We start from the raw sequence: 57,671 nt of genomic DNA on the forward strand, positions 1-57,671 counted from the left end.
CTTCAGCTTTAGTTTCTTTTAAATGCCAAAACTTTTTAAAATGGTTACGCAGTGCTGTGTCGCAAACGTAAATGAACGTTCCATTAATTCCCCTTAATAAAATGGTTTTATAAATATTAACGATATAACTTTTTAATACCTCGGGATCTTTAATAGAGTTCTTACCATTTTTATCCTGATAAAGTTGATCATGAATAATGAGTTTATCTGATATAGGATCGTAGCCAATCTCAGGCCCAATAATTACGCCAGTATAATTTAAATCGTAGCCTTGAATAGTATGGATACAACCAACTTCATTGCTTGCATTTGGTGTATTTACCCAATCAACAGTTACGGCATTCCATTGCAACTTTGTATCTTCGATAACAATATCAAATTTGCTTTTATCTTTATTTGAGATCCATTTCCAGGCAAAGCCTGCAATTAATCTGGATAAGCCGAATTGCTGATCTTTTAATTTGATATCATTCACCATATCATCTAAAGATTCATAGAGATATGACTCATAGTTTAAGCCAGGGGCATAAGGTTTTAACGCCTTATTCTGCTCAGTAAACAAACCTTGAATAAATTTTACGTAATCAGCCCCGCCCTTTACCCTAAATTGAGTTTTCAATATTTCGTAGCGGGTATCTGCTTTTTGTTTTAAATTCTTAAATGCACCGGCCGAAACATCAGAAGGTTTTATGCTTTGCTGTTCATCATAAAATAAGATGCTTTTGTTGGCTTGTTTTAGAACCCAGTCCAACTCAGAGCTCGTCATCTTGTCGACACCCAGAGCCTTACAATTCTGGTCAAAGGCACCAAAATATGCGCCCAGATTTACCCTTTGCCTTAAACGATGTGATTCATCAATAATTAATAAATCGTATTTCTTTTTAACCACATCGGCAGGCCCGATAACCATATTCGATTTTAACCCTTTAATCCCTTTAAAAACTTTTTCTATTGTTTTTCTAAACGACGACATAGGCACCACCAAAGCCATTTCTAAATGACCGTATTGTTGCTTAACTTTTTTAAATAATTCAAAAAGTTCCAGATCGTTCTCGTCGAAATCAGTTAGATTAAAATCTTCTGTATCGGTTTTTAAGAGCTTAAATAAAAATATAGCTAAAATGCTCTTACCTGTTCCTGCACCACCTTCAATTAAACTTACTTTTGCACCATCATCCAGCAAGCATTTAAGTATCGTTTTAAGGCCAGTAACCTGTTCATCCGACAAACTTTTATAAGGCGAATATTTAAAAAGGTCGCTGTTGTCTATATACTCTAAAGAATGCCTGGTAATACCCAGCGTTCGGAGTTCAGACCAAATATCTTTAAATATATCCCAGTATAGTTCCTTTTTTTGGTAAAAATGATGGTTAGCAATTCCCAAGTTACCATTTTGTAACTGATAGCGTCCATCTGCAGCTATGTATTTTATTAAATTAGATTCAATATCAAGCGTCGCAGATTTGTTAAAAAGATCGCTTGAAATTAGATGTGCTGATTGAAGATTTTTTTTGTGATCACTTTTTAAATGAGCTTTCATCCGACTAACAAGGTCGGTAGTCTCCCCTACGTAAGCTTCAAACTTATTGTTTTCACTTAAAAAGTAAACTAATGGCCAGGATAAAAAATTCTGATGTTTTAAACTTAGATCAGTTAAACTTTGTTCGGAAAATTCAGAGGTGCTAATTAGGTAACGCTTACTCATTTATAATTCATTATACTTTTTAGCCGTCCCTTTAGCTTTATCCACAGGATATTTCGCATCATTAAGTTTTATCTTGTTAAGAATAATCTGATTTACATCAAGATTGTACTTTTCAGCTAGCAGTAGAGCATAAGAAAAAACATCAGCTAATTCTTCCTTTATCTTTTCTACATCTGCTTCTTCGGCATTTTTCCACAAAAATAACTCCAGCAACTCTGCCGCTTCAATGTTTAATGCAAGTGCTAAATCCTTAGGATTGTGAAACTGGGCCCAGTCTCGGTCATCTCTAAATTTTATCAATGCTGCTGTGATCTCTTTTGTCATAAGGATAATTGATGCTAATTTAGGGATATGTTCTCAAAATACTTGGTTTGATTGAAAAGATTTACGACTGATGGATATGTTTTTAATAACAATTGATTGTCTCACGGGAGCACTAACAAAGTATCTTTTAAAGTTCAATTTCTTTTGTCATCTCTATCAACATCTCAATTTTCTCAATAAAAATCTTGCGCATACGTCCATCTGAAATTGCTTCGTAAGCTTCTGCTTTACTCCAATCCCCATAAGACCCATCCATGAAATTATACCAAGGCCACCAGCCGTTATTTCGTTTTTCATTATTAGGCAAGCTTATTAATTTTTCTTTTAATTCATCTGTAATCTCGATTGGCCGGCTCCAATTGTCTCTCCCATTCACGGTAAGTCCAAAAATCATATTATGATTTCTTGCCCAAAACTGAAAGCCAATACGAATATATTTCCATTCTTCTTTTCCTAAATAGATACCAGTATAATTTTTCCCAAAGTCAATATTATAATCGCACACTATTCCCTTTTCTTTCAAAACGGCAATCATCTCTTCCCCGAAATCACTTACCATCTCTTTGATAGCGTGGTTTAAATTGCCAGCTATGGCAAAAGCCGCCTTAAAATTAGTTTTTGTTAGTGCAGTTAATTCCTGTTCCATAGTGTGGTTGGTTGTTTGATTGGTTAAGTATTTAATAAGGTTGATGTAATGACTAATTGCTTCACGAACTACTGGAATAATAGCCACTTCTTTTCTACAAGCTTCTAGCCAACTTATTATGTTTTCTCTGTAAGAAATGCATTTAAAATCCTCATCTTCCTTAAGGCCCTTTCGGCTTTTCTCAGAAGGCATTCCACCATCTAAGGTTAGATAAAATAAGTCTGAATGCGCTGCATGCTTATGATAGCGGGCTAACTGCCCATCTTGGTCACCAGCATAAATTTTATTTTCTATAGTGAGGTAGTTATTGTATTTATCTTTGATGTAAATATCAATCCTTCCTCCGCCGGGGTCCTCATAATTAACCGTACCGATATATTTCTCTACAAAAACCTCGGCACTTTGCGTGTCTATTTGCCTACCTTTATAGCAAAACATTTCTATAAATAGCCTCAGGAAGGCGTCTTTTTGTCCATGACTACCTTTAGGATTTAGTAATTCTGCTAAAAATGCAGAGTGCATTCTCACTTCAGATGATTCAAGTTTAAGGATTCTAAAAACGTTAAAATTATCACCGGTTAATTCATTTATCTTTTCGTAACGGGCAAAAAGATTATTCACTTGGCTAAGCAAGTGTCGAATGGGAGCGTTGTTCATAAATGGAAAGCATTATTTAAATTAGGAGCGAATTTAAAAATAAAGAGGTATTCTTCATGGGCATTTGATGTTATCAAATGGCGTCTACTCATATGCCAATATATACAGGCAGCAAAAAAACGTATCTATAAAATATACTTCAACTTAAATTTGGTATAGATAATCAAATCGCAGTTGCAAAAATTTCAAATATTAGTAGAATGGATTAACAAAAATAGATTTCATAAGCCTAATAATAAAGACTGATGAATTAACCTAAACGCACATTTAGTATTTTTTCCATTCAAAACTTTTAAATCCGCTTTCAATCGCCCATTTTTCCCACACCGCTTCCAGAATTTCATTGTCTCTTTGCCCTTTCGGGTATTTGTAATTTTGTAATTTCTCATTTTTATCTCGCTCGTGTGTTTCGTACACATGGAGATTGATCAGTTTATTTTTTGCACTTTTGTTAAGCGGCAGGCATATAGATTGGTTAGCTTTCAAAACTTTTTGTATATCTAAATGAGTAACAATACAAGCCTGTCTTACCTTATCAATTTCTGGCGAGCCAAAGAAAAACTGACTATTGGTTTGTTTATCCAAATACTCTAAATAGCCATCTGTGAAGATGTAGATATCATTTTCGTAACTTATAAAGGTGGTATCTGGTCCAATAGTTAATTGGTTATTTTGTTTAATTGCTAAATCATTGTCAATCTTATCTATCAAAATGCTTATCAAATCTAAACCCTGATTTCTTGTATTTGCATAAAAAGACTTGGTCATATTTTCAAACAATGTAATTTGTTTGTCTAGGCCATCATCTTTATATGCTCCGGTAGAGTTAACAAATTGTTGCTTCGCACCGGTAGTTTTGATTTTGTCGAGATCAATAGAAGCAACTAATTCACCGGAGAATCCTGAAAAGGAAATTGAAGATCGATCTCCAATTTTTTCGCCAGGTTTAACGCATTCGTTCTTAAAAAATTGAACTATTTTATGAATTTCGTCGATATCTTTTGACGGCTTATTATCAAGCCGGCTTGACATATCGGACAGTATAACAATATTTTGATATTTTAAATATTTATTTTGAGATTCTGGTTCTATTCGACAAGATGTCAAACACAGCATTAGGCAAGAAATTATGAAGGTATTTTTCATTTCCGACGCTTAATTAGTTTTGATTATTTGTTCTATTTCCCTAACTCTTCGAGCGACTTCACCAGTGGCATAAAATTTTGGTAAATGCTCGACGAATCCAGAATTATAGGCCATTATAACGCTTTCTAAGATGACATCAGTAAATATCTTACCACTTATAATTTTATTATTGAAATCATCATATATTGACTTTACCTGTTTCTGTAACTCATCATAAGTGTTTTCAATCTGATTTTGGATGGTGTTGATCTGAATTTCCAGATTAAGAATAATGTTAGCGTTGCTTCCTATCAAATCGTCTATTGCCTTAATCCTGCTAATTAAGACCTCTTTCTCCGAATTAAAGTCGAGCATTTCTTCATCCAACATTTGTACCCTTTTGCTTTTTTCAGCATCAACAAGTTCTCTTTTCGATAACTTATATGCGGTAGTAATATTTTCAATAAGGTAATGTGTGATAATCAAGGGAACCATACCAAACATAAAAATCATCCAAAATTCACCATGTTTCACAACTTCCCAAATTTGCATCTGAGGTTCTTTACCAATTAATAATGAATGTATTTTATCAGTATTGATTGCAATCATGCCTGCCACGGTAATATCAAATACTGCTAATCCGATCCAAAACAAAACACTATTAACTAACCTATTTTTACTTCCAAGTAATTTTATATTCGACAAGAGAATCGGAAAAAGGAAGAAAATAGTAGCAATAAATCCAAACAAAACGCCTTGCTGCCTGAATATCTTCACAATAGCATTTGCATCAACAAGCTTAGGCAAACCAAGATCTATGCCTGCTTGCAGTGCATTACTATATTCGTTGCTTTCAAATAACATTTTATAAAAAGCCGATGCAAAGAAAAATGATAAATAGAAGCTAAAAATGGCTAATAATATGGATATACATATCGTCCCTACAGACCAAAACTCTTTTACCACAAAAGATTGTTCAATTGCCTTCCTTTCCAGTTTATTTTTTTCTATTTCTTTATTTATTTGCAATAAACCTTTCTCACCCGTATTTATATTTCCCGTCTCCAGGATTGATTTATCTTGTTTTAATTCAGCTATTTTAGCTTTAAGTTGCCTGTCCTCTAGATCATTATCTCTTTTTGCTTCGATAATCCTCCCTTGTTTTTCAACATCCAAATCAGTTTTTATGCCAGTAAATGCGTTTGAAATATTGCTGGACAATATATTTTTTTTGCTACTCAAGCTATCATCAGTGGCAAATGCTCTGATTTCTTCTTTTATATTCCCGTATTCTACCTTAAAAATTTCGATACTTCCCTCGCTATTTTTAGAAGTTTCATACCCGTCATTTCTATATTCTTCAGTATTAATTTGAGCTGAGGAATACACAAGATCATGTAGTTGTTGTGAAAACGCATCAATTACATTCATCGGTTTTACCTCTTGCGTATTGTTAGGTACTTGCATTGTTGTATTTACATCTATATTATGGTCGATATTAAATCTTATCCGTTCAAATTCAGAAAAAAATTGCCTATATGTAGTTGGATCATCAGAAACCTGAATATTTTCTACGTTATTATTACTGGCGTTATAAGAATAGTTGTATGAACCGTTTATAGAAATTCGGTGATCTATCAAACAGAACTTATGATGCATCATCCCTCTGTCGTCACCTGTTTCGAAAGCATGTACACTTATGTTTGCTCCTTTAAGCATAAGCTTTACGGTCTCATTCGAAGAATTTGAGGAGAGCACAATATCTACAGTAACCCCTTTGTTTTTAGCTTCAATAATGGCCGTTGCGATATCTCTATCGGTGAACCAGGCCATCGCCAGGTATATGCTTTGTTTGGAAGTATTGATTTCGGCAAGTATTCTTTGTTTAATCTCTATGCCGTTTGTTAGGATTTCATTCATTTTCTTTGATACTAGCCATTAACGTAGATCGAGATATTTGGATACCAAACTCTTGAGTGCGCATGTGTTTTCTTCATTAATAGTTAGCCACTGTCTGATGTAACTTTTCTCTAAACCCATAAATCTCATCCAGGCTATTCAAATGTATCTTCTCTCCAGCATCCTTGCCGTTATGAAAAATCTCTAAATATTTGTTGATTGTATTGAAATGAAACCTGCATATAGGTTTTCGGTTATTGTCATCCAATAAAACCCCAAAATAAGATTGTGTATCTCTCGCCGCAATTCGTTCTTTGGAAATTTTTTCCCTTAGAATAGCCTTAACAATGTGATAAGCATCTAATTCTTCCTCAGTAGTGATCACCTTATCTTCGGCCATGATAGGTTCTGTAGTGGTCTTGATCTCCTTTTCATTGCTATTAGCCTCTTCAGTACCCAAAGCGGTTTTCAACCGATCTGTAATCGCATCATTTAGTACCTGGTTTGATGAGCGTTGCACCAGTTCAGAAAATTGCTTTAAGATTTTTTCCGTTAGCTTCCCTGGATAGACCTGGCTGGCAAAATGCTTCACAAAAATTAGAGACGGATCCCTTAGCTCAGATGTGATGAGTGATTTAAGCTCATTTGTATATTTTAAATCTGATGCCGTATTAGAAATGTTCTCTATATCGAAATAAGACTTATGGAACTTCTTTAGCTCTTCAATTTGTGCATCCTTAATTTCAGCAATATTGAATTCAAAAAATGGTTTGTCATCCATTTTGTTGACGTCATTTAAATCGGTGTAAAATCTGTATACCAAACCGTTGGTTAGCAAGCCGAATTTCGCTTTGCAGACATGGAAATAACGAAACAACTGTGAATTATGCGGATCTAATTTTTCAAGGTGATGTTTACATTCGATAATGATAATGGGCTCACCATCTTTCATGATAGCATAATCTACTTTCTCTCCTTTCTTTATGCCGATGTCTGCAATAAATTCTGGATTGACCTCAAATGGATCAAACACATCAAAGCCCAGGAGCTTAATAAATGGCATGATTAAGGCATTTTTGGTGGCCTCTTCGGTTTGTATTTGTGGTATCATTTTGGTGGTTCTGATACCAAGCTGTTTTACTTCGTCCTTGAAATCCATTTCGCTATAGAGAATATTAACTGAGATGATTTCAAAAGTAACGCTCTAAAAAATCTAAATATTACGGGAAACCGTAAAGCAGAAATTTTAATAAGCATAAATGTTTTTTTACCAGTAGTTCGGAAATTCCGAACTACTGGTAAAAAAACCAGCATTAAACCCCAAACCATATTATTCTACTCATCCCCCAACGCCCAGCTCAAACCCTGTTCCTCTTCTTCTGATGACTCCACGCTTTCTTTTACTGGCTCAACAAACGCCACTTCCACTCCATCCTGAAGATGAAAACAATGGCTGATCTGGCAACCATAATAACGGCGGTCATCTTTTTTGACTTGCCCATGCAGGTAATGAAGGCCAATGGCCACCAGCAGGATCCGCTTGCCTTCCGGCTCAAAAGGTATTAGCAGTTTAGCCCCAGGGAACTCGCTCTGCTCAAGCGAAAAACGAAGATCATTAACTTTAATCAGCTCATATTTTTCAGTGTTCACTTCAAAGCTAAAAATGCTCAGTTGTAACACAAAGTCATCGGATTTAGGAACGAACTTAACCAGATTTTTGGTTTCGATTTTAGGGATAAGCAGTTGGATCGAACCATTATCGGTAAGTATAACCGCTGGTTTTCGAATTAAAAGCTGTTCAAGTTTTGTGGCTGCATTAAATTCAAATCCCTGGAGCAGTTTGAGATTACCGTCTTCCAGTTTCTTTTGCCCCTTCTCTGCTGGAGGAACGGTTTTAAAAATCTCAATCAGTTTTTTGTTGAGTCGGTTATGCAAGTCGCCATAACCATAATCTTTAACCATTGCTGCGAAGGCTTTTCGGATGTAGGCAGAGTTTCTGCTGGCATTGCCAAAGTCGGTAGCGCTTTTTCGGCTGTTTTCCGAGAGCTGATGAACGGTGGGGGCATGCCGCACCACATCTTTTTTTCCTCTTCTATAAAAAACAAGATCTCCAAGTTGCCCCGAAAATCGAACAATCCCATTTAATGTGGCCATAATTATTTATATTAGCGTAATCAAGGGATTGATCAATCCAAGATAGCAAATTTCTGCTTTTTAATCATTTAAATCTCGTTTCAAGTCCACCTTTGGCCCGCCATTAGTCCACCTCATATCCACGTTTTGCCCATACCTACTTGCACCTTGCTCCCAGCATGCTTCAGGTCTGCTTCGGAAATGCTATAGTTCAGGCGGAAGAATTCGCATCCTAGTACGGTGCTCGCATGTTGCTGGAGTGGTGCTATTAGGTGAGGATAAGGGCTATAATGGGTATGAATTTCCTGAACAGGAGGCGAACGCGGTGGATTTCGTTCCCGAAGGGAAGATGATGCTATTGTGGCGGTGGCTAGAGGAGCAGCGGTACAAGAGCCAGGAGATAACATATTTAACCACCCCCCACCCCCTCCTTGAAAATAAGGAGGGGAGTTTCCCTCAAAGTTTATTAAAAAATTTTCAAAGATCTTTCCACTACGGTCGAGATGACGATGCCTTAAAATAAGGCGCTCGCTATAGCCTCCCTGCTATCCGGCATAGCCAATTTTGAAGGTGAAAAAACCTCTATCGGCCTATCGACACCTTTCTCCTTAAAGAGAACGGCTCGTAAAAGAATGTTGCTACATCGCTATAGCCACCCTGGTATCCGGCATCGGAAATGATGGAAGGGGAAAACGTTAAAGCTTTAGCAGCAACGTTCAAAAACCACAAACCAAGGCAACGCGTATTCTGCGATTCTTCATCGCAGCTTGTGATGCCGCAATAAAAGCTTTGACGAATTTACCCGACATCAGATCCAGGCCTTGATCTTTTGTTTCTTTTGTATCAAGACAAAAGAAAAAGGCCGCCGCCGATGAGGCGAAAGAGATCCTTCGACTACGCTCAGGATGACATACAGACGAAAATAAAATCTAGTTTCAAAGATCTCTCCACTACGGTCGAGATGACGATGCCCTAAAATAGGCGCTCGCTATATAGCCACCCTGCTATCTGGCATAGCCAATTTTGGAAGCAGAAAGCAGTGGAAAATGAGCACAAACGTTCAAAAACCAGTAGTCAAGGAAATTTGCAGCCGAAGAGGAAAGCGCCCGGCCTGGCCTCAAATTACCGCTAATAGTTTTCCGCTAGCTTTATGCAAACAAAAGAGGCAAGCCTTGGGCTTTTGGTCCCTTTTGGGCCAAGCCAAAAGGACTAGGCAGCCGCCGATGAAGCGAAAGAGATCCTTCGCCTACGCTCAGGATGACATACAGACTAAGATAAAACCTATTTTAAAGATCTCTCCACTACGGTCGAGATGACGATGCCCTAAAATAGGCGCTCGCTATATAGCCACCCTGCTATCCGGCATAGCCGATTTTGGAAGCAGAAAGCAGTGAAAAACAAGCACAAACATCCAAAAACCAGTAGTCAAGGAAATTTGCAGCCGAAGAGGAAAGCGCCTGGGCTGGCCTCAAATTACCGCTAATAGTTTTCCGCTAGCTTTATGCTAACAAAAGGGGCAAGCCTTGGGCTTTTGGTCGCTTTTGGGCCAAGCCAAAAGAAAAGGCCGCCGCCGATGAGGCGAAAGAGATCCTTCGACTACGCTCAGGATGACATACAGATTAAGATAAAACCTATTTTCGAAGATCTCTCCACTACGGTCGAGATGACGATGCCTTAAAATAGACGCTCGCTATATAGCCACCCTGCTATCCGGCATAGCCAATTTGGAAGCAGAAAGCAGTGGAAAACGAGCACAAACGTTCAAAAACCAGTAGTCAAGGAAATTTGCAGCCGAAGAGGAAAGCGCCAGGGCTGGCCTCAAATTACCGCTAATAGTTTTCCGCTAGCTTTATGCAAACAAAAGGGGCAAGCCTTGACTTTTGGTTACCTTTTTGTCAAGAAAAAGGTAAGAGGCCGCCGCCGATGAGGCGAAAGAGATCCTTCGACTACGCTCAGGATGACATACTGACGAAAATAAAACCTATTTCCAAAGATCTCTCCACTACGGTCGAGATGACGATGCCTTAAAATAGGCGCTCGCTATATAGCCACCCTGCTATCCGGCATAGTCAATTTTGGAAGCAGAAAGCAGTGGAAAACGAGCACAAACGTTCAAAAACCAGTAGTCAAGGAAATTTGCAGCCGAAGAGGAAAGCGCCAGGGCTGGCCTCAAATTACCGCTAATAGTTTTCCGCTAGCTTTATGCAAACAAAAGCGGCAAGCCTTGACTTTTGGTTACCTTTTTGTCAAGAAAAAGGTAAGAGGCCGCCGCCGATGAGGCGAAAGAGATCCTTCGACTACGCTCAGGATGACATACAGATTAAGATAAAACCTATTTTCGAAGATCTCTCCACTACGGTCGAGATGACGATGCCTTAAAATAGGAGCTCGCTATAGCCACCCTGCTATCCGGCATAGCCAATTTTGGAAGCAGAAAGCAGTGGAAAACGAGCACAAATGTTCAATTACCAGTAACAAGGCAACGCGTATTGTGCGATTCTTCATCGCAGCTTGTGATGCCGCAATAAAAGCTTTGACGACTTTACCCGACATCAGATCCACGTGTCCCGATTCATCGGGAAGCCTTGGGCTTTTGGTCCCTTTTGGGCCAAGACAAAAGAAAAAGGCCACCGCCGATGAGGCGAAAGAAAAAACCACAAACAAAGCCCTCACAGCCCGTTAAGATCCCCCGCCTACGCGAGGATGACGGATGGGGTGGAAAGGATTTGTGGGGTAAACAATTAGATTACCACAGTCTAAAATAAGATAATCCATTTTTACATCCTTAGCATACCAAAAAAATCATCATGTTTTACTACCTTTGCGGCTCAAAATTTACAGTAGAATGAGTCAGCCCATTAAAATCAAAAACGCTTTAATTTCAGTATATTATAAAGATGGTTTGGAGCCATTAGTAAAATTGCTAGCCGCTCAGGGTGTGCAGTTATTTTCTACCGGCGGAACCGAACAATTTATCAAAGACTTAAACTTACCGGTTACAGCGGTTGAAGATTTGACTGGCTATCCATCTATTTTAGGCGGTCGCGTAAAAACTTTGCACCCTAAAGTATTCGGTGGCATTTTAAATCGCAGAGCATTAGCAGGCGATCAGGAACAAATTGCCGAATACGAGATTCCGGAAATTGATTTGGTTATTGTTGATTTATATCCGTTTGAAGAAACTGTAAAAGCTGGCGGAACACCCGAAGAAATTATCGAGAAAATCGATATCGGTGGAATTTCATTAATCCGTGCCGCAGCTAAAAACTTTAATGATGTCGTGATCATCGCTTCGAAAAACGACTACCCTACTTTACAAGCTCAATTAGAAGAACAAAATGGTGAAACCAATTTAGCACAACGTAAAGCATATGCTAAAAAGGCTTTCCATACTTCTTCTCACTATGATACGACAATCTTCAATTATTTTAATGAGGAAGAACCACTTGATGTTTTTAAACAAAGTGTAGCTGATGCTAAAACCTTGCGTTATGGTGAAAATCCACATCAAGGGGCAGTATTTTATGGCGATTTAGATGCCATGTTTACGAAATTAAACGGCAAAGAACTTTCTTACAATAACCTGGTAGATGTGGATGCTGCCGTGGCTTTAATAGACGAATTTGAAGATCCGACTTTTGCAATCTTAAAACATACAAACGCTTGCGGAATTGCTTCCCGCCCTACTGTCAAACAAGCCTGGATGGATGCTTTAGCGTGCGACCCGGTTTCTGCTTTCGGTGGCGTTTTAATTACCAATGTTGAAGTTGATTTAGCAACAGCTGAAGAGATTAACAACTTGTTTTTCGAAGTGCTAATTGCACCTTCTTATCAACCGGAAGCGGTGGAATTATTCAGCAAAAAGAAAAACCGCGTGATATTACAGCGCAACAATGTGGAGTTGAGCAAAAAACAATTTAAAACTTTATTAAACGGCGTAATTGAGCAAGATAAAGATTTAATTATCGAAGGTCCGGAGCAAATGACAACCGTAACCGATAAGGCACCAACTGCTCAAGAATTAAAAGATTTGCATTTTGCAAATAAGATTGTAAAACACACAAAATCCAACACCATTGTTTTGGTTAAAGATGATGTGTTAATCGCAAGCGGTGTGGGTCAAACTTCCCGGGTTGATGCGTTAAGACAAGCCATTGAAAAAGCTGCTTCTTTTGGTTTTAGCATAAAAGGAAGCGCAATGGCATCTGATGCTTTCTTCCCTTTCCCTGATTGTGTAGAAATTGCTGCTGATGCAGGTATTACTGCAGTTTTACAACCTGGTGGATCAATTAAAGATGCAGATTCGGTTGCGAAAGCAAATGAAAAAGGTATTGCTATGGTAACAACCGGCGTAAGACACTTTAAACACTAGGTAAAGTAAAAGGTTGAAGGCCTAGAGGTTGAAGGTGATGCAATATGCCATCATTGACAGGCATGAAGCCTGCCTCCTCCCACAGGCTGACAATCTTAAAGCGTTATAAAGCCTTAGTAGTAAGATTGCCTGCCTGCGGTAGGCAGGCTTCGTGCCTCGCAATGACGATCGTTTTAGAGAGAGAGAAGCTGAAGGATTACAAGTTTTGATTTTCAACATAATTTAATTGCCTTAAAAACAATTTAATGAACGAAGAAAATAAAACTTAAAACAATAAAAAACCTATTTTTACATTAGGAATAGTATAGATTTAACAAATTAAAGAAAATATAACTCATACATGGGATTATTCAATTGGTTTACGCAGGAAGTGGCCATCGATTTAGGCACTGCGAATACCCTAATTATACATAACGACAAAGTAGTGGTAGACGAACCGTCTATTGTTGCCTTTGATCGTACTACAAACAAAGTTATCGCTATAGGTCGTCAGGCGATGCAAATGGAAGGTAAAACCCATGATAATATTAAAACCGTTCGTCCTTTAAAAGATGGTGTAATTGCCGATTTCAATGCCGCTGAGGCAATGATCAAGGGAATGATCCGCATGCTAAATGGCGGTAAAGGTTGGATGTTTCCATCTTTACGAATGGTAATCTGTATTCCATCAGGCATTACTGAGGTAGAAAAACGTGCTGTACGTGACTCTGCTGAAATTGCCGGAGCTAAAGAAGTTTACTTAATTCACGAACCAATGGCTGCTGCTGTAGGTATCGGAATTGACGTGGAAGAACCAATGGGTAATATGATTATCGATATAGGTGGTGGTACTACAGAAATTGCAGTTATCGCCTTATCTGGTATCGTATGCGATCAATCTATCCGCGTTGCGGGAGATAATTTCGACTCTGATATCGTGAACTATATCCGTCGCCAGCACAACATAATGATTGGCGACCGTACTGCGGAAAAAATTAAAATTGAAGTGGGTGCAGCTTTACCAGAGTTACAGGATGCTCCTGCTGATTTTGCTGTTCAAGGTCGTGATTTAATGACGGGTGTTCCAAAGCAGATCACCGTTTCTTATACTGAAATTGCACATTGTTTAGATAAATCAATCTCTAAAATTGAGGAAGCGATTTTAAAAGCATTAGAGATTACCCCTCCAGAACTTTCTGCCGATATTTATCAAACTGGTATTTATTTAACTGGTGGCGGTGCACTGTTAAGAGGTTTAGATAAACGTGTTGCTGCCAAAACGAAGCTACCTGTTCATGTGGCAGAAGATCCACTTCGTGCAGTAGTTCGCGGAACTGGTATCGCCCTTAAAAACATTGGCGGTTATAAATTTTTAATGCAATAGACTCATTTACGAATGTAGATTTTAGATTGACGATTGATGAATAGCGAAACGCTTAAAATAAGAACAAAAGCCTATGCTATATCAATTGGAAAATTAATAATTTCGTTGCCGTACAATATTTTAAGTAAGAATTATTCAAATCAATTGGTTTGTTGTTCAAGTTCTGTTGGTGCAAACTACAGAGCCGCTTGCAGAGCAAAATCTACAGCTGATTTTTTGAACAAATTAAAAATTGTCGAAGAAGAACTTGAAGAATCGATGTTTTTTCTTGAATTATTAAAAGAGTTTAATGCTGATTTAGCTGTTGAAATAGATAGAAATTGGAAGGCAGGAAATGAATTGCTTTCAATTATTGTTTCTTCAATCTTAACAATTAGAAAAAACGAACAGGCTCGTAAAACACCATAAATCTTGAATGAAACTATGCCGGCAATCGTAAATCGTCAATCTAAAACCGTAAATCAGCATGCGTAACCTTTGGATTTTCATCAGCAGATACAACGCATTTTTCCTGTTTATCATCTTTTTCATCATCGGCATTTATCTTACGGTAAAAAACAATGCCTATCAGCGCAGCGTAACCTTAAATTCATCTAACGAAATTGTGGGTACTGCATACGAAAGGCTTAATGTTTTTAAAAGATACATGAATCTGGGGATGGTAAACGATAGTTTAGCGGCCGAAAATGCTAAACTGAAAACACATTTATTAAACCTGACTACAGTTGATACTACTAAAGATGTAAAAGTAATTGATACCCTTACCGATCAGCAATACACGTATTTAGCCGCAAAGGTGATTAAAAATTCCATTACGCTTCGCAATAACGTCATGACGATTAATAAGGGCAGTTTAGATGGAATAAAAAGTGGCATGGCTGTAATTGCTCCACAGCGTGGGGTAGTAGGCTTAGTTCGTGATGTTTCTGAACACCTGGCAACCATTCAATCGTTATTGCACAAAGATACCCGAATTAGCGTAATGCTTAAAAAGAATACGGCTTTGGGTTCGTTGGTTTGGGGAGATTCGAATTTCGATATCAAAAAAGCATTGATCAAGGAAGTTCCTAATCACATCAAAATGCTGGTGGGCGATTCTGTGGTAACCTCTGGCTTTGGTTCTTTTCCAAAGGGGATTTTAGTGGGGAGGATTATTAAACCAAATGTAGCAACCAATGATAATTTTTTATCGGGTGAGTTAAATTTATTTACCGATTTTAGTACGTTACAATACGTTTACGTGGTAAAAGACAAAAGAGCTGAAGAGCAGAAAGCTTTGGAGAGCTTAATTAAGCCAAATGAATAGTAGAATAGTCATTGTAAATATAATCAGGTGGATTTTGCTCCTTTTTGTTCAGATATTTCTGCTCAAAAACATGGGCTTTTACGATCTTTCTACACCCTTTGTTTACGTTTTGTTTTTACTCTTATTGCCATTTGGCATCCCTAACATTTTACTTTACGTTTTGGCTTTTGTAACGGGCTTAACCCTCGATGCATTTTACGATACAATGGGCGTTCATGCTACGGCCTGTATCGTTTTGGCCTTTGTTAGAATATCTTTTATTTCAATTAGTTTAAACCGCGATGCAATTGACGACCCAGAACCTTCGTTAAGTTATATGGGCTTCCAATGGTTTTCGCTATATGCTTTTCTTTGTGTAATTGCGCACCACCTGGTGCTGTTCTTTTTAGAAACATTTAGGTTAACCGAAATTGGCTATACCTTAATGAGATGCGGCTTAAGTTGTATCTTTACACTGCTTATTATTTTATTGGTAGAGTTTATATTCTATAGAAGAACGTCCCGCTAATGGATCAATTATTTAACCGAAAATATATCGTTCAAGGATTATTTATTGTAATCGCCCTGATTTTATTGGGGAAATTATTTTATATCCAGATTGTTAGTGATAAATACTTTCTTTCTGCTGAAAGTAATGTGCTACGCAAAATTTATAAGTACCCTGCCCGTGGCGCCATTTTAGATCGCAACGGAAAAGTTATCGTTCAAAACGAGCCTGTTTACGATTTAATGGTTACGCCAAACGAGGTTAAAGAATTCGATACGCTGGCACTTGCCCAGGCTTTAGAAATTTCAATTGATGATGTGCGTAAAAACTTACGCAAGGCCAGAGGAAAATCTACCTATCAATCGACCCCTTTTCTCAAGCAAATATCTGTTCAAAGTTATGCCCGTTTGCAAGAAATTCTATACCGTTTTCCAGGATTCAGAACACAAGACAGAACGGTAAGGCACTATCCTGACAGCGTGGGCGGCCAGCTTTTTGGCTACGTAAAAGAAGTTGATAGCGCTGATATTGCCAATTCGGAAGGATTCTACAGACCAGGCGATTACAAAGGAAAAAGCGGTTTGGAAAAATCATACGAAGAGATTTTAAGGGGGGAAAAAGGAGTAGTTAATACGGTATATGATGCTCATAATACGCCACAAGGAAGTTACGCAGATGGCAAATATGATATCAATGCCGTTTCAGGTGAACGCCTGATATCTGGTATTGATATGCGCATTCAGAAACTTGGCGAAGAGTTGATGAAAGACAAAGTGGGTGCAATTGTAGCCATTGAGCCTGCTACCGGCGAAATACTATCTTTGATTAGTAGCCCCGGTTACGATCCTAATTTACTGGTGGGCCGGGATCAGGGCAATAATTATATGAAGTTCATTGTCGGTAACCCTTATCGCCCATCATTGGTGAGGCCCATCATGGGGTATTATCCTCCAGGCTCATCTTTTAAGCCTGTTGATGCCTTAATTGGCCTGCAAGAAGGGGTAATCGATCCAAATACAACTTTCTTCTGTCCGCATTATTATCAAGCTGGAAACAGAAAAATTAAATGCGAACACTTTGATGGTTCTATTTCTTTGCGAAGAGGCATAGCCCGATCTTGCAATACCTATTTTTGTTACGTCTTTCAAAAGTTGATCACCAAAAATGGGATGAAGAACCAAAGAAAAACTTATCAAGAATGGCGGGATAAGATTGCGAAATTTGGTTTCGGAGAGAAGTTGGACATTGATATGCCTTATGAAAGAAAAGGATATTTTTATGAAGCAGATCATTATGATAAAGTTTATGGCAAACGTTGGGGCTACACCAATGTAATTTCGCAGGCTATCGGACAGGGTGAAATCACAGCGACGCCGCTGCAGATGGCCAATGCAATGGCCATCATTGCCAACCGTGGCTACTATATCAAACCCCATATTATTAGGGCGATGGGCGATAAGATTAAAAAGGAATACGTAGATAAAAAATATGTTGGCGTTGATGCCAAGCACTTCGAACCCGTGATTGATGGCATGCAAGATGCTGTTAATACCAGTTGGGGAACCGCAATATTATCGAGAATACCTGATGTGGTGCTTTGTGGTAAAACGGGTACAGTGCAAAATCCGCATGGTAAAAACCACTCTGTTTTTATCGGCTTTGCCCCACGCGATAATCCGAAAATTGCAATTGCGGTTATTGTAGAAAATGCAGGTTTTGGAAGTACCTATGCTGCTCCCATCGCCAGTTACATGATTGAAAAGTATTTAAAAGGCAAAGTTACAGGCTCAAGAGCCGCACAAGTGGAATGGATGAAAAGCCAGAATCTTTTACCGGTTTTAAAAGATAAGACGAAGCCCGTTAAGATCGTGACTAAAGCTGATAGCCTTTTAATTAAAAAAGCGGATTCAACCAAAAAAGTAAAGGATAGCTTGAGCATAAGGGCGGCAACGATTAAACAAAGTGTGGCTACCAAGCCAAAAGGAAGCAAAACCGTTCCATTAGAAAACCCTGTAACCCAAAAGTAAAATGCAGCAACAACAGGGAAACCGTTTCTTTTTCAATGTAGATTGGATTACTGTTTTGATTTATATTGCCTTATGCGCTATTGGGTTTGTCAACATTTACGCTTCTGTTCCTCCGGAGAAAACGATTGCCTTTGGTTTTAGCGAACTTTACGGCAAACAGCTTATTTATGTGATTTCCGGATTAATTTTAGGCTTAGCCATTTTGTTATTCGATGGCAGGCTTTTTAACGTCTTCTCCCCTTTTATTTACGGGGGTACGTTGTTATTGCTGCTGGCGGTGTTAGTTATCGGAAATAAAGTGGCAGGTAATCAGGCCTGGATCGCCATTGGCTCCTTTAAACTGCAGCCTGCCGAATTCGCCAAATTTGGAACTGCTCTACTTCTGGCCCGATACGTGGGTAGTTTTAATCCTAAATTCCGCGATTTTAAATCAATCGCCATTGCAGCCTTAATTGTTGGCGCACCCTTGCTATTAATTATGCTTCAGCCCGATACAGGCTCTGCTTTGGTCTTCCTGGCCTTTATGTTCCCGCTTTATCGCGAAGGTTTGTCTGGTTATTTCCTTTTGATATTTCTGGGAATGATCGTCTTGTTTGTAGCCGATTTCCTTGTTCCTACCTGGATTTTGATTACCATTATCACCGTAATTGCAGGTTTATTTATTTACAATAACCGCAGGAAACAGAAAATTATTTTTTCTACAGTTTTGGTTACCGTTTTTGCTATTGGTTATCTTTTTTTAATCAAAGTTGCTTACGAAAAGGTTTTGGCACCACACCAAAGAAGTCGTATTGAACTGATGCTTGGCCTAAAAACAGATAACAGAGGTGCGGGTTATAACGTAATTCAATCTCAAATTGCCATCGGCTCCGGACAGGTTACCGGTAGAGGATTTTTAGAAGGAACCCAAACTAAATATGGCTATGTGCCAGAACAAAGTACCGATTTTATCTTCTCAACCATTGGTGAAGAATGGGGATTTTTGGGCTGTTTGGTAGTGATTGGTTTATATAGTTTTTTACTCTTGAGGCTGATTAACTTAGCCGAACGACAGCGATCTACGTTTTCCAGAGTTTACGGTTACAGTGTGGCCTGTATTCTCTTCTTCCACGTCTTCATCAACATAGGGATGACCATTGGAATTATTCCGGTAATTGGAATACCCCTGCCGCTAATTAGTTATGGGGGTTCTTCGTTATGGAGCTTCACCATTTTGCTATTTATTTTTCTGAAGCTGGATTCGAATAGAATGGGATTTTTTTAGGAGTAAGGATTAACGAGTAAAGATCAAGGAGCAAAGAGTGAGGAGGAAAGAGCAAAGATATAGTCGTATAGTCAGCGGGGTAGTCGCTGCTAGTCGAGATTTGCAATCTCGACTCCAAATAATTATTGCAAATCCTGAATAAACAAGAGTGGGATTGCCACAGCTAATGAAGGATTAGCTTCGCAATGACGATTGTTGGCAAGGGATTTGTCGTTAGTCGAGATTTCCAATCTCGAATCCAAATAGGTTATTGCCAATCCGACGAAAATACGAATGAGATTGCCACAGCTAATGAAGGATTAGCTTCGCAATGACGATCGTTGGCAAGGGATTTGTCGTTAGTAGAGATTTGCAATCTCGACTCCAAATAATTATTGCAAATCCTGACTAAACAAGAGTGAGATTGCCGCAACTAATGAAAAATTAGCTGCCCAATGACGGTCGTTGGAACGGGATTGCAAATCGTCGTTAGTCGAGATTTGCAATCTCGACTCAAAATAGGTTATTGCAAATCCTGACTAAGATACGAATGAGATTGCCTCAGCTAATGAAGGATTAGCTTCGAAATGACGACCGTTGACAAGGAATTGCAAATCGTCGTTAATCGAGATTTGCAATCTTGACTCAAAATAGGTTATTGCAAATGGTGACGAAAATACGAATGAGATTGCCACAGCTAATGAAGGATTAGCTTCGCAATGACGATCATTGGACCGGGATTACAAATCACAACTAACACGAATGAGATGTCCGCAGCTAATGAAGGATTAGCTTCGCAATGACGATCATAGGAACGGAATGCGCTTAATTTTATGATCCCAGACTTATAGCCTACAACCTATAACTCAACAGCCCAGACACGTAACCCGCAACCCGTAACAGGCAACTCATTTAAATCTTCTATTCAACAATTCGTAAAATTGGTCGACGGTTGCCTGTTTGCTGGCCCAGTCATTTTTAGCAGCATAATTTGTCTGTAAAAAGCTATCTGCTGCTTCAAAGCTATTCATCTTATTTACGATGTCAATCGCTTCTGAATAGGCCAAATTGTATCCTTTAAATAAATCTTTAACAAACAGTAATTTTTCATTTAAACTGATGCCTTGTTTTAAATCAGCTATCGGCGCTTTAATTGGCTCTTCGTTATTTGCATGTGTTCTGGCCAACAAATCATTTAAACTCGGTGCTGGCGTTGATGAAATGGGTTGAACTGGAGGCCTAACTGGAATGGCTTCCGGAATAAACATGGGTTTTTCTTCAACCACTGGTGGCGAAATAATAGGATCGTCCATCTCTATATCTCTTAATGCTTCGATAGGTTTAAAATTATCAATCTGAGCCACAACCTCTTCCTCAACCTCAACCTCTTTCTCAACCTCTTCGTCAACCGCAACCTCTCTAACCTCTGGTTCATCATCATGAGGAATTAAAAATGGCTCCGGACCAATTTCATCTTCTTCAGTTGTCAAGGTTTCCTCAACAAAATCAGGCTGCTCCTCTTTTTCATGGATCATTTTCTTTTGAGCAAGTACCTGCTCTTCATCTTTACTCAGCGGGCGATCGAAAATCTCTTCAACCGACTTTTCCTCATAATCGAATTTATCATCAGTACTGTGATTGCCTAAAACAAACTCAAAAGAATGATCATCCTGATCGGGTTTAAAGAAATCCTTTTGTAAAACTTCGTCTGCAACATCTTCATGAATTTTTTCATCATCCAAAACTTCTTGCTCCTGCTTTACGTCCACTCTTTCTTCCTCCTCCTCTGCAGTGGCAATTTCCTTCAGCTCAGTGGTGTCGAAATTTTCCTCTTCCTCTAAATAACTTTTATCCGCCCAAATTTCATCTTCTAAAGTTTCTGGTTGAGCCACAAATGGTACCTCCTGAGTAGTTATATTTCGCTGTTGCGAAGTGCTGTTTAACTTTTGTACAATGCGAACATGATCAGCTAAAAAATCGGCATTCGCTAAAAACAGCTCCACTTCTAAATCGTTTAATTGTTCAGGATTTTGAGCCAAGAACTGGTATTGCTCATTTAATTCCGTTAAAATATTGCCTACTTTTTTAAAGATATCTTGTTGGTTCATCATGAAGTGATAACGGTTTTTTAGTCGATTTATGTTGGTAACTATGTATTCAAAAATAACACATAATTATGATATTTGTTCGGTTTAAAATTAAAGAGAATCCACCGGGTTATAAAAAATAGGGCATGTTATTTAGCGAACAGAATTTTAGAAGAAGGGGAGAATTTTCAGGAAGTATTGAAGTGGTATGTGGCTCTATGTTTTCAGGAAAAACTGAAGAGCTAATCCGCCGACTAAAAAGAGCCCAGATTGCTAAGCTGAATGTCGAGATTTTCAAACCTCGTACAGATACCCGTTACCATGAAAGTGCTGTGGTTTCTCATGATTTAAATTCCATAAACTCCACTCCTGTTGATAGCGCTTCGGCCATTTTACTATTGGGGACCAATACACAGGTTGTGGGCATTGATGAGGCCCAGTTTTTCGACAATGAACTTCCGGATGTTTGCAATAAGTTAGCGCTCAAAGGCATCAGAGTTATTGTCGCCGGGCTCGACATGGATTTTACGGGCAAACCTTTTGGACCGATGCCCGCCTTGATGGCCATTGCCGAGCATGTTACAAAAGTAAATGCCGTTTGTGTTTGCTGTGGCAACCCAGCCCTTTACAGTTACCGTACAGTGGCTGATGAAGCTACCGTTTTACTCGGCGAAAAGGAAAGCTATGAGCCACGATGCAGGGCTTGCTACAATTTGGGCAAAGGATAACCGATTTCAAAACTGTTTACTTATCCGATTGTTAGTCAATACTAAATACTAAAATTCAATTGAAAACGATTTCCATTTTAGGTTGCGGCTGGTTCGGTTTTGCTTTTGCAAAGAAATTAGTTGAGCTTGGTTACGAAGTGAAAGGATCTACTACTTCGCCCGAAAAACTTGATTTACTTGCAGAAGAGAAAATTAATCCGTTCCTAATCAATTTCACAGCTGAGCAAATTATTGCCGACAACGAATTCTTTGATGCGGATGCGCTTTTTATCTGCATTCCTCCAAAAAGAAACTCTACTGAACTTCTTGATTACCCTCAAAAGATAAAATCAATTTTGGCAGCCGCGAAAGATAAATCGAAACAGGTTGTATTAATCAGTTCGACAAGTGTGTATGCTGATGAAAATAAAACAGTAAACGAAAACAGCGAGACACATCCTGATACCGATTCGGGAAAGGTGGTATTGTCTGCAGAAAATATTTTAAAGTCTTCTTTACCAGATCATTTTACCATTATCCGCTTTGCGGGATTAATTGGGCCGGATAGAAACCCCGGCAGGTTTTTCGCTGGCAAAACTGACGTTCCAAATGGTTTAGCACCTGTTAATCTCATCCATCAAACTGATGCGGTTGGTATTGCTGCTGCAATTTTAGACAAACAGGCTTACGGACGGATTTATAACGCTTGCTCTCCTCACCATCCCACAAAAAAGGAGTTTTACACTGAAGCAGCGAAAACATCTGGTTTAATGGAACCCCTCTTTATAGATGAAAAGAAAGATTGGAAGGTTGTGGAAAGTGTTAACGTTCCTGAGTTTTTACAATACGATTTCCAGATTGCAATTTAATTTTTGCTTGCGCCTCAAAAAAACCTGTCATTCTGAGCGCAGCGAAGAATCCACAACCTTCAAAGCATTAACTTAATTAGCCGCAAGCCCTGAAATACAATTTGTAAGCTATTGATGTAAGATGCCTTCAATTAACAGATTCTTCGCTGCGCTCAGAATGACAAAGCGATGGGGGAGATTTGTAATCTCTATTAAGAACGGTCGTCATTGCGAGGGACGAAGCAATCTCCTTTAATAAAATAATGCAACAAATGAGATTGCTTCAATCGATGAAAAATCAATCTCGCCTGGCTGCCGCAGGCAGGCAATGACGGAAAGTTAAAAACGTCAATGGTAGCATAGCGAAGAATCCCTAACCTACAAAGTACTAACTCAATTAGCCGCAACACCTGAAATAAAATCTGTAAACTATTAATGTAGGATGCCTTGAATTAACAGATTCTTCGCTGCGCTCAGAATGACAAAGCGATGGAGGAGATTTGTAGGGCGTACTTCTAAAGCCGGGATTACAAATCCCGACTTACAAAACGGATGAACGAGCAACGTCAAACTAAAGAAGTATTATATCTGCTATTGATGTTCCGCCATGCTCTCCGGCATAGGAGACAATGGAAGGAGAAAACATCAAAGCTTTTGTACCAACTTTCAATGCCGACTGTAACAAGGCATCGCGTATTCTGCGATTCTTCATCGCAGCTTGTGATGCCGCCAATTAAGCTTTGATGATTTTATCCGACATTGGATTCAAGCCTTGAGTTTTTGTTTCTTTTGTTTCAAGACAAAAGAAAAGAGCCCATCGGCGGCTAGCCGAAAAAACTAAAGGAAACCTTCTAAAGTCGGGATTACAAATCCCGACTAACAAACCGCTTCATAAAAACCTGTTATTCTGAGCGCAGCGAAGAATCCCTAACCTACAAAGTACTAACTCAATTAGCCGCAACACCTGAAATAAAATCTGTAAACTATTAATGTTGGGATCTTTGATCTAACAGATTCTTCGCTGCGCTCAGAATGACAAAGGGTTAGTCGAGATTTATAGAGCATACTTCTAAAGTCGGGATTACAAATCCAGACTAACAAAACCTCAGAATGACAAAGCGTTGTAAAAGATTAAATTAACTCAACAAACCCAGTAGTTCCTTTTTGCTTAAGTTCTTAAAAAATCCACCATCAGTTTGAATCAAATTTTTAACCAGATCCTTTTTTGTGGCTTGCAATTTCATAATTTTTTCTTCAATCGTATCCGGGCAAATTAGCCTTACTGCCATTACATTATTATGTTGCCCAATGCGGTAAGCCCTATCAATGGCTTGATTTTCAACCGCAGGATTCCACCATGGATCAACAAGATAAACATAATCTGCCTGGGTTAAATTCAAACCTGTTCCTCCTGCTTTCAAGCTGATCAGAAATACGGGAATATCCTTATCCTCCTGAAAAGATTGAACAACTTCTTCCCTGTTTTTAGTTTGGCCAGTCAGATACTCATATTTAATACTCCGTTTTTCAAGTTGTTTCTTAATTAAATCGAGCATGCTTACAAACTGAGAAAACACTAAAATTTTATGGTTTAAGGCTTTGCTTTCTATTTGCTCCAAAAGCACATCGATTTTCGAAGATGCCTGTAAAAAAGATTTTCCATCGGCCAATAAGGCTGCAGAATTGCAAATCTGCCTTAATTGAGTAATGCTTTTTAACACATGCATCGAACTTTTGGGTAATTCATCTTCAGTTTTATTCAGAATATAATCTTGAATTTCCTTTTTGTTTGCCTCATAAACTTCTCGCTGCTCCGCTCCCATTTCACAGTATAAAATAATTTCCGTTTTATCAGGAAGCTCTGTAGCTACCTGCTCTTTGGTTCTTCGAAGAATAAATGGCCTGATCTTCTGCTGAAGTTCTTCTGCTCGTCGCTTATCTTTAAACTGATCAATTGGGGTAGAATATAAATCAGCAAATTGCTGTTTACTGCCAAATAAACCCGGGCAGGCAAAAGACAATTGCCCGTATAAATCAAAAGTATTGTTCTCAATCGGTGTACCGGTCATCACAACTTTATTCCGCGATTGCAACATTCGAACTGCTTTGTATCGCTGCGATTCAGGGTTTTTGATGTTTTGCGATTCATCCAAAAAGATGTAGTTAAAGCGATAATCTTTCAAAAAGCGAATATCAGAAAGCAAAGTCCCGTAAGAGGTTAGTATCAGCTCAAAGCGATCAAAAGTATCGGTAGTTTTAGTTCTTTCATTGCCATAAATCGTTTTTACCTTTATTGATGGGGCAAATTTTTCTACTTCAGCTTTCCAGTTGAAAATTAAAGAGGCAGGCACAACAACAAGATTGGTATTGTGCTTTACTTTATCTCGCTGAGAAAGGATAAAAGCTAGAATTTGGATCGTTTTACCCAAGCCCATATCATCAGCCAGACAAGATCCAAAATTAAAATCATCCAGAAAATTGAGCCAGTTTAAGCCATCTTTTTGGTAATGCCTTAAAGTGGCTTGTAAAGTCTTTGGAACTTCAACTTCCTTTATCGAATCGGTATGTTCAAACTTCTGGCGATAAGATTGAAGCTCATTTTTAACTTCACCATCAAGCAAAGCATCTAAATAAAGCTCGTTAATGGTGGCAAATTTTATTTTTGGCGTCAATATAGCATCTTCAGTAATTTCACCAGCGTTAAAGTAATCGGTAAATTTTTGTAGCCAGCTCTCTGGCAAAATGCCTTGCGTGCCATCGTCGAGGGTAACAAATTTGCTCTTATTCCTGATTGATTTATGCAAATGCTTTAAGGCGACTTTTTGCTTTCCAAATTTTACTTCCACTTTAGTTTCAAACCAATCGGTTCCGCTTAAAACCTCAATGTTAATATTTGCCTTGTGCTGATTGAGTTTATTATTTTTCAGCGTATTGAAGCCCAGAATGTGGATTCCTTTATTCCGCCAGGTTTCAAATGCATCTAAAAACCAGGCTTCCTCTAAAAATCTTTTCCGATGAAGGTAAAAGGAATCATTACTCTCCTGATCGTAAAAAAAGGGATGCTGCTTTAGCACATTGCCAATAAACTGTAACTCAGCATGATCATCACGATGAACAGTAAAAACATTCCCCAATTTATCTTGTGCGTGAATCTGCTTTTTGGAGAGTACAGGAATTTCCTGATTTCCATATCGCATTACCGGGGTGATGAGAATAAAATCTTCCGATTCGGATAGATAAATCAGCTGCTCGGTTTCCAAATCAAAGCCCTTTTCTTCAATTTGTTTTTTTGTTGCAGGCTTTAAGTAGGAATAATCTACATGAATGCTTCCTTCCAACTGCACTAAAATTGTTTTTTGGAACTCAGGATATTTCGATTTATGAAGGATTAAGCGATTACTTTGCTTCTTGAAAAATCCAATTACCCGCAACAAATCCAACCGGGTAATAAGGTAAAGCTGATCTTTGAGCTGGATAAAATATTGATGGACCAGCATTAACTGATCAATTTCATAGGACTTCCCTTCTATGCTTAAACGCCCGGTAATTTCAAAGAAATCGCCTTTTTGATTAACAGTTAAGCGCAAATCAACTTCCAGTGCTTTAACAGTCACCGCAGCTATTGTTGATGCCTGAATGGCTGAAGATTGCTTATTGCTTTGAATATAGAAAGGTAAATTTAAAGGATTTTTAACAACGGCCTTCAAAGCGTTAATTTCGTCTTCACTTTGTTCGTTGTTATAATTTTGTTGAAAAGCAGCAACTCCACTATAAAATTTTAATACGTCGCCTTCTTCAGCCTTAAAAATATGGGTATTGGGATTTACACTTTTTAATGGATTTTTTACCTTTCCGTTTTTGGTAATCTGCGCCTCAAAAAGCTCTATAGTTAGGTTGTTGTAGTAGCGGTGTTGCCCCAAAACTAAAATCAGATTACCAGCATCAACGTTCGGCTTTTTACCTGTCTCCTTTGGCAACAACATTTGCTCGAGTTGTTCTTTCGCTTCGCGATTGAAAGGTTGCAGTGCTTCAATTTTTGGTTTGATTTTTATTTCACCATCTTGTAAAGTCAAATTAAAAATCGACTCCAGATCTTTCTCATATTCTAACCCATAATTTACTGCAATTTTGAGCAGCTGCTGTTTTCTCAGGTTTTTATCGAAAAAAATCAATAATTCTTGTCGATACAAAATGTTGTATAAAACCTGCGCCTGATGTTCACATAGCTTAGTTTTTGGTGTTCCGCAACGGCAAGAAAGTTTTACATTTTTTTCATTCTGCTGAACCTGAACAATGGGGAAAACTGCCGCAGAGTCGTAGCAACTGAACGCAGCAAAATCAATTTCAATTTGTTCTGCAACTAAACCGTAAAACCCTTTTACATCGGTATGTATTTGTTGATTTAAATGTTTTAAAATTACGATAGCATTCAAATTTTGGAGATTAAAACCCTCAAGTATATAGTCGTAAGGATTTAATTCTATCGTTTGATCGCTGCGATTCTCTTCACTCATTTAAATTGGAAATAATGGATAAAAATACATTTACCCCGCGATAATGGCGCAATAGAATGGGAAGTTTTTACCAACAGCCTGTTTGAAAGTTAATTTAATATAAACACACTGAAAGGTAATTTAACTAAATATAATTTTGAATCCTCTGATTTTAAATTATGTTTGTTCACATTAAATAAATTAAGCTCCAAACCGAATATTGTCCATGAAAAACATTACCGACAGACACGAATTCATCTTAAAAAACCTAAAGGAAAACGGAAAAGTAAGCATTATCGAGCTTACCGATTTGATGGAGGTTTCTGGAGTTACTATTAGAAAAGATTTAAAACTTTTAGAAGATAAAAATTTACTTTTCAGAACTCGTGGAGGTGGATCGATTAACAATCCCTATGCAAACGAACGGACGATTAATGAAAAAGCATTCATCAACGCTGATGAGAAACAAAAGATTGCAAAAGCGGCCCTCTCTTTAATCGAAAAAAGTGATTCTATCAGCATTGGTTCTGGAACTACAGTTTTTGAATTGGCCAGATGTCTGTACCCAAACCAGCATTTAACGGTCATCACGCCTGCGCTAAAAGTGGGTTTGGAGCTGAGCACTCGCCCTAATGTTGAGGTTTTGCAGCTCGGCGGTTTAATTCGCTCCAACTCCTCATCAGTAGCCGGTTCGTATGCAGAACGGGTACTAAGTGAAATATCTTGTGGTGTACTATTTTTAGGGGTAGATGGCATCGATATGGATTTTGGTTTCTCGATAACCAATTTAGCAGAAGCCACACTTAACCAAAAAATGATAGATACTGCCCAAACTGTTGTAATTATGGCCGATAGTACCAAATTTGATAAGCGTGGCCTCGGCAAGGTTTGTGGCTTCGAACAGGTTCATTACATTATCACCGATAGCGGTGTTTCTGAATTTATCGTGAATCAAATTGAAGAAAAGGGCGTCAAAGTCATCATTGCTAAATAATTAATTAAGCTTACATCTATGCATTCGGGTTTTGCTAATGCTTGAGCCATGGATTGATACTTATTTTTTAAGGTTTACTTTGTCCATAAACCTGGCTTTCGGATTATTTTTTGGCTGGAGCGTTGTAATGGCTTCGGCTACTTCAATTGGCAAATCAGATTCTAAAATATCTGCTCCCTGTTCAAAGGTTTCTCTATAATTTTTAGCCCTATCTTCTTTCGTTGCCAACTTATCATAAGTGGTGGCTGCAGAAATCATACACATCACGCCGCGGGCATGGAGCATATCAAAAAGTTCTTTATTTTCAGGTTTGTTAGTTGGTCCAATGTAAGCAATCATGCTTTCCCAAGGAATACCTGCAGCTTCGTATTCCAACAAAGCTTTCTTAGTTTTCACAAAAGCAGAAAACATTCGGTTAGGATTTTGATCGTAGTAAAACTTAGCATGTTGGGCATCATGAACAGTAATCATGATTACTTTATTTGGATTTTGCTTTAAGATTCGTTCCTGCATATTTAAAGGCACATCTTTACGATCTAAATTGACCACTGTTTTACCAGCGCTCCAATCAATTACCTCTTTCAGTGTCGGGATTTTGTACTTCGTAACATGCCCTTCCGGATCTTTCAATCTAAATTTTTGAAGCTCGGCAAAAGTATAATCCGCTACCTTACCAGTACCGTTTGTAGTTCGGTCAAGCGTAGCATCATGCATTAAAACCAAAACGCTATCTTTGGTTAGCCTCGGATCAATCTCAAAAAAAACTGGTGTAAATTTCAGCGTATTTTCAAAAGTGGCAATGCAGTTCTCTGGAAAACCTTTAACCGTACCGCCCCTGTGGCCGCTAATAATGGGTATAGTTTTTCCTGTGTATTTAAAAAATTCACGCAGTTCGTTTACATTTTTAATTTTTAGCGTGTTGATATTAGTTTGTGCAAATACACAAACAGAGCTAGCAAAAACAAGCTTGGCAAACAGGAAAGCCTTTAAGGTAGTTTTCATTTCGAATTATATTTTGCTGTTTAAAAGTCTGAGCGTCATTACGCCATCCTCATCAAATTCAATTTCCGTTATGGATGAATTTTGCTGTGCCAGCTGGCGATAATTTTTTAATGGCATTCCGAGTTTGCTCGCCATAAAAAGGCGGTTGATGCCATTATGCCCAACAACCATGATGGTTTGGTTACGATGTTTAGACATCATCTCATCAAAAAAACTGGTTACTCGATCTAGAATTTCTGTAGCCGATTCTCCGGTTCCACCGGCTTTATTGGTTTCTGGAGCATTCATCCAATTGGTCCACAATGAGGCATTCTCGGCTACGAATTCTTCTTTTGTTTTGCCTTCCCAATTGCCAAAATCGACTTCAATTAATCGATTATCTACAAACACCTCTCTTTTTCCAGATGCAATTTCGGCGGTTCTTTTTGCACGAAGCAGTGGAGAAGAATAAACCGCATCAATCTTCATATCGCTCAGCTGATCGCAAACAAATTTTGCCTGCCTGAGCCCTTTTGTCGTCAATTCGATATCTGTTCTACCGCAATAACGGTTTCCATCTGCATTATAAGCAGTTTCTCCGTGCCTTAATAAATATACTTTAAGCATAAATTTCTTCGTGTTTAAGCAAATAATCAACCAAAAAAATTAAAGTGAATTACGAAGATTTAAGTAGAATGGAACTTCGAGTTTTTCGGTTTTTCCATTTAATACAAATTCTGCTGCCTGTGTGCCAAGCTCATGAAAATCTGTAGATATTGTGGTTATTCCATCTAGAATGAAACGTTTGAGAGGGGTTTCGTTATAAGAAATTACACCAACATCCTGCCCGATTTTTAGTTTAAGGACAATTAATCGTTCTATTAGCGTTACCAAATCATCCTCCATCAAGTTGATATAAACTTCGCCTGGCTTTATTTCTTCTTCCTTAATATTGTGAATCACTTTGTGATCAAAAGCATATTGCTGGCAAAACCGATAGAAACCTGTTAAAATTTCTTGTGGAAAATAACTGTTTTTTGGGAAAATAATTTTGATTGTACTGTATTGAGATAATCGTGGCAAGGCCTGTTCTAAAGCGGCATAAATGTCTTGAGCGAAGTTTTCATAAGCAGCTGCAAAATCGCCAGTAATCCCTGGCAACAACTTATCCAAAATAATTAATTTCTCCTTTGGGATGGTATTGATAATTTCGTGTGCATTTTCACCCCCTTCTAAAAAATGTGGAATGATGACAAAATGGGTGTAGTCGTCAATTTTAGAGGTGATCATTTTTTTAAAGAATGCAAAGTCGTTGTTGTAGATATAGAAATCTATAGCTGCTTTTTCTCCAATTGCTTTCGTAAACGAATCGTAGATAATCTTTTTGTGGGTACTCAGTTTATTGAATAGCAAACAAACTTTGAGTTTTCTGGAAAAATCTATGTTGGTAATAAAATATCCTTTACCAGGAACAGAATCGACAACACCCAGTTTACGCAAGTTACGATAACCTTTTTCTGCCGTATCTCTTGACATTTCCAGACTGAAGCTTAGCTCATTAATTGATGGCAACAAACTTCCTTTTTTTAGTTTGCCAGATTCGATGCCACTTAGTATCGCATTGGTAAGTTGCTTATACTTCGGCGTTGAAGAATATTCATCAATCTGAATTAAGGAAATTAGGTCGTCTGTTTTCACTATATGCTGGCTCTAAGCCCGAATATAGCAAATTAATGTGGTTTGAGGTCGGGTACATTAGAGATTATTTCATTCCGCTCATTTTTTAACCTTAACACAATGAAACCACTCAGGTTACCCGGTGAAAAAGCTTCAGGTACCCATTTGCATCGCGAATAATTTCGCATTCTAGATGACGCTATATCGTCCGTTGAATTGCAGAGTAATATTTGAGCTGAATCATATCAGTTGGTGCCGGGTTTTCATTCCAGGCATCATTTATTGCCAGTGCTGTTCCAATGGAAGTGGCTTGCGAAACCGAAGACGCATAAACCTCAATATCAGGAATAGAGGTGGCCAGCAGGTGCATATAAATAGCATTTTTACCAAATCCGCCATCGACAAATACTCTTTTTACACCCGAATTTAGAACCAGGTTTAAAGAATAAATCTGTTGCTTTACCAGATCAAAAATAAGCTGATGGTAGGCTTCCTCGGCAGTTTGAAAAAGATTCAAATCACGATCCGGGAACGCGGAATTAGCTGAAAATTCTGTTTGCGCAGTCAGGTTTTCCGGCACTTTATTGGCCAGCTTCAAAATCATGGAAGGATTAAACTTCAGGTGCTTAAATAAATAAGCGGCTCTATCGAAGTGCTCGGCAATACGTTTTAACTGTACTTCATGTTCGTAGCCCGCAAAAATTCGGGAAGCTTTTATCGGCTTACCTTTGTAATGCATATAACAAAGGCAGTCTTGTTTCAATTCTTCTTTAGTAAGCGGCTCTTGATTAAAAGGATTTAAACTGATGCACCAGGTACCTGTTGAGATTAGAATAAATGGCGTGTTAAAGTTCGCCAGGTAAGGAATTAATGCGGCTGAACTATCATGCAAACCAACGCCAACCTGAAAAGTTGCGCCATTAAAAGTAGTTGCGATGCTTGAATCGGCAGGCGTAAATTCACCAAATTTCTCCTCAATTTTTTCTGAAGTCACCCATTGATGATACTGATTTTGGTTAAAATCCCAAAGTTGTGTATGGCAGCCAATGCTGGTGATATCGCTAACGGCTTTACCGGTAATCAAGAAGCTTAAGTATTGCGGCAAATGCAACGCATACTTCACTTTATCGAATAAAGCAGGTCGCTCTTTTTTAAGTCTGTAAAGCTGCATTCCAGAATTTAAACTACCTAATATCGGCGAGGCAGTTTCTAAAGAGATCTTTTCCTCGCCGCCATATTTTGCATAAAATTCTTTTTTTAATTCTTCTGGATATTCTTTCAGATAATTATAAAGCGGTGTTAAGGGTGATCCATTTTCATCGAGATACACAAAACTGGCACCGTAAGTAGAGAAATTGACAGCTTTAACATCAAACTCTTTCATCTGCAAAACCTGATGCAAAGAATCGTAAACAGATGATTTCAGGCTCTCCAGATTTTCACATGGCTCACCATCTTCATCAACAGTTTCTACGAAACGGGCTGAACGTTCGTAAACAATCTGATAATTTTCATCAATAAGAAAAAGTTTTTTGTTCGTTTTCCCAACGTCAAATATTGCAATAACCGGTTTTGGCATCTCTTTAGCTCCCTTTTTTATAAACCTGTTGCTACAGTATTTCCTCTATGGTTAACTAAATTTGATCTTACACTCAAATCGCGGTATAAGCTTATCGGAGCCAAAGCTGCTCCAGCTCTTAACCTTGCCTCAGCCACTAACGCTCTTAAATCGCTACGGAAAGTATTTTGTAAAATTTCCTGTGCTTTTGCCACGTCGTTATTATCCTGTGCGGCATTTAAAGCTTTACGATCTACCAATAAGGCTTGAGCATAAGCAATCATAATGGCTTCTACCGATTGTAGTAAATCTTCCAAAGGGTCTTTCACATTGTGAGAGGCATCTATCATCCATCCTAAATCTTTAGCATGGTTCATTCCTTTCGCATCCATACCCTCAACCAGCTCATTAAAAATCAGGAACAACTGATAAGGCTTGATACTTCCGGCAGTTAAATCATCATCACCATATTTGGAATCGTTAAAATGGAAACCACCTAACTTTCCTTCCATCAAAAGCAAGGCAACAATTTGTTCGATATTTGCATTTGGTAAATGGTGACCCAAATCTACCAAGGTATAAGCTTGTTTCCCCAATTTGCTTGCGTAAAGCAGCGACTGACCCCAATCTCCTACTGTTGTAGAATAGAAATTTGGTTCGAATGCTTTGTACTCTACAAAAAGTTTCCAATCTGCCGGCAAAGCCGAATAAATTTCTTCTAAACTTTCTAATGTATTTTCGAATGCCCTACGGAAATTTAACTGACCAGGGAAACAAGATCCATCGGCCAGCCAAACTGTTAGTGCATCAGAACCTAGCGCCACACCATGTTTAATTACTTCGATGTTATGCTCAATAGCTTGCTTGCGAATGGCTTTATTTACATTTTGTAAGGAACCAAATTTATAGCTATGTGCCGAACCAGCCTGATCTTGAAAAGTGTTTGAATTCATGGCGTCGAACTTCAGTCCGTAGCCAGCTGCAAGGCTTTTTAAACTCTCTGCATTTTGTGGGATATCCCAAGGGATGTGAAGGGAAATAGCACCGCTTGCCCCATTTAAAGCATGAAGCAAACCAACATCTTCAATTTTTTCTTCGATTGTGCGGGGCTCGCCACCAGTAATGGCGAAACGACCGAAACGTGTACCACCTGTACCTAAAGCCCATGATGGAATCGCAATCTGAAAATCAACCAATTTCTGGATTACACCTTCTAAATCAACATGCGACCAATCTTCTTTTAAAAAGTTGAGCTTGCGCTGATGTGAACTGATAAGGGAATCATTGTGTTTTTCTATTTGGTTCTGCTCGATATTCATGAGAATATTTGGTTTTGTTAGGTTAATAATTAAGCGATAAATCGCTTTGATTTGATCCTCAATTTAGATTGAGAATTTTAAAGTCATTTCCAGTCTGTGGCGAACCACAGACCGAGAGAACAACTTACTAAAACTATTTTAAATATTATTCTTGATCCGTGTTTCCAAAGATCGTTTACTTACTTTACTTTTCGATCTGTGAGAACACAGACCGAGGGGCAGCAATTCATATTTACTAAAATTTTAGCCAGAATGAGATTGCTTCATACCTCGCAATGACGGCGTCTTTTTTATCTGGCAAAAGCCATTGCTACGCCACCATCAACATTTAACATGTTGCCGGTAGATTTGCTTAACAAGCCACCTACAAAGGCGAAACATGCATTTGCAATATCATCAGGTAAAATAATCTGGTTAAGCAATGTACGTTTTGCGTAATATGCAGGCAGTTCGGCAACAGTAATTCCGTAGGCTTTTGCTCTGCCTTCAGCCCATCCGCCAGCCCAGATATTACTATCGCTAATTACGGCATCAGGATTAACCACATTCACACGAATGTTATCAGCACCCAACTCAGCAGCATTTAACCTGCTTAAATGCAATTGCGCCGCTTTCGCACTTCCATAACCTGCATTGTTTGGTCCGCTTACCAATGAGTTTTTGCTTACAATATTGATGATATCGCCACCTATATCCTGCTTTTGCATGGTTTTGGTAGCTGCTTGAGTAATAAAGAACTGCCCTTTAACTAATACATCGTACAATAAATCCCAATCTTTTTCAGTGTGATCGCCGATTGTTTTAGAAATGGATAAACCTGCATTGTTCACTACAATATCGATACCTCCAAAAGCCAAAGCCGCAGCAGCAAATGCACCATCAATATCTTCCTGACTGGTTACGTTTAGAACCGCAGTACTGTATGAATCTTTTCCGAATTGTTTTTCGAAATCAGCACCGGCTTCTGCCAAACGCTCGGCATTCATGTCATTCAAAATCACAACGCCACCTTCAGCAACGAATTTTTTTGCAATTGCTTTTCCAATACCACCAGCGCTACCGGTAATCAAAGCGATTTTTCCAGTTAAGGGCTTTGGCTTCGGCATGCGTTGCAATTTCGCTTCTTCTAACAACCAATATTCGATGTTAAAAGCTTCCTGATGTGGCAGTGAAGTATATTCTGAAATGGCTTCAGCGCCTTTCATTACATTAATGGCATTGATATAAAATTCGGCAGCTACCCTTGCAGTTTGCTTATCTTTCGAAAAAGTAAACATCCCGATTCCAGGATATAAGATTACCACCGGGTTAGTGTCTCTAATTGCAGGACTGTTATCATGTTTACAAGTTTCATAATAATCAGTATACATTGCCCGATATGCTTCAAAAGCTGGCAAAAGCAATTCTTTTACCGCTTTGGTATCCGATAAATCTGCATCGGTTTTTAAATCCAAAACCAGCGGACTAATTTTCGTTCTCAAAAAATGGTCTGGACAACTTGTTCCCATTGGTGCCAAACGAGAAAGATCATTAGAATTGGTGAACTCTAACACACGAACGTCATCAGTGAAATGACCAATCATATGTTGTTTTGATGAACACAATCCACGTAAAATCGGCGCTAAACTAGCAGCTTGTTTTTTACGGCTTTCTGCATCAGCACTTTCTATTTTTTGTCCGCCAAATACCGGACCTTTTTTGCCATAATTTTGCGCCAGGTATTCTGAACAAATTTCGATTACATCAAGAGTGTTCAGGTAACTTTCGTAGGCAGTATCTCCCCAGGTAAATAAACCATGAGAACCCAACATAATTCCGCGGATGCCTGGGTTTTCATCTAAACATTTTTTCAGTGTCAATCCCAGTTCAAAACCAGGTTTTTTCCACTCTACCCATCCAATTGTGCCACCGAAAAGTTCTTCGGTAATTTTCTTTCCATCCTTTGCTGCCGCTATCGCGATAGCTGCATCCGGATGCAAGTGATCGATGTGTGCAAAAGGCAAAAAGCCGTGCAACGGAGTATCAATTGATGGTGCTTTTGAGCTTAAATCGAAAATGCAGTGATTGAACAATTCAACCATTTCATCTTCATGCTCCACACCACGGTAAATATTTTTCAAACTACGCAAGCGGTCAACATAAAGCGCTGCTAATCCACTTTTTTTCAAAGTGCCCAAATCGCCACCAGAACCTTTTACCCACATTACTTCGGTTTCCGAACCTGTTAGCGGATCTTTTTCCATCAATTTACATGATGTATTTCCACCACCATAGTTGGTTAAGCGCAAATCGGCACCTAATAAATTTGAACGGTAAATTAGTAAAGCTACTTCATCGCCTGCTAGTTTTGCGGCTTCCTCTTCATTCCACAAATAGCTTACGTGTTTATAATTTTTCGTTTCGATCGACATTATCGTATTTTTTATTTTTTGTGATTTATCCTTTAAGTGAATTACCGTAACCTACAATTAGCACGGAAACAATGATGGTGATGATCCCAGCCAACACCGTAATGAATGTTTTTCTGGATACGCCTTTCCATTCTTTTAACACCAAGCCCCAAACGTTGGCAATTAAGATGATGAAAGCCATGTGTAATATCCATGAACTTGCGCCGTTGCCCATTTTGCTCTCTCCCATTCCATAAAAAAAGAATTGTAGAAACCACGTGGTACCTGCAAGCGCTGAAAATATATAGTTTTTTAAGAGCGGTGTTTTTGCGTTGGTATAATCGCCGAATGTTTTATTTCTGGCGTTCAAAATCATACACCAAATGAAGTTGGTAGTTAAACCACCCCAAAGTACAATGATGTAAGTTACATTGTTGGAGAAAAGAAAATTACCGGTTTCTGATGGGTTTGCTGCTTTCCAGATAGAATTTGCGGCATCAGCCATTGGCTTACCGGCTTCGATACCGAAATTGAAACAAGCACTTAAAACACCTGAGACGATACCAACGAATAAACCTAAACCGAATTTAAACTCCGTTTTTACTTCCAAACCATGTGGATCGGTAACACCTGTGTTGATTTCTTTTTCCTTCATCATTCCGGCTTTACCGCAAATCACGATTCCAAGTACACAAACGATTAGCCCGAGCAATACCATTCGGCCCCAATCGGTTTGCAAAAACATAGTGAAAGTATCTTTGCCTTCCTGTGGAAAAACATCGAAATAAATAGAAGGCAAAATTGAACCGAGCACCATGCAAAGCCCAAGAATAATACTGCTACCCAATGAAACGCCAAGGTAACGAACACCCAGGCCATAAGTTAAACCTCCAATGCCCCAAAGAACGCCAAAGAAATAAGCCAGTGCTAAAGTTTTTCCTTCCGCAGTGGCAATAATATCAGTAAAGTTCGGAATGGTTAAATAAGCTGCTAAAGGCGGAACAATTAGCCAGGAAAAAATGCCGCCAACTATCCAGTAGCTTTCCCAGGCCCAACCTTTTACCTTTTTATATGGTATGTAAAAACTCCCGGACGCGAAACCGCCGATGAAATGAAAAATAACGCCTAAAAATGCCTGCATGCTCTAATTTTAAATATTTGGTTGGTCTAAAATAGAAAATAAGGATACCTCTACTGTTATGCACTGTCATGTTAATTGCTCAAAATTCGAACCGGACCGATTAAACCGGAGGGCGACAATCCATCGCTTATTCGGGTAAACTTACGACGGTTAATGGCGCTGATTTGCAATAGTATCTGTAGCAACTTATTTGTTACTGCGTATTCGAAGTGAAATTTCCCTATTCCCACTTCAAAAGTTCTATTCCAGGAAATTTGATTACCTTGTTTACGTAATTTACTTTATCCACATCTGTGAAGATTTTTAGCGCATAGCCTCTCCGTTGTGCTATAATATTCGGACTACAAAAACTAAAATGGCGTTTTTGAAGTATAGCTATCATGGATTTCAATAATAAGAATATTTTAGTGGTTGGAGGAAGCTCGGGAATTGGCTTGGCGTTGGTAAAAAGCCTGACAGAAAAAGGGGCAACAGTTTATACCGCTTCAAGAACAATAAGCGAGGAATGGCCAGCTGGCGTTAAACACCAGGAATTAGACGTTTTGCAAGACGTAAATGCATTAGCTGATTTTTTACCTGAAACATTGCATGGCCTGGTGTATTCTGTAGGAAGCATTACTTTAAAACCTTTTGGTAGGGTTTCGGAAGATGATTTTTTGAATGACTACCGCCTAAACGTGATTGGAGCCGCTAAAGTAATTCAGCAAGCATTCAAAAATCTGAAAGCAGCCAATTCTGCTTCAATAGTTTTGATAAGTTCGGTTGCGGCAACAACCGGGATGGGATTTCACAGCAGTATTTCGAGTGCGAAAGCAGGTATTGAAGGTTTAACAAAATCTTTAGCAGCAGAATTTTCGGCTGTAAACATTCGGGTAAATGCAGTAGCACCATCACTTACCGATACGCGTTTATCAGCTGGCTTATTAAACACTGATGACAAAAAAACAGCATCGGCAAAAAGACATCCACTTGGAAAATATGGGCAACCAGAAGATATTGCTGCAGCAATTTCATTTTTATTAAACGATGAAAGCAACTGGATAACTGGTCAGATTATTAATATTGATGGCGGCATGGGTAACCTCCGAACCAACCTTTAATTTATTCTCGCCATAATTTCTCCAACTATTAATGAAATTACCTCCGGCGATTTAATAATTTTGAAATGACCGATGTCCTCAAATTTAATTGCTGTGATCTCTTTGTTCTGCGCTAAAAAATCCTGCAGATAAGGGTAAAGTGAGATGTGATCTTCTGGATCGAAAATTACTAAATGCTTAATCGACGGATCCAAATGATACAGATTTAACAGATTGAAATGGTCTGCGGGGATTTTCACTTCAAGCTCAAAATTGCTAAAGAAAATATCCTGATCTGCTTGATTCACACCTATAGATTCCAGGCTCTGCACAAAATTTTCTTTCAGTTTAATTAAGGGAGCAATGCTCATTAACAGTGTTGGTTGAATGGCTAAATCTTGCAGCGCCAAAATGTTGGCCATAGCACCCAGAGAGTGGCCAATCACGAAATCGACAACTTCATATTTTTCTATAATCGCCTTAACCGAATTTTTATAAAGTATGAGGTTAGAAAGTTCTGAAACCGAACCTCCGTTTCCAGGGGCATCGAAAGCGATTATTTCTACATCTTCCAATTTGCGGAGCTCCATAATAAGCTCGTAAAAATCGAGTGCTTTAGAAGCCCAACCGTGAGTAAGCAATATTTTGGTCTTGCCATCGCCCCAGCTAAAACAGTTAATCGCAATGTCGCTTGCCGTAAAGTATTCGTCGTAAACAGATAGGTTAAACTTTTTCGCTTCGGCAATAAGCTGCTGCTGATGTAATCGGAGCGGCATTTTTGGAGAGTAAAGCACAAATTTACGAATCAGTGCATCTCGATTTTCTCCTGGTTCAACAACCGATGTTTTAATATCTGCAACTATCTGTTTTAGTATCTTCAATGTTCAGATGTTATACCAGGTGTGATTTTAAATCAGCTGGAGAGTAATTGATAGACTTTAAAGTTTTATCATCTGCTTTTCTAAAAACTAAAAACAAACCATCAACTTCTTTGTAATAGGATTCTGTTTGATCTTTATCGAGGTAATGTTTGATGGTCAGTTCTGCTTCTTCGACAGTTTTACAAGCTTTGCTCATGTTGGATCGATGCACTTCATCAAACAGTGTTTTAAACTTTCCACCTAAACCGAATTCATGAATGGCTCCAGCCAAAACATATTGCAAATCGCATAATGCATCGGCAACCTCTACCAAATCATCATTCTCAATAGCTTCCTGCAATTCTTTTAATTCTTCGGCCAGAAGCGCAACACGCAGGTTTGCCCTTTGTTTAGCAGGAATAACAGGTGATTCTAAGATTGGATGTTTAAACGTAGTATGAAATTCAGCAACTTGATTTAGCGAATTGGTTTCTTGCATTTTTGTTCGATTTAGTATCGGCAAACTTAACAAATATTGTTCGATTCTTAAATGGACTGTTATCAAGCTAGCTAGTCAATTGCGCACGTTATCAACACACATTAGCTAGCTATTTATCTTTAGAAAATTCGCGGTCAATTATTTATCCAAGGTCCAATTCTACTTTCGATCCTTTATAATTTTAAAAAATTCTTCTTTGTAAGTGTCACCAATCGGAATCGATTGATCATTGATGTAAATTGTATTTCCATCAATCATTTTAATTTTCTCCAAAGAAATGATGTACGATTTATGTACCCGATAAAATGGCGGCTTTGGCAAATCAACCTCCAATTCCCTGAGGGCCTGATAAGTAATGATTCTTTGTGTAGCGGTGTAAACCGACACATAATTCTTCAAGCCTTCTATATATAAAATATCATCATAGTTCACTTTGATAAATTTATTTTTCGTGTCGCCCTTAATAAAAACAAAATCGTTTCCACTTGTTTGCGATGGGGTATTAATGACTTCATACTGCGAAGGCGAAATAATTTGTTGCGCTTTTATCGCCGCTTTATAAAAACGTTCATAAGATATTGGTTTCAGCAGATAATCCACAACATCCAAATCAAAACCATCTAATGCATACTCAGGATAGGCAGTGGTTAAAATTACCTTACATTTTCCACCACAAATTTTTAAAAACTGTATACCTGTTAGTTCTGGCATTTGGATATCCAGAAAAACAAGATCAACCTTGCCTTCCTGAACTAAACTTAGTGCCTCAAACGGATTAGTTGTGGTTCCTACCAATTCTAAAAATGGCGTTTTAGAAATGAAGGTTGCAATAATATCTGATGCGTAAGATTCGTCATCAACAGCTAAACAGCGGATCATAAGTAAATTTAGTTACGAGTAAAATAAATATAAGTTGTGAGTTGATGCATTTAAATATTCAGTATCAAAGTAGTTTTATAAGTATTCCCATTATTCGATACCAGCAATTCATGCTGATCAGGATATATTAAATCCAATCGCCTTTGAATATTAACCAATCCCACACCGCTCGAATGATCTTTCTGCCCGCGGTTTATTTTATTGCTCACTTCAAAACTCAATCGTTTAGCCTGTACTTTTAGTTTAATACGGACTGGATGCTGCTCATCATTCAAAACGCCATGCTTAAAAGCATTTTCTACAAAAGGAATTAACATTAAAGCGGCTAACTTTTGATCTGCTATGCCTTCAGTAATAAAACTCACATAGAATTTAGGCTCAAAACGCATTCTAAAAAGCTCGATATAACTTTCCAGATATTCAACCTCTTTATTTAGCGTCACCTTACCATCAACACTTTCATTTAAAGTATAACGCATCAAATCTGAAAGACGCAAAACCGCATTTGCAAGTTGATCAGAAACCGGGATAGCCAGCGAATAAACGTAATTTAAAGTGTTGTAAAGAAAATGTGGGTTAATCTGCGATTTTAAAAAAGCCAATTCCGATTTAACCACCTCTGCTTTCAGCTTCCGATTGGTAATTTCGGTTTTAAAGTTTTGTTCCACGCTGTAAACGGCTGCGGGCATAACCAAAAATGCCAGACTGTAATAAATATTATCTGCAATATATTTTGATATTGGTGTATCATCTGTATAGTTTTGCATATCAAACCAATGCTTGTACAAAACCTGCTCAATGAGGTATCGCGAAGCAATAAAAACAGCAATGGTAAAAAACATCGCTCCAATAAGCTGAGGGATTTTATCTCTTTTTAAAAAATTTGGATACACCCATAAATAACAAATGTAGAATTCGACTATTTGAATAAAGTTCATCGAAATATCAAATGCCGATTGCCTCAAGGTTACCCCTTTTATCAGCGCCCCACCATACAGATAGGCCAATACCACTAGCCAGCAAACAATGTGTATGATTACGATTCTTGTCCTTTTCATAAATAAAAGTAGTTTAACGCTGATCAGTGATAAACTTTGTTATGCCAACAGGCTGAAAAATTATCCCAACTGGCTATTTGAGGATAATTTTATCAAAGTACAAGTAGCATCCAAACGTTGCAAGCAAAGTGGCCAGAATTGCCTAAAGGTGCTGATAAATACTTGAAGCCAGTTTTTTCATACATCGAAATGGCGGTTGTTAATTCCGGAAACGACTCCAGGTAAATTTCATTGTAGCCGAAATGTTGAGCAGATTCTATACTTTTCTGCATCAATGTCTTCCCTACGCCTTTACCCCTTGCTTCAGCCGATGCATAAAGTTTCACCAGCTCTACACAACCTTCTGGCAAACCAGCGGTGGGATAAATGCCACAGCCACCCAGCAATTGTCCATCTTCTTCAGCAACCCAGTAAACAGATTGCGCTGCAGTAAAAACTGCTGATAAATGGTCAGTTGTTGGATCAGTATAAACCGTACCCGGCTTATCTATTTTAAACTCTCTTAATATTTTTCTAATTAAATCTGCAAGCGATTCGTCGTCTCGCTCTTCTATTTTTCGGTATATAATCGCCATAGCTTTTTCTCAAAGGTAGAAATAGCAGACTAAAGCATTGAAGAAATTTGAAACAAAATTGCGCTCGAATTCATTTAATAAAGAAAAGATACTACCATGGAAAACGAAAAAGATAAAACAACAGAAGAAAATACAAATATACAACCGAAACCGACAGATGATGTTCAAATGGATATTGAAACAGTTGTTCCTTCGGCCCATAAAGAAGAAGTCGATCCATCAAAGCCAGTAGATGAAAATACTAATGGGGCGCAAGAACAGCCTAAAGACACCGAAGATACAGCTCAAAAAAGTGATGAAGTAGCGCAAACTGGATCGGAAAGTAAAGCACCAGAAAGTGAAGGATTACCAGTAACTGAAGGTGAAAAGGGCGCAGAAACCGCTGATCAAAACGAACATTCTACCAAGGAAGAAATTAGCGAAAACGAAGAGGCTACAGATGAGGCAACTGAAAAACAAGATGATAGCAACCCGGATGATAAACGTGATGACATTGAAACGGTAAGTCCGTAATGCTATTTTAGTTAAAGAAATGTTGTTCCTGAAATAGTTTGCCTAAATTGGCGTTATGATTAACATGAAAAACACACTATTGCTTTGCCTGGTAACTATTACCCTTTTTAGTTGCGGAATAAACAGGCAGGCGCAACAAATAAAGGCGCTGGAAGACTGTACTTATAAAATAACAAATATTCAGCAGATTACCATTGCCGGTACCGATGTTAAAAAATTAATTGATCAGCAAAGTTTTAATTTAACCAGCTTGCCTGGGGTGGCTTTGGGTTTATTAAGAAAAGATATTCCGTTAAAAGCAAATCTAAACTTGGAGATTACAAATCCATCAGCGAATTTGGCGGCAATTAACCAGTTTGAATATAAAATTTTAGTTAATAACACCGATTTGGCAGAAGGAATTGTGAACCAAAATGTGAGCATTGCGCAAGGACAAACCGTTACTGTACCTGTTCAATTGATCAGCAACATTTATGGTTTGGTTTCAAATGGAAATGTTTTCAATGATATTGTGAAGGCTGCTCAGAAAGGATCTTCTTCAAAAGATGAAAAGTTGGGATTATTAACTATAAAAATCAAACCGACTTTTATGCTTGGCAATACTCCAGTCAAATATCCTGGTTACATCACCATTAACAAAGATATTAGCAGCAAGATATTGCTTTAACCAAGAAACTCCCTTCAGATAATGAAGGGAGTTTTTTTATGTTATTTTTTATCAGAAAACAATTTTATTTCTGTTTATAAAATGGATGATTTAGGAAATTCTTAAATCACACCCGAAAAATGTCGCTATTACACCGCAACTTTAAATTTTGATGTTCTCATATTTAAATATTGCACTTTTAACGATGAACGATAAAATACAACAGTTGATTGATACACTTGATCATCCTTTAAAAAAGGAAATGGTTGAAGTGATCACGATTATACAAAATGCCAACCCTAAAATTGAAAGCAGTATAAAATGGGGCGGACCGAGTTTTAGCTTCAAAGGCGATATGGCAACGATAAATCCAAAAATCAAGACCTATGTGATTGTAATATTTCACAAAGCAGCACTTTTTAATGATGATTTTGGTTTTTTGGAAGAACAGACCAAAGGCAAAGCTTATGCTAAATTTTACAACATGGAAGACGTAGAAAAGCATAGTGATGGATTGAAAAAAGCTGTTAATGCCTGGGTAACATTGATGGAAAACGCCTAATCAAAATTGAGATAATATGGAAAAGATTGAATTCAAAACGGAAATTAATGCCAGTGCAGAAAAGGTATGGGATGTACTTTTTGGTAAGGATACCTATCCAAAATGGACTGTAGCCTTTGCAGAAAATTCTTCAGTAGAAACCGATTGGCAAAAAGGCAGCAAAGCAATATTTGGTGATGGAACGGGAAACGGAATGCTTGCGGTTATTGAAGACAATATCCCGAACAAATTTATGTCTATTAAACATTTAGGCGAAGTGAAAGAGGGTAAAGAAGAACTTAAAAACTGGGGAGAACCTTTAGAAAATTATTCGCTTAGCGAAAAAGACGGAAAAACAGAGCTGAAGATAGACATGGGTATAACAGACGAGTGGAAAGGCTATTTTGAGGAAACCTGGCCTAAAGCCTTACAAAAAGTTAAAGATTTGGCCGAAGGAAGCTAAATAGATCATATCGAAAAGTGATAAAAAACGAAAGCCTTTAGATGAAAATCTAAAGGCTTTTTTGTGGTGCCACCTGGATTCGAACCAGGGACACAAGGATTTTCAGTCCTTTGCTCTACCGACTGAGCTATGGCACCATTCGTTTAGGAATGCAAATGTAGTATTCTTTTCTTCAAATGCAACAACCCAATTTAATTTATTTCCCCATCGCAGAGAATCTTTTTATCAAAAAAGCCTGTCATCTCTGAAAGGCTTTTGGAAGTGGTGCCACCTGGATTCGAACCAGGGACACAAGGATTTTCAGTCCTTTGCTCTACCGACTGAGCTATGGCACCTCCTACATTAGGATAATTTACAATGAAATAACCCGTTTTGGAGGCACAAATGTAGTGTTCTTTTCCCAAAAGCAAAACTTTTTTATCATTATTTTAGTTGAACTCTGATAATCAATTAATTAAATTTTTAGCAGCCAAAAAACACATGAATGTATGGCTTAGAATGAATACAAACTAAAAATTTTCATACTTTTTTTATGCATGCATAGTAATTTATTTCGATTAATATCATAATTTAGCATAAACAATATAATATTGCATGGTGGCTCAGATCCTATTTCTAGTAATAACCCTTGCAGCAATTGCGCTGTTTACCTTTAATTTTCGCAAAATTATTCGCAATATCCGCTTAGGAAAATCTGTTGATAGAAGCGATCAGCCTCAAAAAAGGTTAATGACGATGCTTCGTGTTGCATTCGGCCAATCAAAAATGGTGGTGCGCCCTATCCCGGCATTCCTTCACTTTTTTGTCTACATTGGCTTCATCATCATCAACATTGAGGTGTTGGAAATCATGATTGATGGCCTTTTCGGAACGCATCGAATCTTCAATGGCTTAGGTGGTCTCTACAATTTTTTAATCGGCTCTTTTGAAATCTTGGCCTTAACGGTTTGGGTGTCCTGTGTTATTTTTCTTATTCGTAGAAATGTTTTAAAATTAAAGCGTTTCAAAGGTGTAGAGATGACCAATTGGCCCAAATCAGACGCAAACTATATTCTCATTGTAGAAATTTTACTAATGAGTGCTTTTCTCTTGATGAATGCAGCTGACGCAAAACTGCAAATACTGGGTGCCAATCATTATACAGTTGCCGGCTCTTTCCCTGTAAGCCAATATTTGATGAATTTGCTACCCTCAAATGAAAGCGCATTAATTATGATTGAACGTGGTTGCTGGTGGTTTCACATCATCGGTATTTTGGCTTTCTTAAATTATTTACCCTATTCAAAACACTTCCATATTTTATTTGCTTTCCCAAACACCTACTTTTCAAATTTAGAACCGAAAGGGGAATTTACCAATATGGCATCTGTTACAAACGAGGTAAAAGCCATGCTGGATCCTTCATTTGTTCCTGCAGAAACAGAGGCTGGTAAGTTTGGGGCAAAAGATGCTACAGATCTTACCTGGGTAAATTTGATGAACGCTTACACCTGTACTGAATGTGGGCGCTGCACATCGGTTTGCCCTGCAAACATCACGGGTAAGCTTTTATCGCCACGGAAAATTATGATGGATACCCGTGATCGAATTGAAGAAATCGGAAAAAACATGGAGAAAAATGGCCCTGAACATCAAGATGGAAAGGCTTTACTAGACGATTATATCACCAGGGAAGAAATTTGGGCATGCACCAGCTGTAATGCTTGCGTAGAGGCCTGCCCGGTAAATATCGATCCACTACAAATTATAACCGAATTGCGTCGATATGCAGTAATGGAAGAATCTCAGGCACCTGCAAGCATCAATGCCATGCTTGGCAATATCGAAAACAACCAGGCACCATGGAAATATTCTCCAGCAGATCGTTTTAATTGGGCAAATGAAAACTAGTTGTGAATTTGAAGTCATTAATCTAGCACTAAAACCAAATAAATTAACGTGATTGAAAATCAAGTCTTATTCCTTGATACTAAATACTAGCTACTAAGAAAATGGAATTTAAAGTACCTACAATGGCCGAATTAATGGCCGCTGGCGAAGAACCAGAAATATTATTTTGGGTGGGCTGCGCTGGGAGTTACGATGAGAGAGCACAAAAAATTACCCGCGATATTTGTAAAATTTTACATCATGTGGGGATCAAATATGCAGTTTTGGGCACCGAAGAAGGCTGCACAGGAGATCCGGCAAAGAGAGCAGGAAACGAATTTCTTTTCCAAATGCAGGCGATGACGAATATTGAGGTGCTGAATGCTTATAATATTAAAAAGATAGTAACAGGTTGCCCGCACTGTTTCAATACGATTAAAAATGAATATCCAGGTTTAGGTGGAACATACGAAGTTATTCACCACACCCAATTGATTCAGGATTTAATAAATGAAGGCAAACTAAAAGCTGAAGGCGGAGAAAGTTTCAAGGGCAAAAAAATAACGTATCACGATCCTTGTTATTTGGGCCGTGGAAATGGAATTTACGAAGCGCCGAGAAAAGCATTAGAAGTGTTAGATGCCCAACTGGTAGAAATGAAACGTTGCAAAAGCAATGGACTTTGTTGTGGAGCGGGTGGCGCACAAATGTTTAAAGAACCTGAAAAAGGCAAAAAAGACATTAATGTCGAACGCATTGATGAAGCATTGGAAACCAACCCACAGTTTATCGCAGCGGGATGCCCATTCTGTATGACAATGTTAAGTGATGGTGTAAAACTAAAAGATAAAGAACAAGAAGTTAAAGTGTTAGATATTGCGGAGATTACAGCAAGAGCTAACGGTCTCTAAACCCCTAAAGCAAACATCGCCTTGCGAACGTTTTATGCAAGGCGATTGCTGGAGATTTACTATTTCTTCCCAACAATAGACCTATCTCACTCGCTTTCAAAATCCCTCTCAGGGAGTTTTAGGGCTAATCTTCGTGAAATTTTCCCTGATTAGATTCAGTTCTTCCGGTTCAATATTTTTAAGTGGAATAATTACCTGAGTAGCCATCGAATCCACATCTCCACCCCTATCCTTATAAGTTTGAACGATTACGTCATCACCCTTTGTGCGTAAAAACAACTTACCCGAAGTCGCATTGCCGAGGTAATCCATATCCTTAAATTTTGCTAACTTGAAAGCAAAATATTCTGTTTTCCCATTGTTAAAATATCGCTTATAGCGGCAGAAACCATTGTTAGTAATGTTGAGTTCGTAGCGCTTTATCTGGTTACTTTCCTGACTAAAATCATAATGATCTGTTAGCGATTTTTGTAAATATCCCACGTATTGTTCAATAGACTCGGGATCGGAAAAAGCACAAAATAACGTACATAGCACTGAAACAAGCACTATTTTCAAGCCGATTGTAAACTTTTTCATGGGGATGACGTTTTAAACACACCAATTTAATTAAAATACTAAATTTGTATATGAGTTTTTCTCCACAATCAAGAGTTTGGGTTTACCAAAACAACCGCAAATTTACGGCTACTGAGCAAATTGAGATTTTAAGTAAGCTGGCTTCGTTTACCAACCAGTGGAAGGCGCATGGAAATGAATTGCTTGCTAAAGCTGAGGTTAGATACGGTTTTTTTATTATTCTAACTGTTGATGAGACGCAGGCGAATGTTACCGGTTGCTCTATTGACAGCTCCGTAAGATTAATAAAGGAAATTGAACAAGAATTCAATGTTGATCTTTTTAACCGGTTTAATATGGCCTACAAGGTTGGCGATGAAGTAATCGTAAACAGTAAAGAAGACTTTGAAACATTGGTTAACATTAAACAAATCACGCCAGATACTATTGTGTTTAATAACATGGTACAAACATTGGCCGAACTGGAAACTAAATGGGAAGTGCCATTTAAACAAAGTTGGCATTCAACGGTGTTTGCACATTTGCTATAGTTTTTTATTTTAAAAGAATAGGGAGCTAATCCTTTCACTTACACCTTTTAAGCCTATTTATTTTCAGTTAGGCTAAAACAATTATGCGTTAAAAAACATTATATTGCTTCAAACCAATCATGTTTATGAAACGCTGGCTCAAAATTTCTTTAGGTATTCTATCAGGGTTAATTATTTTGGTAATTATAACCTGGCTGGCTGCTGCATTTTACATCAGTAGAAATAAAAAGGAAGTTTTAAGTACGATATTGGCTCAGTTAAATAAAAACTTGAATGGCCAGATTACAGCTACAGGCATGGAGCCGACCTTGCTGAAAAGTTTTCCAGGTGTTTCTGTTTCTTTAAATGGCGTATTGCTACGCGATAGTTTATGGATTCAGCACCAGCATAATCTATTAAAAGCTCAGGATATTGATGTTTCGTTAAATGTACTTTCTTTAATTGTAGGGAATGTTAACATCAATCAGATCGCGATTAATGATGCATCCATCTATCTCTATACCGATTCGACAGGATATAGTAATACCAGCATCTTCAAGAAGAAAAAAGCAGTTGAAGATAAGGAATCAAAATCGCCAGATCTTGCCGTTAAAAAAATCGATTTCAATAGGGTTTCCCTCATTATTGATAACCAAAAAAGACATAAGCTCTTTAACTTTAACATCAACCAAATCCAGGGCAGAATGCAATATCCGGATAGTGGTTGGACTGGCAAAATTAAGCTCAAAACACAGGTAAATAGTTTTGCCTTCAATACCCGGAAAGGAAGTTTCTTGAAAGACAAATCGCTAGAAGGAACGCTTTCGGCACATTATAGCAGGGATATGGATGCCGTAATTCTTGATCCTGAAGTGTTGAAAATTGGCGGTCACCCATTCAAAATCGGTGCAAAAATAGAACTAGATAAATCAGCATTTGCCATTAGCATTGCCGTTGATGATATTTTATTTAAAGATGTGGCGATGTTGCTATCGCCCAATATTTCTTCGAAGTTGTTGAAGTTTGGCATTGAGAAACCTATTGATATCAGAGGAAATATCGTGGATGATGGATCCGGTAAATTTGGCGACCCTTTAATTAAAGTCGGGATTACCGTGAGAGACAATGTAATTTCGATTCCAGCAGGACAATTAACTTCGGCAAACTTCGATGGATCATTTACTAACCAGGATACTGTTGGTGGCATTATTGGGGATGAAAATTCGGCCATTAAATTTCACCGGTTAACGGCTAAGTATTATAATGCACCCCTAAAAATAGATACATTTACAGTGACCAATTTATCGCGGCCCATCGCTACAGGACTGGTTACTTCGCAGTTTCCGCTTACAAATCTGAATAATTCATTAGGTACACAAGATTTTGAATTTAAGCAAGGTACTGCAGATTTGCGCCTATATTGCAAAGCCGACATAGACAATTTTAGGTTTACGAAACCCGTGGTATCAGGAAAGATAAATATTGCAAATGCTGATATTCTATATATTCCTCGAAAACTTCACTTAGTAAAAAGTGCATTGAATATCAATTTCAATCAAAACGATTTATCTATCCAAAATGGCCGTTTTCAGCTGGGTAAAAGCATTTTAAATGTGAGTTGTAGCATCGAGAACTTTGCTAAACTTTACTATACCGATCCTGATAAAATTTTGGTGAACCTTAAAATGCACAGTCCACAACTGTATTTAAACGAGTTTCTTCCATTTTTAGGTCCACGTACCAAAAAGAAATCTGCGTCCAGCAACTCAATGAAAGCAGCATCTAAACAGTTAAGCAATGTTTTAGAACTTTCTAAAATGAACATGAACCTTCGGGTAGATAAAGCGATTTACGAAAAGTTTTTAGCCAAAAACCTAATTGCTGATATCTCGTTAAGAGGCGAAGGAATCTATTTTAATAAAATTAGTGTAGTTCATGCTGGTGGAACTCTTTCACTAAATGGAAATGTAATTCAGCAGCCAGGTTCAAATAGTTTCAAAATCAATTCAAAAGTTAGCCATGTAAGTGTGAAAGATTTTTTCTATTCCTTTGATAATTTCGGACAGAAAACGATCACGAATAAAAATCTGAAAGGCTATTTATCATCCACCGTAAATATTGCAGGGAAGATTTCTCATTCAGCCAAAATTCTACCCCGCTCAATAAATGGGAAAGTAGTTTTTAATTTAAGCAATGCAGCTCTCGTTAATTTCGAGCCTATGGTTAAAGTCGGAAAGTTTGCCTTTGCAAACAGAAACTTATCAAATGTTGAGATTAAAAATCTTGACGGCACTTTAAATATCCGTGGCGATAAAGTAGATATTAGCCCAATGCAGATCAACTCCAGCGCCATGAATTTTAACGTAAAAGGAATTTATGCTCTCGGCACTGGTACCAACGTAGAATTGGATATTCCACTTCGCAATCCTAAAGGCGATGAAAACTTAACCAGGCAGGAAAAACGTGAGGCCAGAATGAAAGGCATCGTATTACACTTAAAAGCGGTAGACGATGATAAAGGTGGAATAAAAATCAGATGGAACAAGGATCATGATTAGTCGTGAGTCTTCAGTCCTATTTCTTGGATTATAGACTGAAGACTAGAGACTTTGGACTGCGGACTAGAAGTCAAGCGGTCCCAACCTATTCATATTTCTCAAAATTAAATATTGTCGGTGCCTGATATAACGGGTTGGGTTTTTGGGTGTCCATCTTATTGGGTTTGGAAAACAAGCAGCAATAAGTGCGGCTTGAGCTTTGGTTAGCTTATGACAAGATTTGCCATAATAAGCTTGGGCAGCGGCTTCCGCTCCGTAAATACCATCGCCCATTTCAATTACATTTAGATAAACTTCCAAAATCCGCTCTTTGCTCCAAAATAATTCAATTAGGAGCGTAAAATAAGCTTCGAAACCTTTCCTTATCCACGATCTTCCCGGCCATAAAAACACATTTTTTGCTGTTTGTTGCGAGATCGTGCTTCCACCCTTTACCTTTTTACTTTTTGCATTGGCAGCAAAAGCTTTCTCTATTGCTTTAACATCGAATCCAATATGTTTTAAAAACAGCTGATCTTCTGCTGATACCGCTGCCCTTTTCATGTTATCAGACATATCTTCAAAATCGACCCACTCCTTCTCTGTCTTAAAAGGCTTTCCGTCTGATTTGCGTTCAATGTTTCGTAGAACCATTAGCAGCGTTATTGGTGGGTTTATAAAACGATAGGCTAAAACCCAAAGCACCGAAACCATCAGAAAATACAAAAAAAACTTTGTAGCAATATTGGTAATCTTTTTAAGTAAAGGACGTTTAGTCTTCGTTTTTGTAGAACGCGATTTAGCCATGCATCAAAGGTAGTAAAAAGCAGTTTTGTAATGGAGGCGATTTTTATTTTAGCAACTGTAAATGTGTTTCCCTTGCTATCGATAAATCATTTCTTATCTTTCATCCTCAGAAATATGGAGCCTGCTAAAAACAAGTATTTACAATGAAGAACATAAGAACCACATTTTTTCTTCTTACTGCCGTGATGTTTTTGAGTTGTAGCAGCATTAAAAATGCTGATCAGCATCAAGAGAAATGGATATCTCTATTTAATGGGAAAGACATAAAAGATTGGAATGTAAAAATTCATCACCACAATTACAATGTAAATTTCGGAAATACATTTAGGGTGGACAGCGGAATAATCAAGGTAAGATATGATCAATACGGTGATTTTAATGATCAGTTTGGTCACCTTTACTACAAAACGCCTTTTTCCAACTATCACTTGAAACTGAAATACCGTTTTGTTGGCGATTTACACAAAGGGGCACCAAGTTATACGTTACGAAATAGTGGCATCATGTTTCATTCACAAGACCCTGCCACTATGCTTAAAGAACAGGATTGGCCAATCTCGGTAGAAATGCAGTTTTTGGGTGGTTTAAGTGATGGGAAGCCGCGTCCGACCGGAAACATGTGTTCACCAGGAACGGAAATTATTTATAATGGCAAATTATACGATGGCCACTGCCTTGATTCTAAATCAAAAACCTACGATGGAGACCAATGGGTTTCGGCAGAGCTTATCGTATTGGGCGATTCGTTGGTAAAACATACCATCAACGGCGATACTGTGCTTCAGTATAGCAAGCCGCAAATTGGTGGCGGCGTTGCAAATGGCTTTGACCCAAGAATAAAGATAGATGGAAAACGACTAAAACAAGGCTTCATCGCATTGCAGAGTGAAGGACAACCGGTAGATTTTAAAGATATCGAAATTTTGAAGCTACAGGCTGAACGAAAGAAATAAACATTTCTACCCTTTTTGCGTTTAGAAAATATGAAAGTTGCATTAATTACAGGAGGAAGTAAAGGTATCGGTTTCGGTATTGCCGAGGCACTTCTAAAAAACGGATACAAGGTAGCCATTACGAGCAGAACAATAGCTGCTGCAAATGATGCTGCAGCCAAACTTGTTGAATTTGGTGATGTACTCGCCATTGAGGCAGATGTTAAAAATTATCAGTCGCAAGCTGGGGCTGTGAATTTGGTAATAGAAAAATGGGGACAATTGGATGCACTAATTGCAAATGCCGGTGTGGGTAGCTTTGCACCTATTGATGAATTGGCGATAGAAGATTGGCAAGATATCATCGATACCAACTTAACAGGCGTTTTCTACAGTATAAAAGCCAGTGTAGAGGAAATTAAAAAATCTCAAGGTAGTATTTTTACCATTTCTAGCTTAGCTGGAACTAACTTTTTTGCTGGCGGTGCTGCATATAATGCCAGTAAGTTTGGTTTAACTGGTTTTACACAATCGGTAATGCTCGATTTAAGAAAGTACGGCGTAAAAGTGAGTACGATTATGCCAGGGTCGGTAGCCACGCATTTTAACGATCATGATCCAGATGCAGAAAACGATGCCTGGAAAATTCAGCCAGAGGATATGGGTAAGTTAATTGTCGATTTATTGGCCATGCCAGCAAGAACATTACCAAGTAAAATCGAAATCAGGCCAACAACGCCAAAGGGATAGGTTGTAACTGAGGAGGAGAAAATAGGAAAAAGAAAATGGGAAATGGATAAGTGAAAATCAAAGTCTAACATCCAATTTTAACCCTTCTTTTTAGATTTTATATTAACGAAAAAAGTCCTTTCAGAAAACTGAAAGGACTTTTTTATGATTCGTTTAAGAATGCTTATTCAGCGATTACTTCAAAAGGAACCTGAACTTTAACTTCTTTGTGTAAGTTTAAGTTAGCAACGTATTCGCCAACAAATTTAGGTTCAGTTTCGAAAGTAATACGACGACGATCTACATCAAAACCTTGTGCTTTTAATGCTTCAGCGATTTGGATCGTGTTAACCGCTCCAAAGATTTTTCCGCTTTCGCCAGCTTTAGCACCGATAGAAAGTTTAACAGCAGTTAAACGCTCAGCAATACCTTCAGCATCTTTCTTAATTTTATCTTGTTTAAAAGCAGCTTGCTTTAAGTTTTCAGCTAAAACTTTTTTAGCAGAAGAAGTAGCCAAAGCGCCAAAACCTTGAGGGATTAAGTAGTTACGGCCATAACCGTTTTTCACATTTACTACATCATCTTTCTCACCAAGGCCTTTAATATCTTGTTTTAAAATAATTTCCATATCTCTGAGCCTCCTATTTTAATTGATCTGCAACGAATGGTAACAAACCGATGTGACGAGCACGTTTAACAGCTTGAGCAACTTTACGTTGGAATTTTAACGAAGTACCAGTAAGGCGTCTTGGTAATAATTTACCTTGATCGTTAATAAATTTCAACAAGAAGTTTGCATCCTTGTAATCGATGTATTTAATTCCGTTTTTCTTGAAACGGCAATATTTTTTACGGTTATCCTCTACTTTAGGGGCAGTAACGTATTGAATTTGTTCTCTTGCCATTACGCTGCAACCTCCTTAGTTTTTTTGTTAAACGCACCACTACGTTTTTTCTCATTGTAAGCAACAGCATGTTTGTCTAAACGGATAGTTAAGAAACGTAACACACGCTCATCGCGTTTTAATTGAAGCTCTAATTTTGCGATCAAATCTCCTGAAGCTTTGTATTCAGTTAAGTTGAAGAATCCGTTTGATTTTTTCTCAATTGGATACGCTAATTTTCTCAAACCCCAATTATCCTCTTGGATAATTTCGGCACCGTTATCAACAAGAACTGCTTTAAATTTAGCTAATGCCTCTTTTGCAGCCTCTTCAGATAACAATGGGGTTAGAACGATAACAGTTTCGTACTGATTCATTGTTATAAATTATGTTTTTAATTTTTTAATCCCGAGGTATATTACGGGGTTGCAAAAGTAGCAATATATTTCTTAAAATCAAATGATTGAGCAGAAAAAAGAAGAATGAAACGGAGCAAAGATCGAGGAGCAATGAATAAAGCATATAATTGCAAATTAATAAATGAATTTAAAGGCAAATTTCATATTTAGTAAAATCAAGTTCAGCAAATCATTAGCAGTCTATATTCACCATCTTTCTCTACAGGCGCCCGATGAATACACGGCAGAACTGGTTTTTCAGGATGATCTACTGCTAATCTCCAGATATGACCTAGCCCCAGGTTTAGTGGTTGCGCATTTGGTTTAGGCTGATAATGCAAGTTGAAATAATTTTCAATCAAAAAAGTCTCAAATTCTTCTTCTGGTCCATCGTACATAGCTTTTAGTTTCTGCCGAACTTCAGGAATTAAAATCTTTTGCTCTGCATCATCATTAGCCACAATTTCACTAGCCGCACCATAATATGTACATAAATAAGTATCAATACCAACGGGTGAGCGATCTACATGGAATGAATAAACATCTGTTGAGATGAAATCCAACTCTTCATCGCGTTCGTAATTTTTAATCAAATTAAGTGAAGGCAATGCACCACAAGCCGTTAATAAGTTGAAGTCATTTATAATAATCTCCCTTGCCCTGCTTCCCTCTTCGGATAGCTCCAACGATTTAATTGTTTCTAAAGAAACTTCTATCAAGTTGCCCTCTAATTGCAGCTTGGATACTATTTCAACAAAATCTCCAGTTAAATTTCTGTACCAGCATACTGCATTTTTAACGCCCTGAAAATCTGAGTTAACTAATTGATCAAACGTTGATACTACTGTAGCACTTTTGTAATTAGAAAATTCATTGTCCATACCCTAGAATAGCCGCTTAGTAATATATTATCAAACAAAAATAACGAATAATAACATTTCTAACTAAAAAGCCCATAAACAAAAAAGGAGATACTGTGAGTATCTCCATGATTAGTTTGTTTGGTTGTTTGTTTTAGCGAGTTTGTATTGTATTTGTAAACGACTCATTGTTGTGTTTTACCACAAATGTTAGCGAGTCTCCATCAGCTTTACCGATGTTAAATTTTTTGATCAGTTTCGATCTATCTTTGAAAATTTGAGAATAAAGTTCATCATTACGCTCGTTAAATACGGCAACCTCGATTGGCATATTATCTTTAACCTGATAATCAAGCGTAATTAAATCTTTTACTTTGGTAATTTTTGGCTTAATCACCTCTGTTATTTTACTGGTTAAAATTTGAGCTTTATCATATGCTATTTTAACTGCATATTCTGCCACTGTAGTGCCCGACTCAACTTTAAGCGTATAATTTCCCTCAGGAAGTGCATTTAAGTCATATGTTTTAGTTAATCCAGCTGTTCCTTTAAACTTCTGATCAAAAAGTAAGTCATTATTCTCAGAAAAAACAGAAAAGCTGAATTCTTTATTGTTTCTCATTAAGAAACTTATTGATTTCTGTTTTTCGTTTTTAACTTTTAAAGAAAATTCATTGTCATTTGCTTGTGCAATCGAAACAGTGAATGATAAGGCAGCAATTAAACCGATTTTAAAGAACTTTTTCATAACTAAATCATTTAATGTGTGTACAATTATTTTATACTGCTAAATTACATCAAGAAAACACACAGAAATTACGCTATATTTTCAGATATATATGTAAAATTACCCTCATTATCATTAATTTTATATCAAATCATCAATTAAGCACATTATTTAACCTACAATTAACATTAAATTGTCATGAAAACTTTAAAACCAAGCTTTGAAGTTGTCGAACCATCCTTTGGAAGCTCATTTTACTATTCTAAATATGTAGAAAATGAAAACAATAAGGCACATGTGTGGCATTACCATCCGGAAATAGAAATGGTTTTTGTAAATGGAGGTTCGGGAAAGCGACAAATTGGTAGTCACGTTTCTTATTATACCGATGGCGATTTGATTTTAGTAGGCAGTAACCTGCCACATTGCGGTTTTACGGATAACAATACGGGAAACAAAAACGAAACCGTTATCCAATTCAAAGCCGATTTTTTAGGACAGCAATTTCTTGAGCTGCAAGAGAATAAATTTTTAAGAGACTTATTTATAAAAGCAAAGGGTGGAATCGCCTTCGGTGAGAAAACCAAAAAGGCTGTTGGTGTTCATATAGAAGCTATGGAAGATCAACAACCGTTTGAAAAGCTGGTTACACTGCTCTCCGTTTTAAAAACCCTGGATGGATCGAAAGATTTAACCATTTTGAATGCTTCGGGCTTTGCAATGGAAATGCAAATTCAGGATAACGATCGGATCAATATGATATTCAATCATGTTAAAGATCATTTTCAAGAGCAAATTAACCTGGAAGATGTGGCAGAAATGTCGGCAATGACGGTACCCTCTTTTTGTCGCTACTTCAAAAAAATTACTAAGAAAACGTTTACCCGTTTCGTAAATGAATATCGCGTTGTACATGCATCTAAGCTTTTGGCCGAAAAACACATTAGCATTACTGCCATTTCTTTAGAGAGTGGCTTCAATAACTTTAGTCACTTCAATAAAATTTTCCATGAGTTTACCGGGAAAAGTGCATCAGAATACAGAAATGAGCTGAAATCGATTATAAAATAATCAACAGAGATAAATCATTTCGAAATCTTTATCTTTAATACAATATCTACTATATGGCAAAAGCATATATTATATTGCTCCTAATAATACCTTTTGTTGCATTATCTCAAGAGAAAGACAATTACTTAAAAAGGCTTAAAGCTGTTAAAAACAGATCTGTAACTTATTACAACATAGATGGAATTGATTTCACCAGCCAAACTTTTACCAGTCCCTTTACCGATAAAGATCTAAAATTCGCATACCGGAAATATTCCATAACA

The 57,671-nt window shown here is 37.9% G+C and carries 52 protein-coding genes and 2 tRNA genes (2 of these 54 cut by a window edge); 23 read left to right on the forward strand and 31 right to left on the reverse strand.

Annotated features, from left to right (window positions below):
* From ACZZZC_RS18795 to ACZZZC_RS18825, 7 genes are all read right to left on the reverse strand, one after another.
* Positions 1-1,705, reverse strand: partial view of a DNA/RNA helicase domain-containing protein gene (locus ACZZZC_RS18795; RefSeq protein ID WP_463487890.1) — the 5' portion only. Its footprint begins 479 nt before the window's first position; only the first 1,705 of its 2,184 coding nucleotides appear in the window; the start codon lies at positions 1,703-1,705; its stop codon lies beyond the left edge, outside the window.
* Complete coding sequence (locus ACZZZC_RS18800) at positions 1,706-2,029, reverse strand: nucleotide pyrophosphohydrolase (protein WP_463487891.1); 324 nt, start codon at positions 2,027-2,029, stop codon at positions 1,706-1,708.
* A 127-nt stretch (positions 2,030-2,156) separates the two neighbouring features.
* Positions 2,157-3,332: a PDDEXK-like family protein gene (locus ACZZZC_RS18805; RefSeq protein WP_463487892.1), complete on the reverse strand. Its 1,176-nt coding sequence runs from the start codon at positions 3,330-3,332 to the stop codon at positions 2,157-2,159.
* A gap of 267 nt (positions 3,333-3,599) precedes the next feature.
* Complete coding sequence (locus tag ACZZZC_RS18810) at positions 3,600-4,364, reverse strand: hypothetical protein (protein ID WP_463487893.1); 765 nt, start codon at positions 4,362-4,364, stop codon at positions 3,600-3,602.
* Between the two features lie 123 nt (positions 4,365-4,487).
* Positions 4,488-6,377, reverse strand: coding sequence for a phospholipase D-like domain-containing protein (locus ACZZZC_RS18815; RefSeq protein ID WP_463487894.1), 1,890 nt, complete (start codon positions 6,375-6,377; stop codon positions 4,488-4,490).
* A gap of 76 nt (positions 6,378-6,453) precedes the next feature.
* The gene (locus tag ACZZZC_RS18820; protein WP_463487895.1) at positions 6,454-7,515 is read right to left on the reverse strand and encodes a type I restriction endonuclease; all 1,062 of its coding nucleotides are present in this window, start codon (positions 7,513-7,515) and stop codon (positions 6,454-6,456) included.
* Positions 7,516-7,691: 176 nt separating this feature from the next.
* Complete coding sequence (locus ACZZZC_RS18825; RefSeq protein WP_463487896.1) at positions 7,692-8,510, reverse strand: hypothetical protein; 819 nt, start codon at positions 8,508-8,510, stop codon at positions 7,692-7,694.
* 2,824 nt (positions 8,511-11,334) lie between these two features.
* On the opposite strand from ACZZZC_RS18825, the gene purH reads away from it, so the two are divergent.
* The 7 genes from purH (at position 11,335) to rodA (ending at position 19,308) form a co-directional block, all read left to right on the forward strand.
* A complete protein-coding gene (purH, locus tag ACZZZC_RS18830; protein WP_463487897.1) occupies positions 11,335-12,861 on the forward strand; it encodes a bifunctional phosphoribosylaminoimidazolecarboxamide formyltransferase/IMP cyclohydrolase in 1,527 nt (508 codons plus the stop codon).
* 340 nt (positions 12,862-13,201) lie between these two features.
* Complete coding sequence (locus ACZZZC_RS18835) at positions 13,202-14,224, forward strand: rod shape-determining protein (protein WP_010601761.1); 1,023 nt, start codon at positions 13,202-13,204, stop codon at positions 14,222-14,224.
* 36 nt (positions 14,225-14,260) lie between these two features.
* Positions 14,261-14,632 (forward strand): four helix bundle protein, encoded by a 372-nt coding sequence (locus ACZZZC_RS18840; RefSeq protein WP_463487898.1) that lies wholly within the window; start codon positions 14,261-14,263, stop codon positions 14,630-14,632.
* 58 nt (positions 14,633-14,690) lie between these two features.
* Positions 14,691-15,530, forward strand: a complete 840-nt coding sequence (gene mreC, locus ACZZZC_RS18845; protein WP_463487899.1) for a rod shape-determining protein MreC — start codon at positions 14,691-14,693, stop codon at positions 15,528-15,530.
* Entirely contained in the window at positions 15,523-16,038 is a 516-nt protein-coding gene (locus ACZZZC_RS18850) for a rod shape-determining protein MreD (protein ID WP_463487900.1), read from the forward strand. The genes mreC and ACZZZC_RS18850 overlap by 8 nt, the downstream gene beginning before the upstream one ends.
* Entirely contained in the window at positions 16,038-18,044 is a 2,007-nt protein-coding gene (gene mrdA / locus ACZZZC_RS18855) for a penicillin-binding protein 2 (RefSeq protein ID WP_463487901.1), read from the forward strand. The genes ACZZZC_RS18850 and mrdA overlap by 1 nt, the downstream gene beginning before the upstream one ends.
* 1 nt (position 18,045) lies before the next feature.
* Positions 18,046-19,308, forward strand: a complete 1,263-nt coding sequence (gene rodA, locus ACZZZC_RS18860) for a rod shape-determining protein RodA (RefSeq protein ID WP_056851796.1) — start codon at positions 18,046-18,048, stop codon at positions 19,306-19,308.
* An 887-nt stretch (positions 19,309-20,195) separates the two neighbouring features.
* On the opposite strand, the gene ACZZZC_RS18865 is transcribed toward rodA, so the two are convergent.
* Entirely contained in the window at positions 20,196-21,398 is a 1,203-nt protein-coding gene (locus ACZZZC_RS18865; RefSeq protein WP_463487902.1) for a hypothetical protein, read from the reverse strand.
* Between the two features lie 122 nt (positions 21,399-21,520).
* Here ACZZZC_RS18865 and ACZZZC_RS18870 point away from each other — a divergent pair, with 122 nt between their 5' ends.
* Complete coding sequence (locus tag ACZZZC_RS18870; RefSeq protein WP_265798321.1) at positions 21,521-22,102, forward strand: thymidine kinase; 582 nt, start codon at positions 21,521-21,523, stop codon at positions 22,100-22,102.
* A gap of 59 nt (positions 22,103-22,161) precedes the next feature.
* A complete protein-coding gene (locus ACZZZC_RS18875) occupies positions 22,162-22,950 on the forward strand; it encodes an SDR family oxidoreductase (RefSeq protein ID WP_463487903.1) in 789 nt (262 codons plus the stop codon).
* Between the two features lie 550 nt (positions 22,951-23,500).
* On the opposite strand, the gene ACZZZC_RS18880 is transcribed toward ACZZZC_RS18875, so the two are convergent.
* A complete protein-coding gene (locus ACZZZC_RS18880; protein WP_463483556.1) occupies positions 23,501-23,641 on the reverse strand; it encodes a hypothetical protein in 141 nt (46 codons plus the stop codon).
* A gap of 424 nt (positions 23,642-24,065) precedes the next feature.
* Positions 24,066-27,443, reverse strand: a complete 3,378-nt coding sequence (locus tag ACZZZC_RS18885; protein WP_463483557.1) for a DEAD/DEAH box helicase — start codon at positions 27,441-27,443, stop codon at positions 24,066-24,068.
* 205 nt (positions 27,444-27,648) lie between these two features.
* On the opposite strand from ACZZZC_RS18885, the gene ACZZZC_RS18890 reads away from it, so the two are divergent.
* Positions 27,649-28,416 carry a DeoR/GlpR family DNA-binding transcription regulator gene (locus tag ACZZZC_RS18890; protein ID WP_463483558.1) on the forward strand — a complete coding sequence of 256 codons (768 nt, stop codon included), beginning with the start codon at positions 27,649-27,651 and terminating at the stop codon, positions 28,414-28,416.
* A gap of 60 nt (positions 28,417-28,476) precedes the next feature.
* Here the strand turns inward: ACZZZC_RS18890 and ACZZZC_RS18895 are convergent, their stop codons facing one another.
* From ACZZZC_RS18895 to rhaT, 7 genes are all read right to left on the reverse strand, one after another.
* Positions 28,477-29,418, reverse strand: coding sequence for a glycerophosphodiester phosphodiesterase family protein (locus ACZZZC_RS18895; RefSeq protein ID WP_463483559.1), 942 nt, complete (start codon positions 29,416-29,418; stop codon positions 28,477-28,479).
* A 6-nt stretch (positions 29,419-29,424) separates the two neighbouring features.
* On the reverse strand, positions 29,425-30,024 hold the full coding sequence (locus ACZZZC_RS18900) for a histidine phosphatase family protein (RefSeq protein WP_463483560.1): 600 nt from the start codon (positions 30,022-30,024) through the stop codon (positions 29,425-29,427).
* A gap of 39 nt (positions 30,025-30,063) precedes the next feature.
* Complete coding sequence (locus ACZZZC_RS18905) at positions 30,064-31,095, reverse strand: GntR family transcriptional regulator (protein ID WP_056851789.1); 1,032 nt, start codon at positions 31,093-31,095, stop codon at positions 30,064-30,066.
* Between the two features lie 178 nt (positions 31,096-31,273).
* Complete coding sequence (locus ACZZZC_RS18910; protein WP_463483561.1) at positions 31,274-32,653, reverse strand: FGGY-family carbohydrate kinase; 1,380 nt, start codon at positions 32,651-32,653, stop codon at positions 31,274-31,276.
* Positions 32,654-32,670: 17 nt separating this feature from the next.
* Entirely contained in the window at positions 32,671-33,951 is a 1,281-nt protein-coding gene (locus ACZZZC_RS18915; protein ID WP_463487904.1) for a sugar isomerase, read from the reverse strand.
* A 290-nt stretch (positions 33,952-34,241) separates the two neighbouring features.
* Positions 34,242-36,362 carry a bifunctional aldolase/short-chain dehydrogenase gene (locus tag ACZZZC_RS18920; RefSeq protein WP_463483563.1) on the reverse strand — a complete coding sequence of 707 codons (2,121 nt, stop codon included), beginning with the start codon at positions 36,360-36,362 and terminating at the stop codon, positions 34,242-34,244.
* Between the two features lie 25 nt (positions 36,363-36,387).
* A complete protein-coding gene (rhaT, locus tag ACZZZC_RS18925) occupies positions 36,388-37,482 on the reverse strand; it encodes an L-rhamnose/proton symporter RhaT (RefSeq protein ID WP_463483564.1) in 1,095 nt (364 codons plus the stop codon).
* Positions 37,483-37,862: 380 nt separating this feature from the next.
* On the opposite strand from rhaT, the gene ACZZZC_RS18930 reads away from it, so the two are divergent.
* Positions 37,863-38,582, forward strand: a complete 720-nt coding sequence (locus ACZZZC_RS18930) for an SDR family NAD(P)-dependent oxidoreductase (RefSeq protein WP_463483565.1) — start codon at positions 37,863-37,865, stop codon at positions 38,580-38,582.
* On the opposite strand, the gene ACZZZC_RS18935 is transcribed toward ACZZZC_RS18930, so the two are convergent.
* From ACZZZC_RS18935 to ACZZZC_RS18955, 5 genes are all read right to left on the reverse strand, one after another.
* Entirely contained in the window at positions 38,579-39,442 is an 864-nt protein-coding gene (locus ACZZZC_RS18935) for an alpha/beta fold hydrolase (protein WP_463487905.1), read from the reverse strand. The two genes, ACZZZC_RS18930 and ACZZZC_RS18935, sit on opposite strands and share 4 nt — an antisense overlap.
* A 10-nt stretch (positions 39,443-39,452) precedes the next feature.
* Entirely contained in the window at positions 39,453-39,920 is a 468-nt protein-coding gene (locus ACZZZC_RS18940) for a pyrophosphohydrolase domain-containing protein (RefSeq protein WP_463483567.1), read from the reverse strand.
* Positions 39,921-40,079: 159 nt separating this feature from the next.
* Positions 40,080-40,799, reverse strand: coding sequence for a LytR/AlgR family response regulator transcription factor (locus tag ACZZZC_RS18945; protein WP_463483568.1), 720 nt, complete (start codon positions 40,797-40,799; stop codon positions 40,080-40,082).
* A 50-nt stretch (positions 40,800-40,849) separates the two neighbouring features.
* Positions 40,850-41,857 (reverse strand): sensor histidine kinase, encoded by a 1,008-nt coding sequence (locus tag ACZZZC_RS18950; protein ID WP_463483569.1) that lies wholly within the window; start codon positions 41,855-41,857, stop codon positions 40,850-40,852.
* Between the two features lie 92 nt (positions 41,858-41,949).
* Positions 41,950-42,432, reverse strand: coding sequence for a GNAT family N-acetyltransferase (locus ACZZZC_RS18955; protein ID WP_463483570.1), 483 nt, complete (start codon positions 42,430-42,432; stop codon positions 41,950-41,952).
* 96 nt (positions 42,433-42,528) lie between these two features.
* Between ACZZZC_RS18955 and ACZZZC_RS18960 the strand changes: the two genes are divergently transcribed.
* The 4 genes from ACZZZC_RS18960 (at position 42,529) to ACZZZC_RS18975 (ending at position 44,595) form a co-directional block, all read left to right on the forward strand.
* Complete coding sequence (locus tag ACZZZC_RS18960; RefSeq protein ID WP_463483571.1) at positions 42,529-42,945, forward strand: hypothetical protein; 417 nt, start codon at positions 42,529-42,531, stop codon at positions 42,943-42,945.
* Between the two features lie 64 nt (positions 42,946-43,009).
* Complete coding sequence (locus ACZZZC_RS18965) at positions 43,010-43,612, forward strand: hypothetical protein (protein WP_463483572.1); 603 nt, start codon at positions 43,010-43,012, stop codon at positions 43,610-43,612.
* Positions 43,613-43,796: 184 nt separating this feature from the next.
* Positions 43,797-44,153, forward strand: a complete 357-nt coding sequence (locus tag ACZZZC_RS18970; RefSeq protein WP_463483573.1) for a DUF1801 domain-containing protein — start codon at positions 43,797-43,799, stop codon at positions 44,151-44,153.
* Positions 44,154-44,169: 16 nt separating this feature from the next.
* Positions 44,170-44,595, forward strand: a complete 426-nt coding sequence (locus ACZZZC_RS18975) for an SRPBCC domain-containing protein (RefSeq protein WP_463487906.1) — start codon at positions 44,170-44,172, stop codon at positions 44,593-44,595.
* Between the two features lie 64 nt (positions 44,596-44,659).
* On the opposite strand, the gene ACZZZC_RS18980 is transcribed toward ACZZZC_RS18975, so the two are convergent.
* Together ACZZZC_RS18980 and ACZZZC_RS18985 are read right to left on the reverse strand one after the other, a co-directional pair.
* Positions 44,660-44,732, reverse strand: a tRNA-Phe gene (locus tag ACZZZC_RS18980).
* A gap of 125 nt (positions 44,733-44,857) precedes the next feature.
* Positions 44,858-44,930, reverse strand: a tRNA-Phe gene (locus tag ACZZZC_RS18985).
* 259 nt (positions 44,931-45,189) lie between these two features.
* Between ACZZZC_RS18985 and ACZZZC_RS18990 the strand changes: the two genes are divergently transcribed.
* Entirely contained in the window at positions 45,190-46,485 is a 1,296-nt protein-coding gene (locus ACZZZC_RS18990; protein ID WP_463483575.1) for a 4Fe-4S dicluster domain-containing protein, read from the forward strand.
* A gap of 101 nt (positions 46,486-46,586) precedes the next feature.
* Positions 46,587-47,375: a (Fe-S)-binding protein gene (locus ACZZZC_RS18995; protein WP_463483576.1), complete on the forward strand. Its 789-nt coding sequence runs from the start codon at positions 46,587-46,589 to the stop codon at positions 47,373-47,375.
* Positions 47,376-47,483: 108 nt separating this feature from the next.
* Here the strand turns inward: ACZZZC_RS18995 and ACZZZC_RS19000 are convergent, their stop codons facing one another.
* Complete coding sequence (locus ACZZZC_RS19000; protein ID WP_463483577.1) at positions 47,484-47,954, reverse strand: hypothetical protein; 471 nt, start codon at positions 47,952-47,954, stop codon at positions 47,484-47,486.
* A gap of 50 nt (positions 47,955-48,004) precedes the next feature.
* Between ACZZZC_RS19000 and ACZZZC_RS19005 the strand changes: the two genes are divergently transcribed.
* Together ACZZZC_RS19005 and ACZZZC_RS19010 are read left to right on the forward strand one after the other, a co-directional pair.
* Complete coding sequence (locus tag ACZZZC_RS19005; protein WP_463483578.1) at positions 48,005-48,484, forward strand: ABC transporter ATPase; 480 nt, start codon at positions 48,005-48,007, stop codon at positions 48,482-48,484.
* Positions 48,485-48,609: 125 nt separating this feature from the next.
* Positions 48,610-51,021 (forward strand): AsmA family protein, encoded by a 2,412-nt coding sequence (locus ACZZZC_RS19010; protein WP_463483579.1) that lies wholly within the window; start codon positions 48,610-48,612, stop codon positions 51,019-51,021.
* A gap of 63 nt (positions 51,022-51,084) precedes the next feature.
* Here the strand turns inward: ACZZZC_RS19010 and mtgA are convergent, their stop codons facing one another.
* Positions 51,085-51,807, reverse strand: coding sequence for a monofunctional biosynthetic peptidoglycan transglycosylase (mtgA, locus tag ACZZZC_RS19015; protein ID WP_463483580.1), 723 nt, complete (start codon positions 51,805-51,807; stop codon positions 51,085-51,087).
* A gap of 143 nt (positions 51,808-51,950) precedes the next feature.
* On the opposite strand from mtgA, the gene ACZZZC_RS19020 reads away from it, so the two are divergent.
* A complete protein-coding gene (locus ACZZZC_RS19020) occupies positions 51,951-52,760 on the forward strand; it encodes a 3-keto-disaccharide hydrolase (protein ID WP_463483581.1) in 810 nt (269 codons plus the stop codon).
* A gap of 30 nt (positions 52,761-52,790) precedes the next feature.
* Entirely contained in the window at positions 52,791-53,489 is a 699-nt protein-coding gene (locus ACZZZC_RS19025; protein WP_463483582.1) for an SDR family oxidoreductase, read from the forward strand.
* 163 nt (positions 53,490-53,652) lie between these two features.
* On the opposite strand, the gene rplI is transcribed toward ACZZZC_RS19025, so the two are convergent.
* From rplI to ACZZZC_RS19050, 5 genes are all read right to left on the reverse strand, one after another.
* Positions 53,653-54,096, reverse strand: coding sequence for a 50S ribosomal protein L9 (gene rplI, locus ACZZZC_RS19030; RefSeq protein WP_056851766.1), 444 nt, complete (start codon positions 54,094-54,096; stop codon positions 53,653-53,655).
* Positions 54,097-54,109: 13 nt separating this feature from the next.
* On the reverse strand, positions 54,110-54,373 hold the full coding sequence (gene rpsR / locus ACZZZC_RS19035; RefSeq protein ID WP_010599582.1) for a 30S ribosomal protein S18: 264 nt from the start codon (positions 54,371-54,373) through the stop codon (positions 54,110-54,112).
* The gene (gene rpsF, locus ACZZZC_RS19040) at positions 54,373-54,729 is read right to left on the reverse strand and encodes a 30S ribosomal protein S6 (protein ID WP_010599581.1); all 357 of its coding nucleotides are present in this window, start codon (positions 54,727-54,729) and stop codon (positions 54,373-54,375) included. Before rpsF ends, rpsR begins: the two co-directional genes overlap by 1 nt.
* A 203-nt stretch (positions 54,730-54,932) precedes the next feature.
* Positions 54,933-55,631 (reverse strand): DUF1826 domain-containing protein, encoded by a 699-nt coding sequence (locus ACZZZC_RS19045; protein ID WP_463487907.1) that lies wholly within the window; start codon positions 55,629-55,631, stop codon positions 54,933-54,935.
* Between the two features lie 133 nt (positions 55,632-55,764).
* Entirely contained in the window at positions 55,765-56,358 is a 594-nt protein-coding gene (locus ACZZZC_RS19050) for a hypothetical protein (protein WP_265798287.1), read from the reverse strand.
* A gap of 177 nt (positions 56,359-56,535) precedes the next feature.
* On the opposite strand from ACZZZC_RS19050, the gene ACZZZC_RS19055 reads away from it, so the two are divergent.
* Together ACZZZC_RS19055 and ACZZZC_RS19060 are read left to right on the forward strand one after the other, a co-directional pair.
* Entirely contained in the window at positions 56,536-57,408 is an 873-nt protein-coding gene (locus ACZZZC_RS19055) for an AraC family transcriptional regulator (protein WP_265798286.1), read from the forward strand.
* A gap of 53 nt (positions 57,409-57,461) precedes the next feature.
* Positions 57,462-57,671, forward strand: partial view of a hypothetical protein gene (locus ACZZZC_RS19060; RefSeq protein WP_463487908.1) — the 5' end (the start) only. 684 nt of this gene lie beyond the right edge of the window; the window shows 210 of its 894 coding nt (coding positions 1-210); the start codon lies at positions 57,462-57,464; its stop codon lies off the right edge, out of view.

It is taken from the genome of Pedobacter sp. AC212 (assembly GCF_979258625.1).

Excerpts from the sequence above, each read along its gene's own strand:
- mreC (WP_463487899.1), top strand. The coding sequence starts at position 14,691 with ATGCGTAACCTTTGGATTTTCATCAGCAGATACAACGCATTTTTCCTG.
- purH (WP_463487897.1), top strand. The coding sequence starts at position 11,335 with ATGAGTCAGCCCATTAAAATCAAAAACGCTTTAATTTCAGTATATTAT.
- rodA (WP_056851796.1), top strand. The coding sequence starts at position 18,046 with ATGCAGCAACAACAGGGAAACCGTTTCTTTTTCAATGTAGATTGGATT.
- rpsR (WP_010599582.1), bottom strand. The coding sequence starts at position 54,373 with ATGGCAAGAGAACAAATTCAATACGTTACTGCCCCTAAAGTAGAGGAT.
- ACZZZC_RS18920 (WP_463483563.1), bottom strand. The coding sequence starts at position 36,362 with ATGTCGATCGAAACGAAAAATTATAAACACGTAAGCTATTTGTGGAAT.
- ACZZZC_RS18970 (WP_463483573.1), top strand. The coding sequence starts at position 43,797 with ATGAACGATAAAATACAACAGTTGATTGATACACTTGATCATCCTTTA.
- ACZZZC_RS18940 (WP_463483567.1), bottom strand. The coding sequence starts at position 39,920 with ATGCAAGAAACCAATTCGCTAAATCAAGTTGCTGAATTTCATACTACG.
- rpsF (WP_010599581.1), bottom strand. The coding sequence starts at position 54,729 with ATGAATCAGTACGAAACTGTTATCGTTCTAACCCCATTGTTATCTGAA.
- ACZZZC_RS19055 (WP_265798286.1), top strand. The coding sequence starts at position 56,536 with ATGAAAACTTTAAAACCAAGCTTTGAAGTTGTCGAACCATCCTTTGGA.
- ACZZZC_RS18885 (WP_463483557.1), bottom strand. The coding sequence starts at position 27,443 with ATGAGTGAAGAGAATCGCAGCGATCAAACGATAGAATTAAATCCTTAC.
- rplI (WP_056851766.1), bottom strand. The coding sequence starts at position 54,096 with ATGGAAATTATTTTAAAACAAGATATTAAAGGCCTTGGTGAGAAAGAT.
- ACZZZC_RS18945 (WP_463483568.1), bottom strand. The coding sequence starts at position 40,799 with ATGATCCGCTGTTTAGCTGTTGATGACGAATCTTACGCATCAGATATT.
- ACZZZC_RS18870 (WP_265798321.1), top strand. The coding sequence starts at position 21,521 with ATGTTATTTAGCGAACAGAATTTTAGAAGAAGGGGAGAATTTTCAGGA.
- ACZZZC_RS19020 (WP_463483581.1), top strand. The coding sequence starts at position 51,951 with ATGAAGAACATAAGAACCACATTTTTTCTTCTTACTGCCGTGATGTTT.
- ACZZZC_RS18915 (WP_463487904.1), bottom strand. The coding sequence starts at position 33,951 with ATGAATATCGAGCAGAACCAAATAGAAAAACACAATGATTCCCTTATC.
- ACZZZC_RS18960 (WP_463483571.1), top strand. The coding sequence starts at position 42,529 with ATGGAAAACGAAAAAGATAAAACAACAGAAGAAAATACAAATATACAA.
- rhaT (WP_463483564.1), bottom strand. The coding sequence starts at position 37,482 with ATGCAGGCATTTTTAGGCGTTATTTTTCATTTCATCGGCGGTTTCGCG.
- ACZZZC_RS18810 (WP_463487893.1), bottom strand. The coding sequence starts at position 4,364 with ATGTCAAGCCGGCTTGATAATAAGCCGTCAAAAGATATCGACGAAATT.
- ACZZZC_RS18825 (WP_463487896.1), bottom strand. The coding sequence starts at position 8,510 with ATGGCCACATTAAATGGGATTGTTCGATTTTCGGGGCAACTTGGAGAT.
- ACZZZC_RS19050 (WP_265798287.1), bottom strand. The coding sequence starts at position 56,358 with ATGAAAAAGTTCTTTAAAATCGGTTTAATTGCTGCCTTATCATTCACT.
- ACZZZC_RS19025 (WP_463483582.1), top strand. The coding sequence starts at position 52,791 with ATGAAAGTTGCATTAATTACAGGAGGAAGTAAAGGTATCGGTTTCGGT.
- ACZZZC_RS18880 (WP_463483556.1), bottom strand. The coding sequence starts at position 23,641 with ATGAAGAATCGCAGAATACGCGATGCCTTGTTACAGTCGGCATTGAAA.
- mrdA (WP_463487901.1), top strand. The coding sequence starts at position 16,038 with ATGGATCAATTATTTAACCGAAAATATATCGTTCAAGGATTATTTATT.
- ACZZZC_RS18835 (WP_010601761.1), top strand. The coding sequence starts at position 13,202 with ATGGGATTATTCAATTGGTTTACGCAGGAAGTGGCCATCGATTTAGGC.
- ACZZZC_RS18990 (WP_463483575.1), top strand. The coding sequence starts at position 45,190 with ATGGTGGCTCAGATCCTATTTCTAGTAATAACCCTTGCAGCAATTGCG.
- ACZZZC_RS18910 (WP_463483561.1), bottom strand. The coding sequence starts at position 32,653 with ATGCCAAAACCGGTTATTGCAATATTTGACGTTGGGAAAACGAACAAA.
- ACZZZC_RS19010 (WP_463483579.1), top strand. The coding sequence starts at position 48,610 with ATGAAACGCTGGCTCAAAATTTCTTTAGGTATTCTATCAGGGTTAATT.
- ACZZZC_RS18850 (WP_463487900.1), top strand. The coding sequence starts at position 15,523 with ATGAATAGTAGAATAGTCATTGTAAATATAATCAGGTGGATTTTGCTC.
- ACZZZC_RS19045 (WP_463487907.1), bottom strand. The coding sequence starts at position 55,631 with ATGGACAATGAATTTTCTAATTACAAAAGTGCTACAGTAGTATCAACG.
- ACZZZC_RS18995 (WP_463483576.1), top strand. The coding sequence starts at position 46,587 with ATGGAATTTAAAGTACCTACAATGGCCGAATTAATGGCCGCTGGCGAA.
- ACZZZC_RS18820 (WP_463487895.1), bottom strand. The coding sequence starts at position 7,515 with ATGGATTTCAAGGACGAAGTAAAACAGCTTGGTATCAGAACCACCAAA.
- ACZZZC_RS18955 (WP_463483570.1), bottom strand. The coding sequence starts at position 42,432 with ATGGCGATTATATACCGAAAAATAGAAGAGCGAGACGACGAATCGCTT.
- ACZZZC_RS18975 (WP_463487906.1), top strand. The coding sequence starts at position 44,170 with ATGGAAAAGATTGAATTCAAAACGGAAATTAATGCCAGTGCAGAAAAG.
- ACZZZC_RS19005 (WP_463483578.1), top strand. The coding sequence starts at position 48,005 with ATGAGTTTTTCTCCACAATCAAGAGTTTGGGTTTACCAAAACAACCGC.
- ACZZZC_RS18805 (WP_463487892.1), bottom strand. The coding sequence starts at position 3,332 with ATGAACAACGCTCCCATTCGACACTTGCTTAGCCAAGTGAATAATCTT.
- ACZZZC_RS18800 (WP_463487891.1), bottom strand. The coding sequence starts at position 2,029 with ATGACAAAAGAGATCACAGCAGCATTGATAAAATTTAGAGATGACCGA.
- ACZZZC_RS18965 (WP_463483572.1), top strand. The coding sequence starts at position 43,010 with ATGAAAAACACACTATTGCTTTGCCTGGTAACTATTACCCTTTTTAGT.
- mtgA (WP_463483580.1), bottom strand. The coding sequence starts at position 51,807 with ATGGCTAAATCGCGTTCTACAAAAACGAAGACTAAACGTCCTTTACTT.
- ACZZZC_RS18890 (WP_463483558.1), top strand. The coding sequence starts at position 27,649 with ATGAAAAACATTACCGACAGACACGAATTCATCTTAAAAAACCTAAAG.
- ACZZZC_RS18950 (WP_463483569.1), bottom strand. The coding sequence starts at position 41,857 with ATGAAAAGGACAAGAATCGTAATCATACACATTGTTTGCTGGCTAGTG.
- ACZZZC_RS18895 (WP_463483559.1), bottom strand. The coding sequence starts at position 29,418 with ATGAAAACTACCTTAAAGGCTTTCCTGTTTGCCAAGCTTGTTTTTGCT.
- ACZZZC_RS18900 (WP_463483560.1), bottom strand. The coding sequence starts at position 30,024 with ATGCTTAAAGTATATTTATTAAGGCACGGAGAAACTGCTTATAATGCA.
- ACZZZC_RS18930 (WP_463483565.1), top strand. The coding sequence starts at position 37,863 with ATGGATTTCAATAATAAGAATATTTTAGTGGTTGGAGGAAGCTCGGGA.
- ACZZZC_RS19000 (WP_463483577.1), bottom strand. The coding sequence starts at position 47,954 with ATGAAAAAGTTTACAATCGGCTTGAAAATAGTGCTTGTTTCAGTGCTA.
- ACZZZC_RS18815 (WP_463487894.1), bottom strand. The coding sequence starts at position 6,377 with ATGAATGAAATCCTAACAAACGGCATAGAGATTAAACAAAGAATACTT.
- ACZZZC_RS18865 (WP_463487902.1), bottom strand. The coding sequence starts at position 21,398 with ATGATGAACCAACAAGATATCTTTAAAAAAGTAGGCAATATTTTAACG.
- ACZZZC_RS18840 (WP_463487898.1), top strand. The coding sequence starts at position 14,261 with ATGAATAGCGAAACGCTTAAAATAAGAACAAAAGCCTATGCTATATCA.